52 protein-coding genes (1 of these 52 only partly in view) are annotated in these 56,256 nt (G+C 71.7%); 31 read left to right on the top strand and 21 right to left on the bottom strand.

The features are described from left to right. The 3 genes in view from ABD297_RS14335 to ABD297_RS14325 are tightly spaced (at most 26 nt apart) and all read left to right on the top strand, a layout consistent with a single transcriptional unit that may run on beyond the window. A protein-coding gene (locus tag ABD297_RS14335; RefSeq protein ID WP_344255826.1) for a protein meaA crosses the window boundary here: on the top strand, positions 1-854 show its end. The gene continues 1,165 nt to the left of window position 1, outside the view; only the last 854 of its 2,019 coding nucleotides appear in the window; its start codon lies off the left edge, out of view; it ends in the stop codon at positions 852-854. Positions 855-874: 20 nt separating this feature from the next. After that, entirely contained in the window at positions 875-1,222 is a 348-nt protein-coding gene (locus ABD297_RS14330) for a hypothetical protein (RefSeq protein ID WP_344255656.1), read from the top strand. Between the two features lie 26 nt (positions 1,223-1,248). After that, entirely contained in the window at positions 1,249-1,929 is a 681-nt protein-coding gene (locus ABD297_RS14325) for a DNA alkylation repair protein (protein WP_344255654.1), read from the top strand. Between the two features lie 64 nt (positions 1,930-1,993). Here the strand turns inward: ABD297_RS14325 and nucS are convergent, their stop codons facing one another. Continuing rightward, a complete protein-coding gene (nucS, locus tag ABD297_RS14320; protein ID WP_344255652.1) occupies positions 1,994-2,689 on the bottom strand; it encodes an endonuclease NucS in 696 nt (231 codons plus the stop codon). A gap of 85 nt (positions 2,690-2,774) precedes the next feature. Here nucS and ABD297_RS14315 point away from each other — a divergent pair, with 85 nt between their 5' ends. Both ABD297_RS14315 and ABD297_RS14310 read left to right on the top strand, forming a co-directional pair. Beyond that, positions 2,775-4,553 (top strand): 3-hydroxyacyl-CoA dehydrogenase family protein, encoded by a 1,779-nt coding sequence (locus tag ABD297_RS14315; RefSeq protein WP_344255650.1) that lies wholly within the window; start codon positions 2,775-2,777, stop codon positions 4,551-4,553. Between the two features lie 16 nt (positions 4,554-4,569). After that, positions 4,570-4,878: a hypothetical protein gene (locus ABD297_RS14310; RefSeq protein ID WP_344255648.1), complete on the top strand. Its 309-nt coding sequence runs from the start codon at positions 4,570-4,572 to the stop codon at positions 4,876-4,878. Between the two features lie 12 nt (positions 4,879-4,890). Here ABD297_RS14310 and ABD297_RS14305 read toward each other — a convergent pair whose 3' ends face one another. Next, complete coding sequence (locus ABD297_RS14305; RefSeq protein WP_344255646.1) at positions 4,891-5,466, bottom strand: LmrA/YxaF family transcription factor; 576 nt, start codon at positions 5,464-5,466, stop codon at positions 4,891-4,893. A 115-nt stretch (positions 5,467-5,581) separates the two neighbouring features. Between ABD297_RS14305 and ABD297_RS14300 the strand changes: the two genes are divergently transcribed. Beyond that, positions 5,582-6,523 carry an NAD(P)-dependent oxidoreductase gene (locus ABD297_RS14300; RefSeq protein WP_344255644.1) on the top strand — a complete coding sequence of 314 codons (942 nt, stop codon included), beginning with the start codon at positions 5,582-5,584 and terminating at the stop codon, positions 6,521-6,523. Here ABD297_RS14300 and ABD297_RS14295 read toward each other — a convergent pair. Beyond that, positions 6,520-7,059, bottom strand: a complete 540-nt coding sequence (locus ABD297_RS14295; RefSeq protein WP_344255825.1) for a DinB family protein — start codon at positions 7,057-7,059, stop codon at positions 6,520-6,522. The genes ABD297_RS14300 and ABD297_RS14295 overlap by 4 nt on opposite strands. 74 nt (positions 7,060-7,133) lie before the next feature. After that, on the bottom strand, positions 7,134-8,522 hold the full coding sequence (locus ABD297_RS14290; protein ID WP_344255642.1) for an AI-2E family transporter: 1,389 nt from the start codon (positions 8,520-8,522) through the stop codon (positions 7,134-7,136). 186 nt (positions 8,523-8,708) lie between these two features. Here ABD297_RS14290 and ABD297_RS14285 point away from each other — a divergent pair, with 186 nt between their 5' ends. After that, positions 8,709-9,140 carry an SRPBCC family protein gene (locus tag ABD297_RS14285; RefSeq protein ID WP_344255640.1) on the top strand — a complete coding sequence of 144 codons (432 nt, stop codon included), beginning with the start codon at positions 8,709-8,711 and terminating at the stop codon, positions 9,138-9,140. Between the two features lie 68 nt (positions 9,141-9,208). Here the strand turns inward: ABD297_RS14285 and ccrA are convergent, their stop codons facing one another. Further along, entirely contained in the window at positions 9,209-10,549 is a 1,341-nt protein-coding gene (gene ccrA, locus ABD297_RS14280; protein ID WP_344255638.1) for a crotonyl-CoA carboxylase/reductase, read from the bottom strand. A 285-nt stretch (positions 10,550-10,834) separates the two neighbouring features. On the opposite strand from ccrA, the gene ABD297_RS14275 reads away from it, so the two are divergent. Then, positions 10,835-11,485, top strand: a complete 651-nt coding sequence (locus ABD297_RS14275; protein WP_344255636.1) for a DUF998 domain-containing protein — start codon at positions 10,835-10,837, stop codon at positions 11,483-11,485. Here ABD297_RS14275 and ABD297_RS14270 read toward each other — a convergent pair. After that, complete coding sequence (locus tag ABD297_RS14270; protein WP_344255634.1) at positions 11,416-12,228, bottom strand: polysaccharide deacetylase family protein; 813 nt, start codon at positions 12,226-12,228, stop codon at positions 11,416-11,418. The genes ABD297_RS14275 and ABD297_RS14270 overlap by 70 nt on opposite strands. 190 nt (positions 12,229-12,418) lie before the next feature. On the opposite strand from ABD297_RS14270, the gene ABD297_RS14265 reads away from it, so the two are divergent. Beyond that, positions 12,419-13,675 carry a glycoside hydrolase family 15 gene (locus tag ABD297_RS14265; protein WP_344255632.1) on the top strand — a complete coding sequence of 419 codons (1,257 nt, stop codon included), beginning with the start codon at positions 12,419-12,421 and terminating at the stop codon, positions 13,673-13,675. Here the strand turns inward: ABD297_RS14265 and mce are convergent. After that, positions 13,661-14,104 (bottom strand): methylmalonyl-CoA epimerase, encoded by a 444-nt coding sequence (gene mce, locus ABD297_RS14260; RefSeq protein WP_344255630.1) that lies wholly within the window; start codon positions 14,102-14,104, stop codon positions 13,661-13,663. The genes ABD297_RS14265 and mce overlap by 15 nt on opposite strands. A gap of 136 nt (positions 14,105-14,240) precedes the next feature. Between mce and ABD297_RS14255 the strand changes: the two genes are divergently transcribed. Further along, positions 14,241-15,446 carry an acetyl-CoA C-acetyltransferase gene (locus ABD297_RS14255; RefSeq protein WP_344255628.1) on the top strand — a complete coding sequence of 402 codons (1,206 nt, stop codon included), beginning with the start codon at positions 14,241-14,243 and terminating at the stop codon, positions 15,444-15,446. Between the two features lie 18 nt (positions 15,447-15,464). Further along, positions 15,465-16,430, top strand: a complete 966-nt coding sequence (gene meaB, locus ABD297_RS14250; protein ID WP_344255626.1) for a methylmalonyl Co-A mutase-associated GTPase MeaB — start codon at positions 15,465-15,467, stop codon at positions 16,428-16,430. Positions 16,431-16,471: 41 nt separating this feature from the next. On the opposite strand, the gene ABD297_RS14245 is transcribed toward meaB, so the two are convergent. After that, positions 16,472-16,903: a DUF3592 domain-containing protein gene (locus ABD297_RS14245; RefSeq protein ID WP_344255624.1), complete on the bottom strand. Its 432-nt coding sequence runs from the start codon at positions 16,901-16,903 to the stop codon at positions 16,472-16,474. 47 nt (positions 16,904-16,950) lie between these two features. Here ABD297_RS14245 and ABD297_RS14240 point away from each other — a divergent pair, with 47 nt between their 5' ends. From ABD297_RS14240 to ABD297_RS14220, 5 genes are all read left to right on the top strand, one after another. Beyond that, complete coding sequence (locus ABD297_RS14240) at positions 16,951-17,715, top strand: GNAT family N-acetyltransferase (protein ID WP_344255622.1); 765 nt, start codon at positions 16,951-16,953, stop codon at positions 17,713-17,715. 172 nt (positions 17,716-17,887) lie between these two features. Further along, the gene (locus tag ABD297_RS14235; protein ID WP_344255620.1) at positions 17,888-18,202 is read left to right on the top strand and encodes a thiamine-binding protein; all 315 of its coding nucleotides are present in this window, start codon (positions 17,888-17,890) and stop codon (positions 18,200-18,202) included. Further along, on the top strand, positions 18,195-18,719 hold the full coding sequence (locus ABD297_RS14230; RefSeq protein ID WP_344255618.1) for a GNAT family N-acetyltransferase: 525 nt from the start codon (positions 18,195-18,197) through the stop codon (positions 18,717-18,719). Before ABD297_RS14235 ends, ABD297_RS14230 begins: the two co-directional genes overlap by 8 nt. 222 nt (positions 18,720-18,941) lie before the next feature. Continuing rightward, a complete protein-coding gene (locus tag ABD297_RS14225) occupies positions 18,942-19,922 on the top strand; it encodes a hypothetical protein (RefSeq protein WP_344255616.1) in 981 nt (326 codons plus the stop codon). A 14-nt stretch (positions 19,923-19,936) separates the two neighbouring features. Then, positions 19,937-20,878, top strand: coding sequence for a tetratricopeptide repeat protein (locus tag ABD297_RS14220; RefSeq protein WP_344255614.1), 942 nt, complete (start codon positions 19,937-19,939; stop codon positions 20,876-20,878). A gap of 120 nt (positions 20,879-20,998) precedes the next feature. Here the strand turns inward: ABD297_RS14220 and ABD297_RS14215 are convergent, their stop codons facing one another. Genes ABD297_RS14215 through ABD297_RS14190 form a run of 6 tightly spaced genes read right to left on the bottom strand, consistent with a single transcriptional unit; the run spans position 20,999 to position 30,777 of the window. Continuing rightward, positions 20,999-21,487, bottom strand: coding sequence for a hypothetical protein (locus tag ABD297_RS14215; RefSeq protein WP_344255613.1), 489 nt, complete (start codon positions 21,485-21,487; stop codon positions 20,999-21,001). After that, the gene (pgm, locus tag ABD297_RS14210; RefSeq protein ID WP_344255612.1) at positions 21,484-23,130 is read right to left on the bottom strand and encodes a phosphoglucomutase (alpha-D-glucose-1,6-bisphosphate-dependent); all 1,647 of its coding nucleotides are present in this window, start codon (positions 23,128-23,130) and stop codon (positions 21,484-21,486) included. The genes ABD297_RS14215 and pgm overlap by 4 nt, the downstream gene beginning before the upstream one ends. Continuing rightward, entirely contained in the window at positions 23,127-25,439 is a 2,313-nt protein-coding gene (gene glgB, locus ABD297_RS14205; protein WP_344255611.1) for a 1,4-alpha-glucan branching protein GlgB, read from the bottom strand. Before glgB ends, pgm begins: the two co-directional genes overlap by 4 nt. Next, complete coding sequence (locus ABD297_RS14200) at positions 25,436-26,863, bottom strand: maltokinase N-terminal cap-like domain-containing protein (RefSeq protein ID WP_344255610.1); 1,428 nt, start codon at positions 26,861-26,863, stop codon at positions 25,436-25,438. Before ABD297_RS14200 ends, glgB begins: the two co-directional genes overlap by 4 nt. Continuing rightward, positions 26,863-28,569, bottom strand: a complete 1,707-nt coding sequence (treS, locus tag ABD297_RS14195; protein ID WP_344255609.1) for a maltose alpha-D-glucosyltransferase — start codon at positions 28,567-28,569, stop codon at positions 26,863-26,865. The genes ABD297_RS14200 and treS overlap by 1 nt, the downstream gene beginning before the upstream one ends. A gap of 3 nt (positions 28,570-28,572) precedes the next feature. Then, a complete protein-coding gene (locus tag ABD297_RS14190) occupies positions 28,573-30,777 on the bottom strand; it encodes an alpha-1,4-glucan--maltose-1-phosphate maltosyltransferase (protein WP_425581175.1) in 2,205 nt (734 codons plus the stop codon). A 122-nt stretch (positions 30,778-30,899) separates the two neighbouring features. Here ABD297_RS14190 and glgP point away from each other — a divergent pair, with 122 nt between their 5' ends. Further along, entirely contained in the window at positions 30,900-33,488 is a 2,589-nt protein-coding gene (gene glgP, locus ABD297_RS14185; RefSeq protein WP_344255608.1) for an alpha-glucan family phosphorylase, read from the top strand. Positions 33,489-33,618: 130 nt separating this feature from the next. On the opposite strand, the gene glgX is transcribed toward glgP, so the two are convergent. Next, positions 33,619-35,763 (bottom strand): glycogen debranching protein GlgX, encoded by a 2,145-nt coding sequence (gene glgX / locus ABD297_RS14180; RefSeq protein ID WP_344255607.1) that lies wholly within the window; start codon positions 35,761-35,763, stop codon positions 33,619-33,621. Positions 35,764-35,842: 79 nt separating this feature from the next. Here glgX and ABD297_RS14175 point away from each other — a divergent pair, with 79 nt between their 5' ends. The 3 genes from ABD297_RS14175 to ABD297_RS14165 all read left to right on the top strand — a co-directional run bounded on the left by ABD297_RS14175 (position 35,843) and on the right by ABD297_RS14165 (position 37,588). Then, positions 35,843-36,361: a YbjN domain-containing protein gene (locus ABD297_RS14175; RefSeq protein ID WP_344255605.1), complete on the top strand. Its 519-nt coding sequence runs from the start codon at positions 35,843-35,845 to the stop codon at positions 36,359-36,361. Beyond that, a complete protein-coding gene (locus tag ABD297_RS14170; RefSeq protein ID WP_344255604.1) occupies positions 36,361-37,140 on the top strand; it encodes an enoyl-CoA hydratase/isomerase family protein in 780 nt (259 codons plus the stop codon). Before ABD297_RS14175 ends, ABD297_RS14170 begins: the two co-directional genes overlap by 1 nt. Before the next feature lie 100 nt (positions 37,141-37,240). Continuing rightward, on the top strand, positions 37,241-37,588 hold the full coding sequence (locus tag ABD297_RS14165; protein WP_344255603.1) for a YqfO family protein: 348 nt from the start codon (positions 37,241-37,243) through the stop codon (positions 37,586-37,588). Between the two features lie 18 nt (positions 37,589-37,606). On the opposite strand, the gene ABD297_RS14160 is transcribed toward ABD297_RS14165, so the two are convergent. Next, positions 37,607-38,401: an SDR family oxidoreductase gene (locus ABD297_RS14160; RefSeq protein ID WP_344255602.1), complete on the bottom strand. Its 795-nt coding sequence runs from the start codon at positions 38,399-38,401 to the stop codon at positions 37,607-37,609. Positions 38,402-38,649: 248 nt separating this feature from the next. Here ABD297_RS14160 and ABD297_RS14155 point away from each other — a divergent pair, with 248 nt between their 5' ends. Together ABD297_RS14155 and ABD297_RS14150 are read left to right on the top strand one after the other, a co-directional pair. Next, complete coding sequence (locus tag ABD297_RS14155) at positions 38,650-39,441, top strand: electron transfer flavoprotein subunit beta/FixA family protein (RefSeq protein WP_344255601.1); 792 nt, start codon at positions 38,650-38,652, stop codon at positions 39,439-39,441. Positions 39,442-39,483: 42 nt separating this feature from the next. Continuing rightward, entirely contained in the window at positions 39,484-40,440 is a 957-nt protein-coding gene (locus tag ABD297_RS14150; protein ID WP_344255600.1) for an electron transfer flavoprotein subunit alpha/FixB family protein, read from the top strand. Between the two features lie 87 nt (positions 40,441-40,527). On the opposite strand, the gene ABD297_RS14145 is transcribed toward ABD297_RS14150, so the two are convergent. After that, positions 40,528-41,001 (bottom strand): hypothetical protein, encoded by a 474-nt coding sequence (locus ABD297_RS14145; protein WP_344255599.1) that lies wholly within the window; start codon positions 40,999-41,001, stop codon positions 40,528-40,530. Between the two features lie 104 nt (positions 41,002-41,105). Between ABD297_RS14145 and ABD297_RS14140 the strand changes: the two genes are divergently transcribed. Both ABD297_RS14140 and mnmA read left to right on the top strand, forming a co-directional pair. Further along, complete coding sequence (locus ABD297_RS14140) at positions 41,106-42,296, top strand: cysteine desulfurase family protein (protein ID WP_344255598.1); 1,191 nt, start codon at positions 41,106-41,108, stop codon at positions 42,294-42,296. After that, a complete protein-coding gene (mnmA, locus tag ABD297_RS14135) occupies positions 42,293-43,423 on the top strand; it encodes a tRNA 2-thiouridine(34) synthase MnmA (protein WP_344255597.1) in 1,131 nt (376 codons plus the stop codon). The genes ABD297_RS14140 and mnmA overlap by 4 nt, the downstream gene beginning before the upstream one ends. On the opposite strand, the gene ABD297_RS14130 is transcribed toward mnmA, so the two are convergent. Next, entirely contained in the window at positions 43,398-44,300 is a 903-nt protein-coding gene (locus tag ABD297_RS14130; RefSeq protein WP_344255596.1) for a GNAT family N-acetyltransferase, read from the bottom strand. The genes mnmA and ABD297_RS14130 overlap by 26 nt on opposite strands. 79 nt (positions 44,301-44,379) lie before the next feature. Here ABD297_RS14130 and ABD297_RS14125 point away from each other — a divergent pair, with 79 nt between their 5' ends. Continuing rightward, positions 44,380-45,360 (top strand): uroporphyrinogen decarboxylase/cobalamine-independent methonine synthase family protein, encoded by a 981-nt coding sequence (locus ABD297_RS14125; protein ID WP_344255595.1) that lies wholly within the window; start codon positions 44,380-44,382, stop codon positions 45,358-45,360. Between the two features lie 73 nt (positions 45,361-45,433). On the opposite strand, the gene ABD297_RS14120 is transcribed toward ABD297_RS14125, so the two are convergent. Both ABD297_RS14120 and ABD297_RS14115 read right to left on the bottom strand, forming a co-directional pair. Next, positions 45,434-46,669, bottom strand: coding sequence for a L,D-transpeptidase (locus ABD297_RS14120; protein WP_344255594.1), 1,236 nt, complete (start codon positions 46,667-46,669; stop codon positions 45,434-45,436). A gap of 159 nt (positions 46,670-46,828) precedes the next feature. Further along, on the bottom strand, positions 46,829-48,340 hold the full coding sequence (locus ABD297_RS14115; protein ID WP_344255592.1) for a long-chain-fatty-acid--CoA ligase: 1,512 nt from the start codon (positions 48,338-48,340) through the stop codon (positions 46,829-46,831). A 150-nt stretch (positions 48,341-48,490) separates the two neighbouring features. On the opposite strand from ABD297_RS14115, the gene ligA reads away from it, so the two are divergent. From ligA to ABD297_RS14085, 6 genes are all read left to right on the top strand, one after another. Further along, complete coding sequence (gene ligA / locus ABD297_RS14110; RefSeq protein WP_344255591.1) at positions 48,491-50,638, top strand: NAD-dependent DNA ligase LigA; 2,148 nt, start codon at positions 48,491-48,493, stop codon at positions 50,636-50,638. Positions 50,639-50,892: 254 nt separating this feature from the next. After that, entirely contained in the window at positions 50,893-51,657 is a 765-nt protein-coding gene (locus ABD297_RS14105) for an ABC transporter ATP-binding protein (protein ID WP_344255590.1), read from the top strand. Then, positions 51,650-52,408 (top strand): ABC transporter ATP-binding protein, encoded by a 759-nt coding sequence (locus tag ABD297_RS14100; RefSeq protein ID WP_344255589.1) that lies wholly within the window; start codon positions 51,650-51,652, stop codon positions 52,406-52,408. The genes ABD297_RS14105 and ABD297_RS14100 overlap by 8 nt, the downstream gene beginning before the upstream one ends. A gap of 136 nt (positions 52,409-52,544) precedes the next feature. Next, positions 52,545-53,789 carry an ABC transporter substrate-binding protein gene (locus ABD297_RS14095; RefSeq protein WP_344255588.1) on the top strand — a complete coding sequence of 415 codons (1,245 nt, stop codon included), beginning with the start codon at positions 52,545-52,547 and terminating at the stop codon, positions 53,787-53,789. A gap of 127 nt (positions 53,790-53,916) precedes the next feature. Next, positions 53,917-54,786, top strand: coding sequence for a branched-chain amino acid ABC transporter permease (locus tag ABD297_RS14090; protein ID WP_344255587.1), 870 nt, complete (start codon positions 53,917-53,919; stop codon positions 54,784-54,786). Continuing rightward, complete coding sequence (locus tag ABD297_RS14085) at positions 54,783-55,802, top strand: branched-chain amino acid ABC transporter permease (protein ID WP_344255586.1); 1,020 nt, start codon at positions 54,783-54,785, stop codon at positions 55,800-55,802. The genes ABD297_RS14090 and ABD297_RS14085 overlap by 4 nt, the downstream gene beginning before the upstream one ends. A gap of 85 nt (positions 55,803-55,887) precedes the next feature. Here ABD297_RS14085 and ABD297_RS14080 read toward each other — a convergent pair. Then, positions 55,888-56,256 (bottom strand): hypothetical protein (locus ABD297_RS14080; protein WP_344255585.1); only part of this gene is annotated, 369 nt, incomplete at its 5' end.

The following is a 56,256-nucleotide window of genomic DNA, read 5'->3' as shown; positions in this document are numbered from 1 at the left end:
AGGCGGGTGACGCCGTCATCGTCGGACTCAACCGCTTCGAGACGACCGAGCCCAACCCGCTGACGGCCGACCTGGACACCGCGATCCAGACCGTCGACGCTGACGTCGAGCGGCACGCCTCCGAGGCGGTGCGCGCCTGGCGGGAGACGCGGGACGCGGACCCCGAGCGCCGGGCCCGGGCCGACGACGCGCTGGAGCGGCTGCGCGCCGACGCGGCCTCCGGCGCCAACCTCATGCCGGCCTCGCTCGAGTGCGCCCGTGCCGGCGTCACCACGGGGGAGTGGACCGCGGCCCTGCGTGAGCAGTTCGGTGAGTACCGCGCTCCCACAGGCGTGTCCGGCTCGGTCGGGGTCGGCTCGAGCGAGCCCGGGGACGCGCTGTCGCACGTGCGCGAGCTCGTCGCCCGCACCGGCGAGGAGCTGGGCGAGAAGCTGCGCATCCTCGTCGGCAAGCCCGGCCTCGACGGCCACAGCAACGGCGCCGAGCAGGTGGCCGTCCGGGCCCGCGACGCCGGGTTCGAGGTGGTCTACCAGGGCATCCGCCTCACCCCGGAGCAGATCGTCGCCGCAGCCGTGGCCGAGGACGTCCACCTCGTCGGGATCTCGATCCTCAGCGGGTCGCACATGGAGCTGGTCCCGGAGGTGCTGCGGGGGCTGCGCGACGCGGGCGCCGGCGACGTGCCGGTCATCGTCGGCGGCATCATCCCCGAGTCCGACGCCGCGGCGCTGCGGGCCGCCGGGGTGGCCATGGTCTTCACGCCGAAGGACTTCGGGCTCAACGACATCATGGGCGAGATGGTCGGTGTGATCCGTGCCGCACGCGGGCTCGCGCCGCTCGAGTCCGCGCCCGCCTGAGCTGGCGTAGCGTCGCAGGTATGAGCGACCTGCAGTGCGCCGCGCGCGTCATCGTCGTCAACCCGCCCGGGCTCGCGGACGTCGCGTGGCTCGCGTCGGCCGTGCACCTCGAGAAGGTCCAGGCGGTGTATGCCGCCGACGACGTCCCCGACACGGGTCCGGTCGAGTCCCTGGCCGACGACCTGGGGGTCCCCTCGCACCTCGGCCACGGTGACCTGCACGACGGCTCGTCGGGTCTCGAGGAGCTCGTCGACCGGCACCGGGGCGAGACCGTCGTCGTCGTGCGAGGTGGCGACGCCGCCGAGCCGGTGCTGCTGCTCGTCGACGCCGACGGCGCCACACGAGTGCCGCTCGAGGGACTGTCCTGAGTCCCGCGCCGACCTCGGCCGCCGCGGTGGTCGCCGAGCTCGAGGCGGAGCGAGACGACGAGGCCCTCGCCTCGGTGCGACGGCGGCTCGACCCGCACGAGGAGGCCATCGGGGTGCGGATGGGCACGCTCTTCGCCATCGCGAGACGGCACACGCGGCTCCCGCTCTCGGAGGTCGAGCAGCTGCTCGCCCACCCGGCCTACGAGCCGCGGCTGGCGGCCCTGTGCATCCTCGACTTCAAGGCACGCCGCAAGCGCATCGACGGCCACGGGCGAGGCACGCTCGCACGCACCTACCTCGCCCACCACCACCGCATCACGACGTGGGACATGGTCGATCGTGCGGCCCCTCGAGTCATCGGGCTGTGGCTGGTCGGCCGCGACAAGCAGGTCCTGCGTGACCTTGCCGGCTCGGGCGAGCCGCTGCGTCGACGGACGGCCATGACGGCACCGCTGGGACTGCTAGACACCCCGGACGTCGAGGTCGGCTGGGAGCTCGCCGGGCAGCTGGCACCTGACCGGGATCCGTTGGTGCACAAGCCTGTCGGCATCTTCCTCAAGCACGCCGGAGAGCGGGACCGGGACCGACTCCTCGCGTTCCTCGACCAGCACGTGGCCGACATGTCGCGACCGGCGGTCCGCCTGGCCGTCGAGAAGCTGCCGCCCGAGGTCCGCTCGCGCTGGGTCCAGGGCCCGCCCGGGCACTGAGCCGTACGGCGGCGACGGCGACGTGACCGGGCCGGCCGGCATACGCCATCGTTCTCGCGGCCGGTCAGAAGAGGCGCGACTCCGCGTCGTCGATGCCCTTGAGGGCGTCGTAGTCGAGCACGACGCACCGGATGCCGCGGTCCTCGGCGAGCGTGCGCGCCTGCGGCTTGATCTGCTGCGCGGCGAAGACGCCGGTGACGGGCGCGAGGTGCGGGTCGCGGTTCATCAGCTCGAGGTAGCGGGTCAGCTGCTCGACGCCGTCGATCTCGCCGCGACGCTTGATCTCGACCGCGACGCTCGTGCCGGCAGAGTCCTTCGCGAGGATGTCGACGGGTCCGATGGCCGTCATGTACTCGCGGCGCACGAGGGACCAGCCGTGGCCGAGGGTGTGGATGTGCTCGGCTAACAGCCTCTGCAGGTGCGCCTCGACGCCGTCCTTGACGAGGCCGGGGTCGACGCCGAGCTCGTGGTCCGAGTCGTGCAGGACCTCGTGGATGAGCACGGTCAGGCGGTCCTCGCTCTTGGCGTGCTGCACGCGCCAGACCGCGACGACGCCCTCGCCGGACTGGCCCTCGTCGGGGTCGACCTCGGCCATGGTGCAGGGGGGCGACATCCAGTTGAGCGGCTTGTAGGAGCCGCCGTCGCTGTGGACGAGGACCGAGCCGTCGGCCTTGACGACGAGCAGCCGGGTCGCGAGCGGGAGGTGGGCGGTGAGACGGCCGTCGTAGTCGACGCTGCACCGGGCTATGACGAGACGCACCGGACCACCCTAAGGGAGGGTGCGTGGGAAGCGTCACGCCCCGGACGGGTGTGGCCGGGGCGGCCCCTCTGCGAGACTCTCGCCCATGGCTCGTGAGTTCACCAAGGTCGGCGTCATCGGACTCGGCACCATGGGTGCCGGCATCGTGGAGGTCTTCGCCCGCAACGGCATCGACGTCGTCGCGGTCGAGGTCACCGACGAGGCGGTCGAGAAGGGCAGGGGAGTCCTGCAGCACTCGACCGACCGCGCCGTCGCCCGCGGCAAGCTGACGAGCGAGGACCAGGCCGCGCTCCACGGCCGCGTGCAGTTCACGAGCGACATGGCCGACCTCAAGGAGTGCCAGCTCGTCGTCGAGGCCGTGCCCGAGCACCTCGACCTCAAGAAGGACATCTTCGCCAAGCTCGACGCGATCGTCTCCGACGACGCGATCCTCGCGACCAACACGAGCTCGCTCCCGGTCACCGAGATCGCCGTCGCCACGATCAACCCCAAGCGGGTCGTCGGCATGCACTTCTTCAACCCCGCGCCGGTGCTGCAGTTCGTCGAGGTCATCAAGACCGTCATCACGAGCGACGAGATCTTCGAGGAGGTCAAGGCGCTCGCCGAGCGGCTCGGCAAGAAGCCCGTCATCGTCGGCGACAAGGCCGGCTTCATCGCCAACGCGCTGCTCTTCGGCTACCTCAACCACGCGGTCGCGATGTTCGAGAGCAAGTACGCGACGCGCGAGGACATCGACGCCGCGATGAAGCTCGGGTGCGGCTATCCCATGGGTCCGCTCGCGCTCATGGACCTCATCGGGCTCGACACCGCCTACGAGATCCTCGACACGATGTACAAGCAGGGTCGCGACAGGCTCCACGCCCCCAGCCCGATCATCAAGCAGATGGTCAGCGCCGGGCTCAAGGGCCGCAAGAGCGGTCGCGGCTTCTACACCTACGCCGCGCCGGGCAGCTCGGCCGTCGTCGACGACTCCCTGACGCCCCGGGCCGTCGACGGCTCGGCCGCGGGCACGCGCCCGGTCCGGACCGTCGGCGTCGTCGGCTCCGGCACGATGGCGACCGGAATGGTCGAGGTCTTCGCCAAGGCCGGCCTCGACGTCACCTTCGTCGCCCGCAGCGAGGCCAAGGTCGAGGCGGTGCGCGCCGCTCTCGCCAAGAGCCTCGAGAAGGCCGTCCAGCGCGGCAAGGCCAGCGAGCAGGAGCGCGACGCCGCCCTCGGGCACGTGCGCGGCACGACCCGTCTCGAGGACCTCGCCCAGGTCGACCTCGTCGTCGAGGCGGTCGTCGAGGACCTGTCCGTCAAGCGCGCGCTCTTCGAGAACCTCGACGAGATCTGCCGCCCCGGCGCCATCCTCGCCACGACGACGAGCTCGCTGCCCGTCGTCGAGTGCGCGGCCGCGACCAAGCGCCCGCAGGACGTCATCGGCATGCACTTCTTCAACCCCGCCCAGGTCATGAAGCTCGTCGAGGTCGTGCGCACGGTCTCGACGGCCGACGACGTCGTGGCCACCGTGCAGGCCCTCTGCGCGACGGTCGGCAAGCACGCCGTCACGTGCGGCGACCGCGCCGGCTTCATCGTCAACGCCCTGCTCTTCCCCTACCTCAACGACGCCGTGAAGATGCTCGAGGCCAACTACTCGACGGCCGACGACATCGACACCGCGATGAAGACCGGCTGTGGCCTGCCGATGGGGCCGTTCGAGCTGCTCGACGTCGTCGGCCTGGACGTGTCGCTGGCCATCGAGCGCGAGCTCTACCTCGAGTTCCGCGAGCGGGGCTACGCGCCGGCGCCGTTGCTCGAGCACCTCGTGACCGCGGGCTACCTCGGGCGCAAGACGGGGCGGGGCTTCCGCACCTACGCCTGACACCTACGCTGGGTGCATGCCCTCGCGTCGTCGTCCCAGCAAGCACGCGCGCGAGCACGTGCCGCTGGACGTGACGCGGATCCAGGGCGGCACCACGCGTGAGGAGTCGTATGCCGGTACGCGCTGGATGGTGCGCTCCGTGAGCGGGGCGACCGCCACGCGCGACTACCTGTGCCCGGGCTGCCAGCAGGACATCCCGCCGGGGGTGCCGCACGTCGTCGTGTGGCCGGCGGAGGGCGTGGGCGGCCTCGGCGACCGGCGCCACTGGCACACGGGCTGCTGGCAGCGCCGCGACGCCCGGCCGCCGGGCAACTCCTACCGCTGAGGCGGCGCCGCCTCAGGCGTCGAGGACCGGTCCGAGCTCGCGGGCGACGAGGCGCAGCGGAGCGGTGTCGCGCTGCGCGCGGGCGAGGACGATGGCCCCCTCGAGCGCGCACAGCATGAGGGTCGAGAGGGTCTCGGCGCGTCGACGGGTGCGGCCCATCGTCACGAGCGCCTCGGTGATCGGCCGGCGCCACGTCTCGAGGGCCGCCGAGGCCGCCTCTCGGACGGCCGGGTTGGTGTCGGCGCAGTCGACGACGGCGCCGGCCACCGGGCACCCGCGCTCGAAGTCCCGGGCGCGCAGCTCCGCCGCCCAGTCCTCGACCATGGCCGTGAAGAGCCGGCTGGGGGAGGGGCGGCGCAGGCCCGAGAGGTGCTGCACGACCCGCTCGGCGGCCCACGAGCCGGACCACTCGAGCGCCTCGGCGACGAGCTGGTCCTTGCCGCCCGGGAAGTAGTGCTGGAGCGAGCCGCGAGGTGCCCCTGCCTCGGCGACGACCTGACGCAGCCCCGTGGCGGTGACGCCCGCGCGTCGCAGCTGCTGCGCCGTCTCGTAGACGAGGCGCTCGCGGTGTCCGACCGGTCCTGGCATCAGGGGCCTCCTGGCAGTGCGTCGATGGGCTGTCCCTGAACTATGACATGTGTCATGATCCAACAACGACTATGACAGTCGTCATAGTCGTTCTCGGCAGAGCGAGGAGCGGGTCATGGGACGAGTCGGCTTCATCGGCCTCGGCATCATGGGAGCCCCCATGGCCGCGAATCTCCTTCGGGCGGGGACCGAACTGTCCGTGTGGAACCGGTCGCCCGAGGCTGCGGCACGCCTCGGGTGGCAGGGCGCGCGGGTCCTCGGCTCGCCGGCAGCCGTGTTCGCCGAGTGCGACGTGGTGCTGCTGATGCTGGCCGACGAGGCTGCCGTGGACTCGGTGCTGCGGCGCGGGACGCCCGAGCTCGATGCCATGGTGCGCGGCCGCACCGTCGTCGCTCTCGGTACCACCTCGCCGACGTTCTCGGCAGGCCTGGAGCAGGACGTCGTGGCCGCCGGTGGCCGCTACGTCGAGGCGCCCGTCTCGGGGTCCCGGGTGCCTGCGGAGCGGGGTGAGCTCGTGGGCCTCGTCGCAGGCGTCGAGGACGCGGTCGAGCCGGTGCTGCCGCTCCTGCGGGGGATGTGCCGGACGGTGGTGCGCTGCGGACCCGTGCCGGCAGGCCTCGGCACCAAGCTCGCCGTCAACCTCTACCTCTGCACGATGGTCGCGGGACTCGCGGAGGCATACCACCTCGCAGGTGCCCTGGACCTCGACCTGGTCGCCTTCCAGCAGGTCCTGGACTCCGGGCCGATGGCGAGCGCCGTCTCGACCCTGAAGCTCGCCAAGCTGCTCGAGCGGGACTTCGACGCGCAGGCCGCCGTCCGGGACGTCCACACCAACACCCGGCTCGTGGCCGACGCGGCCCGGTCGGTCGGGGCGGCGAGCCCGCTGCTCGACGTGACGCGAGAGCTCTTCGGGGCAGCGGAGGACTCCGGTGCAGGCGCCCTCGACATGGTCGCCGTCGTGACCGCCCTGGAGCAGCGGGACGGGATCGCCGTTGCACCGCGGTCGGACCCGGTGCGCCAGGGCAGCGGACGACGACCCGGTGCCGGGTCGCGCTAGTGGTCGGGCCGGGCCGCGAGCACCTGCTCGCGCAGGATGTCGGCGTGCCCGCAGTGCTGGGCGAGCTCGCGCAGCACGTGGAGGTAGACCCAGCGAAGCGGCAGCGGGCCCCGCCGGTTGCCCTGGAGGAGGTCGTCGAGCCCCAGCCCGGCCGTTGCAGCACGGGAGGCCTCGCACGCCTCGCGGTGCGCCTGCGACACGGTGGCCACGGTGTCGGTGTCGTCGAGCACGAACGACTCGTCCGGGGTGGCCGGGATGCCGATCTCGGCTCGTGACCGGCAGCTCACCGCCTCGTCGAACCACACCTTCTCGACGAAGGTCGCGTGCTTGACCAGGCCGAGCAGGGTCGTCGCCGAGGGCACGAGAGAGCGCCGGGCCTCGGCCTCGTCCAGCCCCTCGAGCGACTCCCGCAGGGCCGCCCGGTGCTCGTCGACGAAGGCCTCGAGCTGCACCCGCGCAGGCCGGTCGACGACGTCCTCCGCGAACGTGGGGGGAAACGCCGCAGGAGCGGGCGAGGGCGGGGTCGTCGGCGGCATCGACATGGGATGAGCCTGCCACGGCAGCGGGCCCGGGGGCCACGGGAATCCGCCCGTGCGCGGCGGCACGCTGCCTAGTGCCGGCGCTGGCGCGGCACGAGGACCTCCTCGTAGAGCAGCAGCGCGCCCGCCGCGAAGGGGATCGCGAGCAGCGCCCCGAGGATGCCGAGCAGCGCACCACCGGCGAGGGCGGCGACGACCGTCACGGCGCCGGGCACGGCCACCGTCCGCTGCATGATGCGCGGCATGACGGCGTAGTTCTCGATCTGCTGGTAGACGATGAAGTAGATGATGACGATGAGCGCCTTCTTCGGCTCGTCGAAGAACGCGACGATCGCGACGACCGAGGCGCCGAGGGTCGCCCCGACCATCGGCACCAGGCCGAGGAAGCCCACGGCCACCGCGAGCACGGCGGCGAACTGCAGGCCGATGAGGCTCATCATGATCCAGGCGAAGAACGCGTTGATGGCGGCGACGGCCACCTGGCCGATGGCATACGACCCCACGCGGCGCATGACCTCCTCGGCGAGCGAGACGGTGCGCGGGCGCCGGCTGGCCGGCACCAGGGCGTAGGCGGCCTGCTTGACGGCCGGCAGCGAGGCGAGGAAGTAGAGGGTGAGGACGAGCACCGTCAGGCCGCTGAAGACGCCCGTGGCGATGAGCTTGCCGGCGTCGAGGACGCCCCCGAAGACCCCCGCCCACAGGTTGCCGTCGGCGACGCGCTTGTTGACCTCCTGCTGGATGCGCTGGACGAGCTGGTAGCGGTGGTCGACGTCCTGCACCCACGGGTTGGCCAGCAGGTTGTCGAACATCCGCGGGGCGTTCGTCGCGAGCTCGCTGCCCTGCTGGGCGACGGGCGGGATGACGACCCACCCGACGAGGGTGAAGACGGCGAGCACGCCGAGGAAGACGATCGTCACGGCCCAGCCGCGGCGCACGCTGCGCCGGGTCAGCGCCTCGACGAGCGGGTTGAGCGCGAGCGTCAGGAAGAGCGAGATGACGAGCAGCGTGATGACGGTGCCGAGCCGGCCGACCGCCTGCACGACGGCGTATGCCGTGAGCACCCCGATGGCGCCCACGAAGCCGATGTAGAAGGGCGACTGCCGGTTGAACGGCGTGCCGCTCTGGCCGAAGTCCTTGCGGCCGACCTTGCCCTTGCCGGGCCTGCCGCCGGCGGTCTCGACGGTCTCCGCGGTCTCCGCGGTCTCCGCGGGTGTCGGCCCGGTCGGGGGCCGGCGCGGCTCCTGCCGGGCGCCCGCGTCGCTCGTGTCGAGAGGGAGCGCGGCGGCCAGGACGCCGGGCTCGGGGCCGGCTGGTGGCGGCGGGGGCTGAGCCTCACGGCCCCCGGTGGACTGCCCAGCCTCTGCGGTCGCGGTGTCGAAGCCGAGGTCGCGGGCCCGGAACTCGTCCATCCGGGCGCGCTGGGCACGGCGGTACCGCGTCCACCGTCCCCAGATGCTCACGCCAGCGAGCCTACGGCAGGGGTTGCCCACGGGCCCGGGGTGGCCGTGGCGTGTCAGCCCGCGGACGCGTGACCACACGCAGCGTGACCGGACGGACACGGCATACGGGTACGCACCACGTGAACGAGGACAGGGCGGCGCCCGTGAGAGGCGCGGCCACGCACCCGAGCACCACGAGGAGCACCCATGCCCAGCGTCACCCGCAGCTTCACCGTCCGGCCCGCCCCGGCCGCCGTCATCGACTACCTCAAAGACTTCTCGAACGCCGAGGAGTGGGACCCCGGCACCGAGTCCTGCACGCGCGTCGGCGAGGGCCCCGTCGTGGTCGGCTCGAGGTGGCACAACGTCTCCAAGATCGCCGGTGTGACGACCGAGCTCGACTACGAGCTGACCGAGCTGACCGACTCGCGGGTCGTGCTCGCGGGGCGCAACGACAGCGCGACCTCCACCGACACCATCACGGTGCAGCCGTCCGGTGACGGCAGCGAGATCACCTACCACGCCGACCTCGACATGCACGGCCTGGCCAACCTCGCGGCGCCCGCCATGAAGCTCGTCTTCGAGAAGCTCGCGAACGACACCGAGGAGCAGCTGACGCGCGTGCTCGACGCCCGCTGAGCCCGCGCGACGAAGGGCCGGTCCACCGTGACGGTGGACCGGCCCTTCGTCGTGACGGGTGGATCGGGCTACTGGTCGGCGAACCGGTTGATCGCCGACTCGAAGGCCGCCCGCTTCTCGGGGTCGGTCACCCCGAGGCCCGGCTCGGGGGCGAGCGTCAGCACGCCGACCTTGCCCTGGTGGGCGTTGCGGTGGACGTCGAGCGCGGCCTGGCCGACCTCGTCGAGGGTGTAGGTCTTGCTCAGCGTCGGGTGGATGAGTCCGCGGTTGATCAGCTCGTTGGCCTCCCACGCCTCGCGGTAGTTGGCGAAGTGCGAGCTGACGATGCGCTTGAGGTTCATCCAGAGGTAGCGGTTGTCGTACTCGTGCATGTAGCCCGAGGTCGAGGCGCACGTAACGATGGTGCCGCCCTTGCGCGCGACGTAGACGCTGGCGCCGAAGGTCTCCCGGCCCGGGTGCTCGAAGACGATGTCGACGTCGTAGCCGCCGGTGAGCTCGCGGATCTTCTTGCCGAGTCTCTGCCACTCGCGCGGGTTCTGCTCGGTGCCCTCGTCGTTCCAGAACCGGTAGCCCTCGGCGTTGCGGTCGATGATGAGCTCGGCGCCCATGGCGCGGCAGATCTCGGCCTTCTCGGGGGAGGAGACGACACAGATCGGCGTGGCTCCGCCGGCGAGGGCCATCTGGGTGGCGTAGGAGCCGAGGCCACCGGAGGCGCCCCAGATGAGGACCCGGTCACCGAGCTTCATCGCGGCGCCGTTCTTGGAGACGAGCTGGCGGTAGGCCGTGCTGTTGACGAGGCCGGGCGAGGCGGCCTCCTCCCAGGTCAGGTGGCCGGGCTTGGGCATCAGCTGGTTGGCCTTGACGACCGCCAGCTCGGCGAGCCCGCCGAAGTTGGTCTCGAAGCCCCAGATGCGCTGCTGCGGGTCGAGCATCGTGTCGTTGTGGCCCTCGGCGTCCTCGAGCTCGACGGAGAGGCAGTGCGCGACGACCTCGGTGCCCGGCTTCCACTTGGTGACTCCGGGGCCGGTGCGCAGGATGACGCCGGCGAGGTCGGAACCGACCACGTGGTAGGGCAGGTCGTGCCGCTTGGAGAACTCCGACATCCGGCCGTAGCGCTCGAGGAAGCCGAAGGTCGAGACGGGCTCGAAGATCGAGGTCCACACGGTGTTGTAGTTGATGGCGCTCGCCATCACCGCGACGAGGGCCTCGCCCGGCGCGAGCTCGGGGACGGGTACCTCGTCGATGTGAAGGGACTTCCGGGGGTCCTTGTCGCGCGTGGCGAGCCCCTCGAACATGCCGACCTCGTCCTTGTGGACGGTGGCCCCGCGATAGGTCGCGGGGATCTCGATGTTCGCGTAGGTCTCCTGGGTGCGGTCGCCGGAGAGGATGGCGTCGCGGATGGCCTGCATTGAAGGTCCTTACGTCGCAGCGTCATTGGTGGGTCGAGACAGTGTCGAACCAGTGCGGTGTGTCCCCGAACGTAGCGAGACGTGACCCGCGGGTAGCCCCTTCTGAGACGGCCACCACAGGTGACCTGGGTCACGAGCCGTGGCCGCGGCCGGGCAGGTGGTCCGACGGACCGTCACGAGGTCGTATGCCGTGTGGTCGCGCCACGTGGCCACGGGCTCGCGGCCGTGCTGGTGGAGGTCCGTGGGTCCGGTCGGACGAGCCCGTCGAGCGGGTACGGTCGGCGCGTGCGACGGACGACTGCGGGTCTCGGGTGCTGGTCGGTGCAGCCCACCTACGTGCTCGTCGAGCTGCTCGTCGCGGCCGGTGCCTCGGCCGCCTACTCCCTGAGGGACGACACGATCAGCGCGCTCGGGATGCTCACGTGCGGGCCCGGGCACGGCGGATCACCCGTCGACGTCTGCTCGCCGTGGCACGTGGGGATGGACACCGCGTTCGTCGTCTTCGGGCTGCTGCGAGCGGCCGGTGCCGTGCTGCTCCGGCCCCGGATCGGCCGGGGCGCGTGGGCGTGGGCGGCGGCGGTGCTCTGGGTCGTCTCGGGCCTCGCGGCCGCCGCGGTTGGGCTCGTGCCCGTCGACCAGCAGCCGTCGTGGCACGTGGTGGCGGCCCTGCCCGTCTTCGTCCTGCAGCCGCTCGCCGTCCTCGTCACCGCCGAGGCGCTGCGAAGGGCGGCCGTCGTGCCGCCGGCCGTGAGCCTGTCCGGTCTGGCGGTCGGCGCGCTCACCCTCGTGGCCGCCGTCGGGTTCGGCCTGCGGCTCGGGGCGTCGAGTTGGGTCGGCGGCCTGGAGCGTCTCGCCCTGTGGCCCGCCTACCCGTGGCTCGCGGTCGTGGCGCTCGCGCTGGCGGCCAGCAGGGCGGAGACCGTGACGAAGGTGTAGCTGTCGTCACGGAGCCGGCGGATGATCGCGGGCAGGCGCTCGATGGTGACGAGCCGGTCGGGGGACCCGGTGTCGTGCGCGAGCACGATCGAGCCGGGCCGCACCTGCGACGCGATGTCGTCGACGATGCCGTCGGGCCGGCCGGCCACGAGGTCCTCGCGCGCCTGGGCCGACCACAGGACCGTGGTGAGCCCCGCCTCGGCGGCCGCGAGCAGCGTCGCCCCTCCCACGTGGCCGTAGGGCGGGCGGAAGAGCGTCGGGACTACGCCGTAGGTCTGCTCCATGAGCCGGCTCGTCCGGTCGATCTCGTCACGGCAGCGGGACCAGTCGAAGCGGCCGAGGTCCGGGTGCTCGAAGGTGTGGTTGGCCAGCTCGTGGCGCCCGACGCTGTCGCGGTGGAGCTCGCCGTGGTCGCGCACGTTGCGGCCGAGGCAGAAGAAGGTGGCGGGCACGTCCTCGGCCGCGAGCGCCGCGAGCACGCGCGGCGTCCAGTCGGGGTGCGGCCCGTCGTCGAAGGTCAGCGCGACGTGGCGCCGGTCGCGGTCGCCACCCCACACGACGGAGGCGCTCGCGGCGGACGGCGGCGAGCGGTCGGGCCGCACGGCACTGACGGGGCTGCCGTAGAAGGGCAGGGGCGTCGACTCGTCGAGGTGGTCCTTGAGGCGCACGGCACCGACCGCGCCCGCCGCCCCGACAGCCGCACCGGCCGCACCGGTCAGGGCCTGTCGCCGTGTCACCTCCATGGCAGCCGATGCTACGGGGGCCGTCGTGCGCCGGCCTGATCCCCGGGTGTGCCGGTCCCGCGCGTGCCACACTGGGCGCCCGGTCGACGTGCGGGTCGACGGTGGTCGACGGCAGGTCGACGGGCAGGTCGGCGGGCACATGGACGGGCAACTGGACGGGCAGGTCGCTGCGAGGTCGAGGGAGGTGCGCGTGCGTCGGGTCGTGGTGGGCGCCGTGGCAGCCGTCGTCGCGGCGGGGTGCGCCCTCGCCCCGCAGCTCCTGGGCCGTGACCCCCTCCCGGTCCTGCGCAACGACGCCGGCTGGAGGTCGAGGTCGGTCCTGGCTCCCGCGAGCCTCGGCGACCGGCTGGTCGACCCGGTGGCGGAGGCCGTCTGGCTCGCGGACGGCACCGTGCCCGCGTCCGGCGCCCGCTCCCGCGTCGCCGCCCAGGCGCTGGGCGACCTGCACGCGCTGACCCTGCCGAACGGAGCGGTCGCAGCCGGACCCGACGGCCCCTGGGCCTACGCCTGGCCGCGGGACTCCGCCTTCGTCGCCGCCGCCTTCGCCGAGACCGGGCACGTCGACGACGCGCGCCGCGTGCTGGGCTTCCTCGCCCGGGTCCAGCTGCCCGACGGCGGTTTCGAGGCCCGCTACCGGTTGGACGGCTCGGGGCCGCCCGACGACCGCCCGCGCCAGACCGACGGCGCGGGCTGGGTCCTCTGGTCGCTCGACCGGGTGCGGGCCGCGAGCGCGGACCGGGTGCTGCCGACCGCCCTTCGCGCACTGCGCGATCGGGCGTTCGCCTTCGCCGTCGCGCAGACCGACAGCGGCCGGCGCCTGCCCGAGGTGTCGCCGGACTACTGGGAGGTGTCCGAGCGCCGGGTCACCCTCGGCACGGCCGCGCCGCCCGCCGCCGGCCTCGAGAGCGCGTCCCGGACGTATGCCGCCGAGGGTGACACGCGACGGGCCGGGTTGGCCGCCCGGGCCGCGAGCCGCCTGCGCGCCCTGATCCGAGCGGAGTTCGGTCCCGACTACGAGCGGCACGGTCACTCCGGCGGGCTGGACGCCGCGGTGGCGATGCTCATGCCGCCCTTCGCCGCCACGGACGACGCTGCTGCCGAACGGGCCTGGGCCCGCTACCCCGTCCTGGCGTTGCGCAGCGCCGGCGGACTGGCGCCGGGCGTCGACTGGAAGAGCGACGGCGTGTCCTGGACCCCCGAGACGGCCATGGTCGCCTACACGGCGGCCGCGTCCGGGCACCCGCTCGTCGCCGACCACTGGATGACGTGGCTCAGCCACCACTGCACGAGCTGGGGCAGCCTCCCGGAGAAGGTCCTCCCTGACGGCAGTCCCGCAGGCCCGGCGCCCCTGGCGTGGACGGCGGCGCTCGTCGTGCTGACCGAGGGCGAGCTCGCCGCGCACCGGGCCGGCGTCGGAGATCCCGTCGTCGTGTCAGTGGGCGGCTGAGGCCGAGGGCTCGACGAGCTCGACGAGGACGCCGCCGGCGTCCTTCGGGTGGATGAAGTTGACCCGGCTGTCGCTCGTGCCGCGCTTCGGGGTGTCGTAGAGCAGGCGCAGCCCGCGCTCGCGCAGCGTGGCGCACACGGCGTCGATGTCGGCCACGCGGTAGGCGAGCTGCTGGATGCCGGGGCCGCTGCGGCCTAAGAACTTCGCGATCGTCGACTCGGGGGAGAGCGGCGCGAGCAGCTGGATGCACGAGCCGGAGTCGCCCACGCCCATCATCGCCTCACGCACGCCCTGCTCGGCGTTCGTCTCCTCGTGGAGCATCGTCATGCCGTACTTCTCCTCGTAGAACGCGATCGCCGCGTCGAGGTCGGGCACGGCGATGCCGACGTGGTCGATGTGGGTGAAGAGGGGGTCGGGAGTGGCGCTCATGGTCCCAACGTAGGGGGCGTCCCGGCATGCGGCCCGCGTATGCCGTGTGCGCTTGGTCATGCTCGTCGAGAGCCGCGCAGCGGCCCCGACTACAGTTGTCCGGACACCCCCAAAGACGTCGGAAGAGGCTTCACCCATGACTGCTGACCGTCCCACCTCCGTGATCGTCGCCGGTGCCCGGACCCCCATGGGGCGCCTGCTCGGCTCGCTCAAGGACTTCTCCGGATCGGACCTCGGTGGCCTCGCCATCAAGGGCGCTCTCGAGAAGGCGGGCGTCGCGCCGGAGCAGGTCGACTACGTCATCATGGGCCAGGTGCTGCAGGCCGGCGCCGGCCAGATCCCGGCCCGCCAGGCCGCCCACGCCGCGGGCATCCCGATGACCGTCCCGGCCCTGACGATCAACAAGGTCTGCCTCTCGGGCATCAACGCCATCGCGATGGCCGACCAGCTGATCCGGGCCGGTGAGGTCGACGTCGTCGTCGCCGGCGGCCAGGAGTCGATGACCAACGCGCCGCACCTGATGACCAAGTCGCGCGAGGGCTACAAGTACGGCGACGTCACCATGCGCGACCACATGGCCTTCGACGGGCTGTGGGACGCCTTCACCGACCAGGCGATGGGGCTGCTCACCGAGCAGGCCAACACGGGCGAGCAGGCCTTCACGCGCGAGGAGCAGGACGAGTTCTCCGCCCGCAGCCACCAGCTGGCCGCCAAGGCGTGGAAGGACGGGCTCTTCGACGACGAGGTCGTCGCGGTGAGCATCCCGCAGCGCAAGGGTGAGCCAGTCGTCTTCAAGAGCGACGAGGGCATCCGCGCCGACACGACGACCGCCTCGCTCGGCGGCCTGCGACCCGCGTTCAGCAAGGACGGCACGATCACCGCCGGCTCGGCGTCGCAGATCTCCGACGGCGCCGCTGCGGTCGTCGTCATGAGCCGGGCCAAGGCCGAGGAGCTGGGCCTGACGTGGCTCGCCGAGATCGGCGCCCACGGCATGGTCGCCGGCCCCGACTCGACGCTGCAGCAGCAGCCGGCCCGCGCCATCGCCCGCGCCTGCGAGCGGGAGGGCATCACGCCCGCCGACCTCGACCTCGTCGAGATCAACGAGGCGTTCGCCGCCGTCGGGCTCGCCTCCGCCAAGGAGCTCGGCATCGACGTCGACAAGGTCAACGTCAACGGCGGTGCCATCGCGCTCGGCCACCCCATCGGCATGTCCGGTGCGCGCATCGCACTGCACCTCGCGCTCGAGCTCAAGCGTCGCGGTGGCGGCGTCGGGGCCGCGGCCCTCTGTGGTGGTGGCGGACAGGGCGACGCGCTCATCGTCCGCGTGCCCAAGAGCGCCTGACGGCACGAGTCCCCTTTCGTGGCACGCCGATCCGTCGACGTCCCCGCCTTGGTCGAGTCGGCCAGGGCGGGTTCGCCGCGTGCCGTCGCGCGCCTCATCTCCCTCGTCGAGGACGGGCACGAGTCGCTGCGCGAGGTGATGGCGGCGCTCGCCCCCCACGCCGGCAACGCCTGGGTCATCGGCATCACCGGCTCACCCGGCGTCGGCAAGTCGACGACGACGACCGCCCTCGTCGGAGCCTTCCGCGAGCGGGGCCTGCGGGTCGGGGTGCTCGCCGTCGACCCGAGCTCGCCCTTCTCCGGCGGCGCCCTGCTCGGCGACCGGATCCGCATGCAGGACCACGCGCTCGACCCCGAGGTCTACATCCGGTCGATGGCCTCCCGCGGCCACCTCGGCGGCCTGTCGTTCACGACACCGCAGGCGATCCGCGTGCTCGACGCCGCCGGCTGCGACGTCGTGCTCGTCGAGACGGTCGGGGTGGGCCAGTCCGAGGTCGAGATCGCGGGCCTCGCCGACACCTCGGTCGTCCTGCTCGCGCCGGGCATGGGCGACGGCATCCAGGCCGCCAAGGCCGGCATCCTCGAGATCGGCGACGTCTTCGTCGTCAACAAGGCCGACCGGGACGGCGCGGACGCGACGGTGCGCGACCTGCGCCACATGATCTCCCTCGGCGACCGCACGGAGCCGGGCCTGTGGCGGCCGCCGGTCGTGAAGACCGTGGCGGCACAGAAGGTCGGCATCGACGAGGTGATGGAGGCGCTCGACAAGCACCGCGCCCACCTCGAGGAGAACGGTGAGCTCGCGCTCCGCCGGGAGCGCCGGATCGCCGACGAGATCGAGACGATCGCGCTCGCGACGCTGCGGGCCCGTCTCGGGCACCTCGGGGGCCGGGAGGGCGTCACCGCACTCGCCCGCGACGTCGTCGCCGGTCGCACCGACCCGTATGCCGCCGCGGACCGTCTGGTGGAGCAGCTCGGGACCTGAGTCGGGCGCCCGACCGTCGGGCGCGGGTGGGGCAGGGGGACTCAGGACAGCGGGAAGCGTCCGATGAACCAGAACAACGCGATCGCGAAGACGACGAAGAACGGCACCAGGCACCCGAGGGCAGCCCTGGTCCGGTCCGCCGCGAGGTAGGACTCGCTCGGGTCCTGCGGGTTGTAGACCACCTCGAGCGCCGATCCCTCCACCGGCTCCGGGACCGTGGAGTCCTGCGACGTCCCGGTGAACTCCGCACCGGTCGCGTCGGTGAACCGGTAGCTCGGCCAGAAGCGCTGGTTGCGGTTGGTGCCGCCGAAGCCGCTGGTCCAGCCGGCCCGGCTCCCCGTCACCGTCGCCTGCACACGCGGCCAGTCGGCGGTCCGGCGGTCGTGCTGCCTGGAGCCGCGCACGGCGCGGACGAGCGAGTAGCAGGCCCCGGCCACGAAGAGCAGCCAGATCGCGTACAGAACAGTTCTCATGGGTCCCCCTGTCGGAGCAGGCAGTATGCCAGTAGTTCGTCAAGCTGGTGCGCTTCACGTTCCCGGGCGAGCGGCGGCTCGGCGCGGTCGCCCTCGTCGACGGGTCACCGGTCGGCAGCGCCCACCTGAACCTCCCCGAGCGCGAGAACCTCGACAAGTGCTGGTCGCAGGTCGAGGTGGACCCCTGGCACCGACGACAGGGGGTCGGCAACGCCCTCGTGGAGTGGACGGAGCAGCAGGCGAGGGACGCCGGCCGCGATCTGCTGCTCACGGAGGTCTTCGTCCCCGTCGCCGACCGCGAGTCGCATGCCGACCGCGAGTTCGCCCTGCGCAGAGGCTATTCCGTGTCGAGCGTCGAGATCGTGCGCTCGTTGCCCCTGCCCGTGGCGCCTGCTGTCCTGGATCGCCACCGTCGGGAGGCGGCCGAGGCTGTGGGAGACGCGTACGAGCTCAGCGTGCACGTCGACGGGGTGCCCGAGGAGCTGCGCCAGGGTGTGTGCGACGCGTCCAACCGGCTCATGCTGGACGCCCCGACCGGCGACGTGGAGTTCGAGCCGGAGTCGACGACCGTCGAGGACTACCAGTCCATCCTCGACCACCAGCGAGACATGGGCCGCACCTTCCTCACGGCGGTGGCCGTGCACCGACCGACCGGGGTCGTCGCCGCCTACACCGACCTCGCGGTGCCGTCGGGCGAACCCGACGTGGTCTTCCAGTGGGGCACCCTCGTGCTTCCCGAGCACCGTGGCCACCGGCTCGGGATGGCGGTCAAGGTCGCCAACCTCGACGAGCTGGGCCGCCATGCGCCATAGGGGTGCTCGGTCCGGACGATGAACGACGAGCAGAACCCGTGGATGGTCCGCATCAACGAGGACCTGGGCTTCCGGGTCATCGAGGAGGCGCTGACGATGAGCAAGGCGCTCTGACGCCGGTGCACGACCGGGTGGTCTCGCGACCGGGTCCGGCGCGGCATACGGTGTGGGCATGCTGATCGCCTTCTCCGTCGCACCCACCGTCGCGGCCGACGACACCGGATCGGTGTCCGACGCCGTCGCCCGCGCCATCCGCGTCGTGCGCGAGTCCGGACTGCCGCACCGCACCGACGCGATGTTCACGACGATCGAGGGGGAGTGGGAGGAGTGCATGGCTGTCGTCAAGCAGTGCTGCGACGTCATGGCGGAGACCTCGCCCCGCGTCGGCCTCGTGCTCAAGGCGGACATCCGGCCCGGCTGGACCGGTGAGCTCGACGGCAAGCTCGAACGGCTCGAGGACGCTCTCAGCCGCCAGCAGGATGGCTGAGGACGCCTGGCATCTCAGGCCGCTCACGGTCGGGGACTGTGACGAGCTGGGCCGGGTCCACATGGCGGTCTGGCGGGAGGCCTACGCCGACCTGATGCCGGCCGACTACCTCGCCGGGCTCAGCGACGAGCGCTGCGCGGACAGCTGGCGAGAGATCGCCGCGCGGGCCGGGGGAGGGAGCGGCTCTGGGGCAGGCGACGAGGCCCGCACCCTCGTGGTCGTCGACGCCGCGGGGAACTTGGCGGGCTTCGGCAGCGCCGGCCCGAGCCGCGACGAGGACGCCCCCACCCCGTGGGAGCTGTATGCCGTCAACCTCGCGTCCCGCGCCCGCGGCACCGGCGTCGCCGACCGCCTGCTCGACGAGCTCGTCGGCCCGCGCGCGGCGACGCTCTGGGTGGTCGAGGGCAACGCCCGGGCGCGGGCCTTCTACCGGCGACGGGGTTTCGCCGACGAGGGGGGCCGCGACGTGCACCCGGCGACCGGCACCCCGGAGGTCAGGATGATCAGGCACGCCTGAAGCGGTCGGGACGAACTGCGCATAACGGTCATGCGGTTCTGACGTGGAGCGTGACCGGCCTGACATTGCCGGCGGCCTGCCGCACGAAGTGCGCCCGGACCGTCCGGAAATGTCCTCGGCGAGCCGCTCCGGCCGATTGGGGAACCTGCACGGTCCGTGCGTATCGTGGGTCGCGGTCGAGCGTGCTCGGCCTGTCCTCCTGCGTCACCGAAAGGCTTTTCCATGCCCCGCACCGCGACCCGTCGACGTGCTCTTGCCGCCGCGCTCGCCTGTGCTGCCATGCTCTCCGCCTGCACCGGCAACTCCGACGACACCGGAGCCCCCGGCACCCCGGCGGTCGCCCCGGATGCCGCGCAGACCACCGCCGCCTCGGCCGTGAGCGCCGCGGCGACGTCGTCCCTCGACGCCTCGGCCGCCGGCGGTGCCGCCCGCGACAAGGCCTTCGTCGGTGCGGCGCTGCAGTCGGCCAACGCCTACGCCAAGACGCTGCCCGGCCGCACCGCGGCGGAGAAGGCCGACGCGGAGCTCGCGACCACCGGCGTCAAGGTCCTCGCCATCTCGCGCGGCGGTGACAACCCGCAGCAGGTCCTCGCGCAGACGACGCTGAAGAAGACCGGGGCCGCGGTCCTCGTGCTCCTCGTCGGTGGCCAGGACGGCGCCGCCTTCAAGGCGGCCGCCGTGACGCCGATGCTCCCCGACGCCAAGCTCGACGCGCTCGACACCCCGTCCGACGGTTCGGCCGCCATCGGGGACGGCTCCGGCCTCAGCGCCAAGCCCGACGACGTCGTCGCCGCCTTCGCCGCGTCGGTGAAGTACCCCGACCCGACCACCACCAAGGTGCTGGCCGACGACCCGCTCTCGGAGCAGCTGCGCCAGTCCGCGCTCGCCCAGTCAAAAGCCCTCAACAACCAGGGCGCGTTCACCCAGGACCACCAGCCCAAGGGTGTCCTCGGTGGGCTTCGCCTCAAGGACGGCAAGGGCGCGATCGTCTTCGCCCACCTCGTGCGCAACGACGCCATCGCCATGCGGACCCCGGTCAAGCTCACCCCGGCCAAGGACCTGACGCTCCTGACCGGCATCAAGCAGATCACCACGGAGGCCAACCTGACCTCCAACGAGATCATCGCCATCGTCATCCCCGCGTCGGGACAGGCGCGCATCGTCGCCGCATCCGACCAGCTCGTCGCCGGCTCGGGTCGGTGAGGCAGGATTGATCTATGAGTCACCAGCCATTCACCGCAGCAGCACTTCGCGGTGCCGTCGACCTGTCATCGCTCAAGCGTCCGGTCCAGCCGGGTGGCCCCGCCTCCGGCGCGGCCTCCACCTCCGCGGACGGTGCTGGCCTCGTCATCGAGGGCACTGACGCCTCGATCCGTGACGTCATCGCGGCGTCCGCCCAGCACCCCGTCGTCATGGTGCTGTGGTCGCCGCGCCTGCAGGAGTCGGCAGACTTCGTCACGACGTTCGGCTCGGTCGCGCGCCGCTACGCGGGGCGCTTCCAGCTCGTGACCGTCGACGTCGACGCCAACCCGACGATCCTGCAGGCCTTCCAGGTGCAGGCCGTCCCCGTGAGCTTCGCGTTCGTGCAGAGCCAGCCCGTGCCGCTCTTCGAGGGTGTCCAGCCCGAGGCCCAGATCACCGCGGTCATCGACCAGGTGCTCCAGCTCGCGGCCCAGCACGGCGTCACCGGCACGGTCGTCGTCGGCGAGGACGCGGCGACGGACGAGGCCGAGCAGGAGCAGCCTCTCCCGCCGCTGCACCAGAAGGCATTCGACGCCATCGAGTCGGGCGACCTGGACGGTGCGGCCGCCGCCTACCGCGAGGCCCTCGCCCAGAGCCCTGCCGACACCGACGCCAAGCTCGGTCTCGCGCAGGTCGGGCTCATGCAGCGCACGCAGGGCGCCGACCTCCAGGCCGCTCGCGCCGCCGCGGCCGCCGCCCCGACCGATGTCGACGCCCAGATCCTCGTCGCCGACCTCGACCTGCTCGGCGGCCACGTCGAGGACGCCTTCATGCGCCTCATCGACACCGTCCGGGTGACGGCCGATGCCGACCGCAACAAGGCCCGCGAGCACCTCGTCGAGCTCTTCGAGGTCGTCGGGGTCACCGACGAGCGCGTCGCCAAGGCACGCAAGTCGCTCATGAGCGCGCTCTTCTAGAGCCTCCGAGCCACGCTGACAGCGCCGAGCCACCCTGCTACGGGTGGCTCGGCGCTGTCGTGCTGTCTCGGCCGTGCTGTCACCACGCCATAAGGGCGGCTCGGGGGCCCCGCCGGGGCGTCAGTCCGTCTCGGCGGTCAGCACGAGGGCGTCGCCTAGCCGGGTCACGACGTCCTCGGCGAGGTGCTCGGTCGCGGCCGACCCGTCGACCCAGAGCCCCCAGTGCGGCGTGGCCGGGTGGGCGTCGTCGCGCACGACGACGACGTGCACCGGCTCGGGCTCGACAAGGTCGAGGAAGTCCTCGAGACGGTCACCGAGGGCGTCCTCGGCGATGACGGCGTCGAAGCCCTCGAGCTGGTAGGTCTCGGCCACGGCGAGGGCCGCGGACCAGCGCAGCAGCCGCAGCCGCAACTGCTCCGAGGTCGGAGGGTCGTCCCAGCCCGCCGGCGACCCTGCGGTGAGCGCCAGCTCGAGCTCTGCCCCGTCGACGAGCACGGCGCGCTCGAGCCGGGTGGCCACGGCCGCGGCGAGAGCGGCCCGGGCAGGTGCCCGGGCCGCCGTGACGAGCAGGAGCCGGCCGCGCGGGCCGGACTCGTCGGGATCGTTCATCCGCCGAGCGCCGCCGACACGACGTCCTTGGCCTCGGCCTGCACGCGCGCGAGGTGGTCGGCGCCCTGGAAGGACTCGGCGTAGATCTTGTAGACGTCCTCGGTGCCGGACGGGCGCGCGGCGAACCACGCGCTCTCGGTGGTCACCTTGAGGCCGCCGATCTTGGCGCCGTTGCCGGGAGCCTCGGTCAGCTTGCCCGTGATCGGCTCTCCCGCCAGCGTCTCGGCGGTCACGTCCTCGGGGGAGAGGGCGCCGAGCTTGGCCTTCTCCTCCCGTGACGCCGCAGCGTCGATGCGGGCGTATGCCGGGTCGCCGTGTCTCGCGGTCAGCTCGGCGTAGTGCTGGCTCGGGGTCCTCCCGGTGGCGGCGAGGATCTCGGAGGCGAGCAGGGCCAGCAGGATGCCGTCCTTGTCGGTGGACCAGACGGTGCCGTCATGGCGCAGGAAGCTGGCGCCGGCGGACTCCTCGCCGCCGAATCCGACCGAGCCGTCGAGCAGGCCCGGCACGAACCACTTGAAGCCGACGGGCACCTCGAGGAGCGTGCGGCCCAGGTCGCTCGCGACGCGGTCGATCATCGAGGAGGACACGAGCGTCTTGCCGATGGCGGTCGACGCCGGCCAGCCGGGACGCGCGCCGCCGTAGAGGTACTGGATCGCGACGGCGAGGTAGTGGTTGGGGTTCATCAGGCCGGCGTCCGGCGTGACGATGCCGTGCCGGTCGGCGTCGGCGTCGTTGCCCGTCGAGATGTCGTAGGCGTCCTTCGCGTGGATCAGGGAGGCCATCGCCGAGGGGGAGCTGCAGTCCATCCGGATCTTGCCGTCCCAGTCGAGCGTCATGAACGCCCACTGGGGGTCGACGCGCGGGTTGACGACGGTGAGATCGAGTCCGTGACGCTCGCCGATCTCGCCCCAGTAGGCGACGGACGCGCCACCGAGCGGGTCGGCGCCGATGCGCACGCCGGCCTCGCGGATGCGGGCAAGGTCGACGACGTGGGGCAGGTCGTCGATGTAGGTGCCCATGAAGTCGTAGGCGCCGGCCTCGCCGCGGGCCTGCTCGAAGGGCACCCGACGGACGTCCTTGAGCCCGCCCCGGATGAGGTCGTTGGCGCGCTTGGCGATGACGGAGGTGGCGTCGGTGTCGGCCGGCCCACCGTGCGGCGGGTTGTACTTGAAACCGCCGTCGGCCGGGGGGTTGTGCGACGGCGTCACGACGATGCCGTCGGCGAGACCGCTTGCCCCGGAACTCTTCCCCCGGTTGGCACGCAGGATCGCGTGCGAGACGGCCGGGGTCGGCGTGAAGCCGTCGCGGTCGTCGACGAGGACCTGCACGCCGTTCGCGACGAGGACCTCGAGCGCCGAGCGCCAGGCCGGCTCGGAGAGCCCGTGGGTGTCGCGCCCGATGAAGAGCGGCCCGTCGTAGCCCTGGGAGACGCGGTAGTCGACGATGGCCTGGGTGGTCGCGAGGATGTGGTCCTCGTTGAAGGCCGTGCGCAGGCTCGAGCCGCGGTGCCCCGACGTGCCGAAGGCGACCTGCTGGTCGGGGTCGTCGACGTCCGGGTGCCGGTCGTAGTAGGCGCCGACGAGGGCGTCGACGTCGACGAGGTCCTCGGCCTGGGCGGGCTGACCGGCGCGCGGGTGGGTCATGAGAGGTCTCCGTTCGTGGTCGTGGCGACGGGTTCGGTGGCGGCGCCGACGACGGGAGCCGCAGTCGCAGCCCCGTCGGACGTCGCCGAGATGGCGGGGGCCGCGGGCTCGTCGACGGGGACGAGCCAGACGGTCGACAGGCGCGGCACCGTGAGGTCCACGGCATACGGCTGGTCGTGCCACGACTCCTCGCGGGCCTCGACGACGAGACCGGTGCTGCTCGGGGCGTCGGGGTGGTAGCCGGCGGTGTCGAGCACGACCGTCCACCTCCCGCCGCGCGGGAGCCCGATCCGGTAGGACTGCTGCGTCTCACCGCTGAAGTTCATGACGCAGGCGACGACCGGGGCGTCGGTCGCCCGGTCGCCCGAGCCGAAGCGCAGCCACGAGAAGGTGTTGTGGGCGGCGTCGTCGGCCTCGAGCCACTCGAAGCCCGAGCGGTCGGCGTCCAGCTCCCACAGCGCGCGGTGGCTGCGGTAGATGCCGTTGAGGTCCTTGACGAGGTTGTGCACCCGGTAGTGCAGCGGCTGTTCGAGCAGCCACCAGTCGAGGCTGCGCCCCTCGGACCACTCGGACTCCTGGCCGAACTCGCAGCCCATGAAGAGCAGCTGCTTGCCGGGGTGGCACCAGAGGTAGGCCAGGAACGCGCGCAGCGTCGCCACCTGCTCCTCGCGCGGGCCGCGCGACTTGCGCAGCAACGAGCCCTTGCCGTGGACGACCTCGTCGTGGCTGATCGGCAGGACGAAGTTCTCGTCGAAGGCGTACATGAGCGAGAAGGTCAGCTTGCCGTGGTGGTACTTGCGGTAGATGGGCTCCTCGCCGAGGTACTTCAGCGAGTCGTTCATCCACCCCATGTTCCACTTGAAGCCGAAGCCGAGGCCGCCCTGGTCGGTCGGCTTCGTGACCCCGGGCCACGTCGTCGACTCCTCGGCGATGGTGACGATGCCACCGACCCGCTTGTAGGCGGTGCCGTTGGTCTCCTTGAGCAGCTCGACCGCCTCGAGGTTCTCCCGGCCGCCGTCCTTGTTGGGGATCCACTCGCCGGGGTTGCGGGCGTAGTCGAGGTAGAGCATCGAGGCGACGCCGTCGACGCGCAGGCCGTCGATGTGGAACTCCTCCAGCCAGTAGAGGGCGTTGGCGACGAGGAAGTTGCGCACCTCCGGCCGGCCGTAGTCGAAGATGTTCGATCCCCACTCGGGGTGCCATCCCTTGCGGGGGTCCGGGTGCTCGTAGAGCGGCAGCCCGTCGAAGCGCGCGAGGGCCCACTCGTCGGTGGCGAAGTGGCCAGGGACCCAGTCGAGGAGCACGCCGATGCCCGCGCGGTGCAGCTCGTCGACGAGGAAGCGGAAGTCGTCGGGGCGGCCCCAGCGCGAGCTCGGGGCGTAGTAGCCGGTGACGTGGTAGCCCCATGACGGGACGTACGGGTGCTCCATGACCGGGAGGAACTCGACGTGGGTGAAGCCGAGGTCACGGACGTAGTTGACGAGGTGCTCCGCGAGACCGCGGTAGCCGAGCTCCTGGCGCCACGACCCGAGGTGCACCTCGTAGATGCTCATGGGGCCCTGGTGGGCGTTGCTCGTGCGGCGGCGCTCCATCCACGCGTCGTCACCCCACGCGTAGTGCGTCTCGGTGACGATGGCGGCCTGCTTGGGCGCGACCTCCGTCATGCGCGCCATGGGGTCGCTCTTGAGCCGGACGAGCTCGTCGGGTCCGCGGACGGCGAACTGGTAGTTCGTCCCCTCCTGGGCGCCGGGAAGGAAGAGCTCCCAGATGCCGCTCTCGCCGAGGGCGCGCATCGGGTGCGAGCGGCGGTCCCAGTCGTTGAAGTCCCCGATGACGTGCACGGCCTTGGCCCGCGGTGCCCAGACGGCGAAGGACACGCCCCAGACGTCGCCGAGGGGTCCCGGGTAGTGGCGGACGTGCGCGCCGAGCACCGTCCACAGCTGCTCGTGGCGCCCCTCGTTGATGAGGTGCCGGTCCATCTCGCCGAGCGTGGGCGCGAAGCGGTACGGGTCGTCCTGCTCGTGCTCGACGCCGTCGCCGTACTCGACGAGCAGCCGGTAGTCGTGCGTCGTGCCGAAGTCCGGCGAGGTCATCGACCAGATGCCGTCACGGACGTGCTGCAGGTCGACGCGCTCGCCGGAGTCGAGGCGGGCGCTGACGCGGGTGGCGTAGGGACGGTAGGCCGTGATGGTCAGTCCGCCCGGACCGACGTGGTGGCCGAGCAGGTCGTGCGGCTGGCCGTTGCGACCCTGGAGGAAGGCGGTGATGGCGGCGTCGTCCAGGGACGGGCCGTGGGAGGTTGTGGTCATCGCGTGCTCTCCTCGGTGGTGAGCCGCTCGACGGCGCCGAGCGGGATCGGCAGCCACGAGGGCCGGTTGCGGGCCTCGTAGACCACCTCGTAGAGCGCCTTGTCCAGCTCGAGCGCCCGGGTCAGCGCCTGAGCGTCCGCGTCGGGTGCCCCGGCGACGGAGGCGTAGCCGTCGAGGAACGCGGCGCGGCAGTCCGCCGCCCACGCCGTCGCGTCGACGGGCGTCTCGGCGAGCGCCACCGAGCCCGCCGCGTAGTCGAACGACCTCAGCATCCCGGCGACGTCGCGTGCGGTGAGGTCGGGCCGTATGCGTTCGGCGAGCGGGCGCAGCGGCTCGCCCTCGAAGTCGAGGGCCACCCAGCCCCGCTCGGGCACGTCGAGCACCTGCCCGAGGTGGTAGTCGCCGTGGATGCGCTGCAGCGGCGGCCAGTGCACCTCCCGCACGGACGCTACGACCCGCTCGACGGCGGAGGAGCAGGAGGAGAGCTCCGGCACGAGGGCCACGGCTGCGGCATACCGCTCGTGCATGGAGGCCACGAGGGCCTCACGGGCCTCGGGAGTCACCGCGTGGGTGCCGAGGGAGTGCGCGAGGGCCTGGTGGATCTGCGCCGTGACGACGCCGAGGTCGCGGGCGCGGGCCGTGAAGTCGGTGCCGGACGCAGCGGCGACGAGCGCCACGCGCCAAGCGTCCTCGACACCGGGGATGAACTCCTGCGCGAAGGCGAGGTGTCCCTGCATCGGCAAGCCGTCGGCCGGGGAGTCCCAGGCTCCGAAGAGGTGGCCGATCGCCATCGGTACGCGGTCCGAACCCTCGGCGGTGAGGGCGCTCTGCACGACGACGTCGGGGTTGGCGCCGTCCTGCAGGGTGCGGAAGACCTTGACGATGACCGGCTCGCCCGGGCCGCCACCCGGCGCCGTCATGCGGCAGATGATCGAGGTGTTGGACTGCTCGCCGCTCAGCACGGTGGCCGAGGACACCGACCCGTCGGCGTGACCGGTCGAGGACCCCGTCGCGACGGCGTTGCTGCCGGACGACGCCTGGGCCTCGTCGGTGACGCCCGACCGCAGGATGGTCTCCATGAGCTGCCCCACGTAGACGGGGTCGTGCGGCGCGTCGTAGACCCAGCGGGTGCCGAGGACGCTGTGCTCCATGGTGCCGAGCAGCGCGTGCTCGGCACCCTCGAGGGGTGCGGAACGGTAGGTGAGGGGGACCTGGTAGACGACCGCAGGGCTCACGGCGTCGTCGGCGAGCAGCAGCGTCTCGCAGCCCACCTCGCCCTCGGGGTCCTCGAGGCGGAAGCCGCCGACGCGCCGCAGCTGCGGCACGTGGCCCTTCCCGTGGTACCACCGCTGGTGCGGCATCCACTCGGTGACCATCTCGGTCTTGGTCGGCACGATCGACGCGCCCTTGTGCACGATCGCCATCAGCCGTGGTCCTCCCCGCCGCGCAGGCGCAGCCAGAAGAAGTCGCGGGACCCGAGCGTCAGGGTGACCCGGCCGTCGCTCGCGACCCACGGGAAGCCGCTGCCGCCGAAGAGGTCGATGAGCTCGCGGCCCGCGAGGTGCTCGGGCAGCTGGATCGTCGCGGCCTGCGGACGGCTCGAGAGGTTGTTGACGCAGAGCACCGACTCGCCGGGCTCGTTGCCGTCGGCCTCCATGGTGCGCGTGAACGCGAGGATCGCCTCGTTGTCGGCCTCGACGACCTCGAAGTCACCGAGCCCGAAGACGGGGTGGCGGCCGCGGATCTGGAGCATGCCGCGCACCCAGTGGAGCAGCGAGGCCGAGGAGGCCATCTGCGCCTCGACGTTGATGTTGTTGTAGTGGTAGACGAGGCTGCTGATGACCGGCAGGTAGAGCTTGCCCGGGTCGACGCTGGAGAAGCCCGCGTTGCGGTCGGGCGTCCACTGCATCGGCGTGCGCACGGCGTCGCGGTCGGTGAGCCAGATGTTGTCGCCCATGCCGATCTCGTCGCCGTAGTAGAGGCACGGCGACCCCGGCAGCGACAGGATCAGCGCATGGATCAGCTCGATCTCGGGCCGTGAGTTGTCGAGCAGGGGAGCGAGCCGCCGGCGGATGCCGACGTTGGCCCTCATCCGGGGGTCCGGGGCGTACCAGCCGTACATCGCGGCGCGCTCCTCGGGCGTCACCATCTCAAGGGTCAGCTCGTCGTGGTTGCGCAGGAAGGTGCCCCACTGGGTGCCGCTCGGGATCGCCGGGGTGTCCGCGAGCACGTCGATGATCGGCGCCGCCGTCTCCTCGCGCAGCGAGTAGTAGAGGCGCGGCATCACCGGGAAGTGGAAGCACATCTGACACTCCGGCGCCTCCTCGGTGCCGAAGTAGTCGACGACCTCGGCCGGCGGCTGGTTGGCCTCGGCGAGCAGGATCCGGCCGGGGTACTCGGCGTCGACCATGGCGCGCAGCCGGGCGAGGAACTCGTGGGTCTTCGGGAGGTTCTCGCAGTTGGTGCCCTCCTCCTCGAAGAGGTAGGGGACCGCGTCGAGGCGGAAGCCGTCGATGCCGAGGTCCATCCAGAAGCGCACGATGTCGAACATCGCCTCCTGCACGGCCTCGTTCTCGAAGTTGAGGTCCGGCTGGTGGCTGAAGAAGCGGTGCCAGAAGAACTGCCGGCGCACCGGGTCGAAGGTCCAGTTGGAGACCTCGGTGTCGACGAAGATGATGCGCGCGTCGTCGTAGCCGTCGTCGGTGTCGGACCAGACGTAGAAGTCGCCGTAGGGGCCGTCGGGCTCGGCGCGGCTCGCCTGGAACCACGGGTGCTGGTCGCTCGTGTGGTTCATGACGAAGTCGGTGACGATGCGGATGCCGCGGGCGTGCGCCTGCGAGACGAGCTCGGTGAACTCCGGCAGCGTCCCGAACTCGGGCAGCACCGCCTTGTAGTCCGCGATGTCGTAGCCGCCGTCGCGCAGCGGCGAGGCGTAGAAGGGCGGCAGCCAGAGGCAGTCGACCCCGAGCCACTGGAGGTAGTCGAGCCGGTTGATCAGGCCGGTGAAGTCACCGGCGCCGGAGCCCTTGGAGTCGGCGAAGGCCCGGACGAGCACTTCGTAGAAGACTGCCTTCTTGAACCACTGCGGGTCGTGCTTCAAGCCGGGCTGGGACAGGTTGAGGCCCTGCATGCGTCAGTGGCTCCTCACGTGGATGATGTGGACGGGCTCGGAGTCGGGCCCCAGGCGGACGAAGTTGTCCTGGCGCCATTCCCACGTCTGGTTGGTGACGTGGTCGTGTGCCTCGAAGGTCGACCACGTGGCCATACCCAGAGCCTCCATGTCGAGGTGCACCCACGTCTCACGGGTGGCGTGCGGGTCGAGGTTGGCGATGACGAGGACGGTGTCGCGCTCACCCGTGGCCCGGTCGAGCACGCGCGACTTGCTGAAGACGAGGACGTTCTCGTCGTCGGCGGCGTGGAAGCGCAGGTTGCGCAGCCAGCGCAGGGCCGGGTGCCAGCCGCGGATGTCGTTGAGCCGCCCCAGGTACCACGCGAGCGAGCGGCTCTCGAGCGGACCGCCGGGCTCGTAGAGGTACCACTGGCGGTCCTTGTACTCGTACTTCTCGTTGTCGACCTGCTCCTCGGCGCCGGGCCGTGCGACGTGCTCCATGAGCTCGTAGCCGGCGTAGATGCCGTAGGTCGGGGACATCGTCGCGGCGACGGCGGCGCGCAGCTTCCAGGCGGTCGGGCCGCCGTACTGCATGTAGGGCGTGAGGATGTCGTGGGTCGTCGGCCAGAACGCCGGTCGCATGTAGGCCGACCCGGTCGTCTCTCCGGCGAGCTCGCGGCCGTACTCCTCGAGCTCCCACTTGGCGTTGCGCCACGCGTAGTAGGTGTAGCTCTGCTGGAAGCCGGCCTTGGCGAGCTCGTGCATCATCGCCGGCTTGGTGAAGGCCTCGGACAGCCACACCGTCTCGGGGTGCTCCTGGGCGACGTCGGCGATCAGCCACTGCCAGAAGGCGACCGGCTTGGTGTGCGGGTTGTCGACGCGGAAGATGCGCACGCCGTGGTCGAGCCACACCTGGATGACCCGGCGGACCTCGGCGTAGGCCGCGGCGGGGTCGTTGTCGAAGTTGAGGGGGAAGATGTCCTGGTACTTCTTGGGCGGGTTCTCGGCGTAGGCGATGCTGCCGTCGGCGCGCGTCGTGAAGAGGGACGGGTGCGTCTGCACCCACGGGTGGTCGGGCGAGGCCTGCAGCGCGATGTCGAGCGCCACCTCGAGCCCGGCACGACCGGCCTCGGCGACGAAGTGGTCGAAGTCCTCGAAGGTGCCGAGGTCGGGGTGGATCGCGTCGTGCCCACCGTCGGGCGAGCCGATGGCGTAAGGCGATCCGGGGTCGCCCGGCTGCGCGCTGAGCGAGTTGTTGCGCCCCTTGCGGGCCGTCGTGCCGATGGGGTGGATCGGCGTCAGGTAGACGACGTCGAAGCCCATCGCGGCGATGGCGGGGAGGCGCTCGGCCGCGGAACGGAACGTGCCGGAGACCCACTCGCCAGTCTTCTCGTCGCGGTGCGCCCCCTCGGACCGGGGGAAGATCTCGTACCACGCGCCGTAGAGCGCACGCTCGCGCTCGACGAGCAGGGAGTATGCCGGGGAGGCCGACACGAACTCGCGCAGCGGCACCAGCGAGGCGAGCCCCATGATCTCGGGGGAGGTCGCCGCGCCGAAGCGGTGGGCGGCGGGGGAGCGGGTGTCGCCGAGCGCCAGGACGCCCTTGTCGATCTCGGACGCGTCGACGCCGAGGCCGCGCACCGACTCGGCGAAGCGCTGGAGCACCCGGACGCCCTCGGCGCACATGAGGTCCTCGTCGACGCCCGCGGCGATCTTGATGCCGGCATCGTGCACCCAGGTCGCGTAGGGGTCCGACCAGCCCTCGACGCGGTAGGTCCACCAGCCCTCGCGGTCGGCCGAGACGGTGGCCGACCACTCCGAGAGGCCGGGGTTGTCGCTGTGCATCGCGAAGTAGTGGTCGGAGCCGTCGGGGTCGGTGAGCACCGCCGTGGCGTTGACGGCGTCGTGGCCCTCGCGGAAGACCTTGGCCCGGACGGTGAACTCCTCGCCCACGACGGACTTCGCGGGGCGCGTGCCACCGTCGACGAGGGGACGGACGTCGCTCACGGGGATGCGTCCCATGGGGAGCGCGCCACCCGGCATACCCTCGACGGTCGGTGGGGTGCTCACGGGGTGGTCGGGGGCGAGGTGGACGGCTCCTGCCGACGTGTCGTCGACGAAGGCGGTGTCTGCGGTCGGGGTGGCATCGTCGCGTCGTGGTGCTGGGGGAGCGGCGGTGCGCACGCGGGTCGGCTTGCCGGAACGATGCTTCTTCGCTGAGCCAGTCACGGAATCGACCGTATCGAAGTTGCAGCGTTTGGCCCATGAGGCGGAGCGGGTCCGTCCGGTGGGTGAAACCCCGCTGCAAGGGTTGCAAGAACCCGTCATGGCGCCCCCTATGCTGTCCCCTTGTGAAGGCCATCCGTCGCTTCAGCGTCCGCACCGTCCTGCCGAGCCGCATCGAGGGCCTCGGCGTCCTCGCGAGCAACCTGCGCTGGTCCTGGCACCCGCCGACCCGCGACCTGTTCGAGAGCATCAGTCCGCGCAAGTGGGCCCAGGCGGGAGAGGACCCGGTCAAGCTCCTGTCGCGCCTGTCCGCCGACGAGCTCGCGGCGCTCGCGGCCGACGACGACTTCGTCGGTCGCGTCGTCGTCGCCAACGAGGACCTGCACCACTACCTCACCGACGAGCGGTGGTACCAGTCGTGGAGCCGCGAGCAGGAGGGCGCCGGCAAGGCCGCCCCGGCCGCGATCGCCTACTTCAGCCCCGAGTTCGGCATCACCTCCGTGCTGCCGCAGTACTCCGGTGGCCTCGGCATCCTCGCCGGCGACCACCTGAAGTCCGCCTCGGACCTCGGCGTGCCGATCGTCGGCGTGGGCCTCTTCTACAAGACCGGCTACTTCAAGCAGTCGCTGAACCGCGACGGCTGGCAGGTCGAGACCTACCCCGTGCTCGACCCCGACGGCCTGCCCCTGTCGCTGCTGCGCGAGGAGGACGGCACTCCCGCCGTCGTCACCGTCAGCCTGCCCGCCGGGCGCGAGCTGCACGCCCACGTCTGGAAGGCGCAGGTCGGCCGGGTGCCCCTGCTGCTCCTCGACTCCGACGTGGCCGGCAACGACGAGCAGACCCGCAAGGTCACCGAGTCGCTCTACGGCGGTGGCGGCGACACCCGCCTCGAGCAGGAGCTGCTGCTCGGCATCGGCGGCGTCCGTGCGCTGCGCCTGTGGTCGCGCCTGTCGGGTGCCCCGACGCCGGAGGTCTACCACACCAACGAGGGCCACGCCGGCTTCCTCGGCGTCGAGCGCATCACCGAGCTCGTCCGCGACCACGGCCTCACCTTCGACGACGCCCTCGAGGCGGTCCGCGCCGCAACGGTCTTCACGACCCACACCCCGGTCCCCGCCGGCATCGACCGCTTCGACGCGGCCAAGATCAACCTCTTCTTCGGCGGGCCCAACGCGATCCCCGGCGTGCCGGTCGAGCGCCTGCTGGCCCTCGGTGCCGAGGACTACGAGGGTGGCCAGCCGGGCATCTTCAACATGGCCGTCATGGGCCTGCGCCTCGCGCAGCGCGCCAACGGCGTCTCCCAGCTGCACGGTGTCGTCAGCCGCGAGATGTTCGACGGGCTGTGGCCGGGCTTCGACGACGTCGAGGTCCCGATCTCGAGCATCACCAACGGGGTCCACGCCCCGACCTGGGTCGACCGGGCCGTCTACGACGTCGCCCGCAAGTACCTCGGCACGGCCGACATCGCCGGCGAGGACGCGTGGGACCGCATCGACGAGGTGCCGGCCGAGGCCGTCTGGGCGACGAAGCGCGTCATGCGCGAGAAGCTCGTCGCCGACGCCCGCCGTCGCGTCAAGTCCTCCTGGCACAAGCGCGGCGCCAGCGACGCCGAGCTCGGCTGGGTCGACGACGTCCTCGACCCCGACGTCCTGACGATCGGCTTCGCGCGCCGCGTGCCGACCTACAAGCGCCTCACCCTGATGCTCCGCGACCCCGAGCGCCTCAAGCGCCTGCTGCTCCACCCCGAGCGCCCGGTGCAGCTCGTCATCGCCGGCAAGTCGCACCCGGCCGACGAGACCGGCAAGCGGCTCATCCAGGAGATGGTGCGCTTCGCCGACGACCCCGAGGTGCGCCACCGCATCGTCTTCCTGCCCAACTACGACATCGCCATGGCCCAGCACCTCTACCCGGGCTGCGACGTCTGGCTCAACAACCCGTTGCGGCCCTTCGAGGCGTGCGGCACGTCGGGCATGAAGGCCGCCCTCAACGGCAGCCTCAACCTCTCGATCCTCGACGGCTGGTGGGACGAGTGGTTCGACGGCCGCAACGGCTGGGCCATCCCGACCGCCGACGGTGTCGAGGACGCCGACCGCCGTGACGACATCGAGGCCTCGGCGCTCTACGACCTCATCGAGAACGACGTCGCCGCGAAGTTCTACGACCGTGACTCCGCCGGCCTGCCGCAGGGCTGGATCGACATGATGACCCACACCCTCAAGACGCTCGGCCCGAAGGTCCTGGCGAGCCGCATGGTTCAGGACTACACCGAGCGGCTCTACAGCCCCGCCGCCGGTGCGGGTCGCTCGGTCGGAGGCTCGGACTTCGCCGGCGCCAAGGACCTCGCCGCCTACAAGACGAAGATCCGCGCGGCCTGGCCGAAGGTCAGGGTCGAGCACGTCGAACCCTCGGGCCTGTCGGACTCGCCGCAGATCGGGGACGTCCTCGACCTGCGCGCCTACGTCACGCTCGACGGCCTGTCGCCCGACGACGTCGAGGTGCAGCTCGTCCACGGGCACGTCAACGACGTCGACGAGCTGTGGGGCATGGAGGTCGCCCCGCTCGCCCTCGTCGAGTCCTACGAGGACGGACGGCACCAGTTCGCCGGCTCCCAGCCGCTGCGGCGCACGGGCTCGTTCGGCTACAGCGTCCGGGTCGTGCCGAAGCACGAGGGCCTCGCCGGTCCCGCCGAGATGGGTCTCGCGCGCAACGCCTGACGGTCGCACTCGACGCAGAGCCCGGTCCCGCTGAGGGGCCGGGCTCTGCTGCATCCCGAGGGCGCATGAGTGCCGCGCGCCGCGCCTGCTCCTCCTCGTTCCGGGACGCCGCCGACCGGGGCGCTGCTGGTCAGCCCTTCCCGACGCAGCGCCAGAGCTGCATCGACGACGCGCCCATCGCGACGAAGTGCCCCGCGGGGACGGGTGCGCCCGGGGGAGCGGGTCGCTCGTCGGTGCTGTCCCAGAGCAGCTCGTAGGCCGCCGCGCAGGGAGCGGACGGCAGCGTCACGTCGACGCCACCGGCCGTGCCGTTCACGACGATGAGCACCGACTGCTCGGAGATCGCGACGCCGTTGTAGAGCGCCTGGAGCACCGCGACGGCAGGCCCGTCCCAACGCTCACCCATCGGCTCACCGTCCGCCGCGAACCAGGCGAGGTCGGTCGAGCCGTCGGCGTGGATGCTCCTGCCGGAGAAGAACGCCCGCTGCCGGAGCACGGCGTGGTCGCGCCGCAGCGCGGCGAGGTGGCGGCTGGTCTCGAGCAGGTCCTCCTGCCACGGCTCGAGGTCCCAGGACATCCAGCTGATCTCGTTGTCCTGCGAGTAGGGGTTGTTGTTGCCGCGCTGGCTGCGCCCGAGCTCGTCACCGGCGTTGAGCATGGGCACGCCGGTCGAGAGCAGGAGCGTCCCGAGCAGGTTGCGCATCGAGCGCCGGCGGGCCGCCGAGATGTCGGGGTCGGTGGTGCGCCCCTCGACGCCGTGGTTCCAGGAGCGGTTGTCGTTGGAGCCGTCGGTGCCGCTGTGGCCGTTGGCCCCGTTGTGCTTGGTGTCGTATGCCGTGAGGTCGGCGAGGGTGAAGCCGTCGTGGGCGGTCACGAAGTTGACCGACGCGATGGTGCCCCGGTCGTGGCGGTCGAAGAGGTCCTGGGAGCCGGCGAGCCGGGTGGCCAGCTCACGCACGCCGTGGCCGACCCCGCCCGTCGCGGAGGCGGCGAGGTCGCGCAGCCAGAAGGTTCGCGTCGCGTCGCGGTAGCGGTCGTTCCACTCCGAGAAGGGCGGCGGGAACTGCCCGGTGCGCCAGCCGTGGAGGCCGAGGTCCCACGGCTCCGCGATGAGCTTGGTGCGCGAGAGCACCGGGTCGGTGCGCAGCGCGACGAGGAAGGGGTGGTCGCGGTCGTAGCCGTCGTCCTTGCCCCGCCCGAGGGCGACGGCGAGGTCGAAGCGGAAGCCGTCGACGTGGCACTCCTGCACCCAGTAGCGCAGCGAGTCCAGCACCATCCGGGCGACGACGGGGTGGGTCAGGTCGAGGGTGTTGCCGCAGCCCGTCACGTCGATGTCGCGACCGCGTCCGTCGACGCGGTAGTAGGCCCGCTGGTCGAGGCCGCGCCACGAGAGGGTCATGCCGTCCCGGGAGTTCTCCGCCGTGTGGTTGTAGACGACGTCGAGCAGCACCTCGATGCCGGCCGCGTGGAGGTCCTTCACCATGGCCTTGAACTCGTCGAGGGCGCCCTGCGGGTCGGCCGTCGAGGCGTACGCCGCGTGTGGCGCGAAGAAGCCGAGGGTGTTGTAGCCCCAGTGGTTGGACAGTCCCCGCAGCACGAGGTCGGGCTCGTGCGTGAAGGTGTGGACCGGCAGCAGCTCGACCGCCGTGACGCCCAGCCGCAGGAGGTGCTCGACGAACGCGGGGTGGGCCAGGCCGGCATACGTCCCGCGAAGCTCCTCGGGCACGCCGGGGTGCAGCTTCGTCGCGTTCTTGACGTGCACCTCGTAGACGAGCGACTCGGTGAGCGAGCGCCGCGGGAAGTCGTCGGAACCCCAGTCGAACTCGTCCTCGACGACGACGCAGCGCGGCATGAAGGGGGCCGAGTCGCGGTCGTCGCGGACCCAGAGGTCGCCGCGGAGGTCGGGACCGACCCGGTGCGCGTAGAGCGCCGGGTCGAGGTGCACCCCACCCTCGACGGCACGCGCGTAGGGGTCCAGCAACAGCTTGGCGGGGTTGTGCAGCAGCGAGCGGTCGGGGTCCCAGTCGCCGTCGACGCGGAAGGCGTAGCGCTGCCCGGCCACGACCCCGGGGACGGTGTCGAACCACGTGCCGTGGGCGCGGTGGCTCAGGCGGACCCGCCGCTCCGTCGTCGCGCCGTCGTCACCCTCGTCGAACAGGCAGACCTCGACCGAGCGGGCGTGACCGGCGTAGACGCAGAACTGGGCGCCGTCCGCGGTCAGCGAGGCCCCGAGCTCCGGAGGCAGGTCGGGCGTCGCGGGCTGGGGCGGGCACATGTGTCTGAGCGTAGGGGGTGGTCCAGGCCACCCCCGGGCCGGATCGACCTCGCCGCGCAGGCTCGTTACGGTTGGACGCATGACCGATCCGACTTCGCTGCCCAACTTCATGCCGAGCACGCCCGATGCCGGCCCCACCCCCAACGGCGTCCCGGCCGGCGACGCCCCGGTGCGCGACCGCATCCTCGAGGTCCTGAAGGGCCTCGGCATCGAGGCGAGCATCGACGGCGACGGCGACCTCGAGTTCGCCATCGTGGACGACCAGGGCACGAGCACGACGCTCTTCGCCCGCGTGGCCGAGGGCGACCTGGCCCTCGTCCGCTTCTTCGGCCAGTGGCAGCTGGCCGACCCGGTGTCGCCCGACCGCAACGAGCGGCTCGCCCGCTGCAACGACCTGACGATGCAGCTCAACATCGTCAAGCTCTCGCTCGTCCAGGAGAGCCTCGTCGTCTCGGCCGAGCACGTCATCACCCCGAACGCCGACCTCGACATCCTCGTGCCGCTGTCGGTCAACCACATCCTGCAGAGCGTCGGCTTCTTCTTCCAGTCCTGGCTGCCGATGGACGACGCCCCCGCCGGCCCCCTCGGCGACGCCTGATGGGCGAGTTCGTCCGGCTCGAGGTCGAGGACGGGATCGGCACGATCCGCCTCGACCGGCCCAAGATGAACGCCCTCAACGTCCAGGTCCAGGAGGAGATCCGCGCGGCGGCGGCCGAGGCCACCGAGCGCGCCGACGTCAAGGCCGTCATCGTCTACGGCGGTGAGCGGGTCTTCGCGGCCGGCGCCGACATCAAGGAGATGCAGTCCATGTCGTACACCGACATGGTCGAGCGCTCCGGGCCGCTCATGAGCTCGATCAGCGCGGTCGCCCGCATCCCCAAGCCGGTCATCGCGGCCATCACGGGGTATGCGCTGGGTGGCGGCTGCGAGCTCGCGCTGGCCTGCGACTTCCGGGTCGTCGCCGACGACGCCAAGCTGGGCCAGCCGGAGATCCTCCTCGGGATCATCCCGGGCGCCGGTGGCACGCAGCGCCTCTCACGCCTCGTCGGCGCCTCGCGCGCCAAGGAGATCATCTTCAGCGGCCGGTTCGTCGACGCGCAGGAGGCCCTCGCCATCGGCCTGGCCGACAAGGTCGTCCCGGCAGCCGACGTCTACACCGCGTCGCGCGAGTGGGCCTCGACCTTCGTCGGTGCCGCGTCCTTCGCGGTGCGCGCCGCCAAGGAGGCCATCGACCGGGGCCTCGAGGTCGACCTCGAGACCGGGCTCGAGATCGAGCGGCTGCTCTTCGCCTCGCTCTTCGCGACGAAGGACCGTGAGATCGGCATGACGTCGTTCGTCGAGCAGGGACCCGGGAAGGCCCGGTTCGAGGGTCGATGACCCGGACCCACGTCCCGCACGAGACGGACCCGCCGCGCCACGGCCGGTGGGTCCGCCTCGAGCGCAGCGGGAGTCGCCGGAGTCCCGGTGGGGTGCAGGCGTGAGCGCGCCCACCGGGCGGGGACCGCTCGACGTCCTCGTCGTCTACGTCCCCGTCGGTGACACCGACACGCTGCTCGAGGCGCTCTTCGCAGCCGGCGCCGGCGCGGTGGGCGACTACCGGGAGTGCGCCTTCGTCACCCCGGGCACCGGTCAGTTCCGACCGGTGGACGGCGCCAACCCGACGATCGGGGCCGTCGGTGACCTCGAGAAGGTCGCCGAGAACCGCATCGAGCTCGTCCTCGACCGCTCCTTGCGCGGTGCGGTCGTCGCGGCGCTCCGGGCCGCGCACCCCTACGAGGAGCCGGCCTTCCACGTCCTCGAGGCCGCGCCCGTGGAGCCTGTCTGACGGCTCGGCGAGTCCGGGTCAGCCGGTCCGGAAGCCGCCGTTGCTGTGGAGCAGCTGGCCGTTGATCCACGACCCGGTGTCGGAGAAGAGGAAGCGGACCAGGTCGGCGGTGTCCCGCGCGGTGCCGAGGCGGCCGGCCGGGGTCTCGGCCGTCCCCAGGGCGCGGATCCGCTCGTCCGTCCACCCGGTGTCGATGGGCCCGGGGTTGATGACGTTGGCCCGGACCCCGCGGTCGGCGAGCTCGCCGGCGGCCGCGATGACGATGCGGTCGAGCGCGCCCTTGCTCGATCCGTAGGGCAGGTTGTGCGTCGTGTGGTCGCTCGTCAGAGCCACGACGCGCGCCGCGGCCGGCCCGCCCGGGGGCTGGAGGGGCAGCCTCTCGGCGAGGGCCCGCAGCAGCAGCCAGGTCGCGCGGGCGTTGACCGCGTAGTGCCGGTCCCAGCTCTCGAGCGACGTCGACAGGATGCCGCTGTCGACCGACTCGCAGTGAGACATGACGAGCCCCGTCACCGGACCGAGCCGCTCGGTCGCGGCGGCGACCAGCGCCTCCGGCGTCGCCGGGTCGGCCAGGTCGCCCGGCAGCAGCTCCACGCGGCGCCCGAGCGCCTGGCACTCCGCGGCGACGGCCCCCGGGTCGTCGTCACCGCGCTCGTAGCCGAGACGCTCGTCGTAGGGCTGCCAGTGGCCGAGCGCGAGGTCCCAGCCGTCGGCCGCGAGGCCGAGGGCCAGCTCCGCGCCGATCGACCGCCGCCTCCCGACCCCGGTGACGAGGGCGACACGGGACGGGACGGGACGGGTCGGGGCGAATGACATGGCCCCATCCTGCGCACCGGGAACCCTCGTGGACAAACGGTTTCGGCGCGGCGCCGACCACCCCTGAGGCTCGCCGTCGCCGCGCGAGGTCGCCCCCGGCATACGCCGTCGGTGGGCCTGGTGGTGAGCGTCACGCCAGACGCGTGCGGACTGAGCGGGCGCTCAGTGAGAGGATGGCGGGCAGTGCCGGAGCGACCTCCGGCAGCTCCATGAGCACCACCACCAGCAACGGAAGAGGACGTTCACCCATGAACATCGTCGTCTGTGTCAAGTACGTGCCGGACGCCCAGGCCGAGCGCACGTTCAACGCAACTGACAACACGACCGACCGCGAGAACGTCGACGGCCTGCTGTCGGAGCTCGACGAGTACGCCGTCGAGGAGGCCCTGAAGATCGTCGAGGCCGGCGAGGGCGAGGTGACCGTGCTCACGGTCGGCCCGGCCGCCGCCGCCGACGCCATCAAGAAGGCCCTGCAGATGGGCGCCGACAAGGGTGTGCACGTCAGTGACGACGCCATCCACGGCTCCGACGCCGTCGCCACCTCGCTCGTGCTCGCCGAGGCCGTCAAGAAGATCGGCAGCGAGTCGGCGGTCGACCTCGTCGTCACCGGCATGGCCAGCACCGACGGCACGATGGGCGTCGTCCCCGCCATGCTCGCCGAGCGTCTCGGCCTGCCGGCCGTGACCTTCGCGTCCGAGCTGACCGTCGAGGGCACCAGCGCGACGATCCGCCGCGACGGCGACGCCTCGACGCAGACGATCACGGCCACGCTGCCGGCCCTCGTCTCGGTCACCGACCAGATCAACGAGCCGCGCTACCCCTCGTTCAAGGGGATCATGGCCGCGAAGAAGAAGCCTGTCGAGCAGTGGAGCCTCGCCGACCTCGGCGTCGACGCCTCGCAGGTCGGCCTCGACGCCGCCTGGACGAAGGTCGAGTCCTTCGCCGCCCGCCCGCCGCGCACCCAGGGCGAGATCGTCGCCGACGAGGGCGATGGCGGAGCCAAGCTCGCGGCGTTCCTCACCGAGCGCAAGTTCGTCTGACCTTCCTCCTGAACTTCCCAGCCAGCAAAGGAGATCCGCACCATGGCTGAAGTACTCGTGCTCGTCGACCACGTCGACGGCAAGGTTCGCAAGACCACCTCGGAGCTGCTGACGATCGCCCGCCGTCTCGGTGAGCCGTCCGCCGTCTTCGTCGGTGCCGGCTTCGACGCCGCCAAGGAGACCCTCGCCCGCTTCGGCGCCGAGAAGGTCTACCGCGTCGAGTCGGCCGAGGTGCTCGAGCACCTCGTCGTGCCGCAGGCCGAGCTGCTCGCCCAGCTCGTCGCCGACAAGTCCCCGGCCGCGGTCCTCGTGCCGTCCTCCCCGGAGGGCAAGGAGATCGCCGCCCGCCTCGCGATCAAGACCGAGTCGGGCCTGATCACCGACGCCGTCGACGTCCAGGCGGCCGACGGTGGCGTCGCCACGACGCAGTCGGTGTTCGCCGGCTCCTACACCGTGTCGGCCACGGTCACGAAGGGCACGCCCATCGTCGCCGTCAAGCCCAACTCGGCCACCCCCGAGGAGGCCGCCGGCGCGGCCGCCGACGAGGTGCTCGACTTCACCCCGTCCGACGCCGCCAAGGGCGCGAAGGTCACCGAGTCCAAGCCGAAGCAGGCCACCGGACGCCCCGAGCTCACCGAGGCCGCCATCGTGGTCTCCGGCGGCCGTGGCACCGCGGGCGACTTCTCCAAGGTCGAGGACTTCGCCGACTCGCTCGGTGCAGCCGTCGGTGCGAGCCGTGCCGCCGTCGACGCCGGGTGGTACCCCCACACCTCGCAGGTCGGCCAGACGGGCAAGCAGGTCAGCCCGCAGCTCTACGTCGCGTGCGGCATCTCCGGTGCCATCCAGCACCGCGCCGGCATGCAGACCTCCAAGACGATCGTGGCCGTCAACAAGGACAACGAGGCCCCGATCTTCGAGCTCGTCGACTTCGGTGTCGTCGGGGACCTCTTCACGGTGCTCCCGCAGGCGACCGACGCGATCAAGGCCGCCAAGGACTGATCGAGCCGCGCCACCGTCGAGAGGCCATGAACCGGGACCGGTTCGTGGCCTCTCGGCGTCTCCGCAGCGAGGGCGCAGGAGCCGTGGTCAGGCCGCTTCCTTGTCGAGGTCGAGACGGGCCGTCAGACGGGCCCAGCTCTCGAGGCGCTCGCGGTTGAGGGCGTATGCCGTCCGGCCCGTCCCGAGGGTCCACCACGCCCCGCGCAGCGCCTCCGAGGGCAGCCGCACCGGACGACCACCACCGCGGCGCCACTCGAGGCGGCCGGAGGCGGACACCCGCCTCACGTCGCGACGGTCGACCGTCGTCGTGGCGAGGGTGTTGTGCACCCGGAGGCTCCGGGTCCCCAGGTCGATCCTGGCCGACCACGCCCGCCAGCCGAGGGTGAGCGCGACGGCCAGGCACACGGCATACGTCCACGCCGTCGGCAACGACGGCACGAGACGCACGAGCAGGCGCGCGACGAAGTAGCCGGCGACCGGGCACGTCAGCGCAGCCACGGCACGGTGCGTGGCGGGCGCAGACAGCCGGCTGCCGCCGGTGCTCTCGTGCCTGCCACGCATGGGGCCGATCATAGGCACGCAGGCGCGCCGAGGGGAGTGGGTCGGCCGGCCCACCTCGCCGGCGGCGGTCGGGGCGGGGTCGCCCGGCGTCCTAGAATCGCCCTGTGACTGCCTATCTCGACCACGCGGCGACGACGCCGATGCTCCCCGCCGCGCTCGCGGCGATGACGGAGCAGCTCGCGGTCGTGGGCAACCCCTCTTCGCTGCACCGCACCGGGCGGGCCGCCCGTCGCGCCGTCGAGGAGTCGCGCGAGAAGATCGCGCGATGCCTCGGAGCGAGGCCCTCCGAGGTCGTCTTCACCTCGGGTGGTACGGAGTCCGACAACCTCGCCGTCAAGGGCACCTACTGGGCCCGCCGCGACAGCGACCCCGCGCGCGTGCGACTGCTTGTCGGTGCCACGGAGCACCACGCCGTGCTCGACTGCGTCGACTTCCTCGTCGCGCACGAGGGCGCCAAGGTCACCTGGCTCGAGTGCACGCCGGAGGGCGTCATCGAGCCCTCGACGCTGCGCGCGGCCATCGAGTCCGACCCGGGCTCCGTCGCGCTCGTCTCGGTCATGTGGGCCAACAACGAGGTCGGCGCCGTGCAGGACGTCCGCGCCCTCGCCGAGGTCGCCCACGAGTTCGAGATCCCGCTGCACACCGACGCCGTGCAGGCCGCCGGGCACCTGCCCGTCGACTTCGCCGACAGCGGCGCCGACCTCATGTCGGTGACGGCGCACAAGCTCGGCGGACCCATCGGCGTCGGCGCGCTCGTCGTGCGACGGGGCGCTGCGCTCGTCCCCCTGACCCACGGGGGCGGCCAGGAGCGGCAAGTCCGGTCGGGCACCCTCGACACCCCGGCCATCGTCGGCTTCGCCGCAGCGATCGTCGAGGCCACCGCGTCGATGGAGGCCGAGTCCGCGCGTCTCGTGGCCCTGCGCGACGACCTCATCGACCGTGCCATGGCGATCTCGCCCGACATCCGGCCCTCGGGCGTGTGGCACCGCGGCGACGGTGCGAGCCGCCTCCCGGGCAACGTGCACCTGCTCGTGCCGGGCTGTGACGGCGACTCCCTGCTCTACCTGCTCGACGCCGCCGGCGTCTCGTGCTCGACCGGCTCGGCGTGCCAGGCCGGCGTGCCGCAGCCGAGCCACGTCCTGCTCGCCATGGGCGTGGCCGAGAGCGATGCCCGCGGCGCGCTGCGCCTCACCCTGGGGCACACCTCGACGGCTGCCGACGTCGACACCTTCATCGGCGCACTTCCGGCCGCCATCGAGCGCGCCCGGCGCGCCCGGGAGGCGACCGCGTCGTGAGGGTCGTGGCCGCGATGAGCGGGGGCGTCGACTCGGCGGTCGCCGCCGCCCGCATGCTCGACGCCGGCCACGAGGTCGTCGGCGTCCACCTGGCCCTGAGCCAGAGCGCCGCGACCCTGCGCGAGTCGGCCCGCGGCTGCTGCACCATCGAGGACGCCGGCGACGCACGCCGCGTGGCCGACGTGCTCGGCATCCCCTTCTACGTCTGGGACATGGCCGCGCGCTTCAAGCGCGACGTCGTCGACGACTTCCGGGCCGAGTACGCCGCCGGACGCACCCCCAACCCGTGCCTGCGCTGCAACGAGAAGATCAAGTTCGCGGCGCTGCTCGACAAGGCGCTCGCGCTCGGCTTCGACGCCGTCGCCACCGGGCACTACGCCCAGGTGGTCGAGGCCGACGACGGGCACGGGGGAGTGCGGCGCGAGCTGCACCGGGCGGTCGACAGCGCCAAGGACCAGAGCTACGTCCTCGGCGTCCTCGACGCGGACCAGCTGGCACGCTGCTTCTTCCCGCTCGGTGACACGACGAAGCCGCAGATCCGCGAGGAGGCCGCCGAGCGCGGCTTCTTCATCGCCAAGAAGCCCGACAGCCACGACATCTGCTTCATCCCCGACGGGGACACCCGGGGGTGGCTGACGCGTGAGCTCGGTGCGGCGCCGGGAGACATCGTCGACACCGGCGGCGAGGTCGTGGGTCACCACGAGGGGGCCTTCGCCTACACCGTCGGCCAGCGCCGGGGGCTCGGCCTCTCCAGGCCCGGCGCCGACGGCGAGCCCCGCTACGTCGTCGAGGTGCGACCCGAGACCAACCAGGTCGTCGTCGGGGCCGCCGACCTCCTCGGCGTCGACGCCATCACGGGCGACCACGCCCGCTGGTGCGGGCCGCCGCCCGAGGGGGTCGTCCACGTGGGCGCCCAGGTGCGGGCCCACGGCGAGGAGCATGCCGCGACCGCGTGGGCCGAGGGGGACCGTGTGGAGGTGCGCCTCCGGAGCCGCGTGCGCGGTGTCGCGCCGGGACAGTCGGTCGTGCTCTACGACGGCACACGCGTCGTGGGTTCGGCGACGATCTCCGGGTCCCGCCTCGAGCGCGGGTCCGGCATGGTCAGCTCAGGGACCGGCTCCACGTGACCGTGCGGGCCCGTGGACGGAACCCCATCGAGCGGTAGAGCCGCTGGGGGCCGGGATAGCCGTCGTCACCGCGCGGACTGACCTGGGCCACGGCGCCGCCCACCTCTGCGAGCCGGTGCAGCGCCGCGAGGGTCACGGCTCCGGCCAGGCCGCGGCCGCGGTGGGCCGGGACGCAGCCGACCGGTTCGACGAGCCCGGCGCCGCGGGCCTCGTCCAGCCAGACGAGGGCCGAGGCGACCATCTCGCCGTCGCCGTCGACAGCCACCCAGTCGAGGTCGGGACGGTAGGGCCAGGCGTCCATGACCTGCCGGTAGGCCCGTTCGTCGACCCTCGACGGCCCGACGTCGGACCACGAGGCCGCGTGCACGGCGGCCCGCTCGCGGGCCTCGTGCTGCTCGACGTGGCGGAAGCGGTAGCCGGGGATGGCCGGGACCGGGGGCAGGTCGACGAGGTCGAGCGAGTTGTGGGTGAAGAAGGGCTCGTCGGGTTCGGGAGCGAATCCTGCTGCGGCCAGGGCCTGCTCAGCTATGTCGCCCTCCATGACGAGGACCGACTGCGCCTCTGCGTCGCTCACCTCCTCGAACCAGTCGAGCACCTCCGCGACGACGTCGGGTCGGCTCGGGTCGACCTGGAGCTCGAGCCAGTCCGGTGCCTCGGCCCACCCGAAGCCCACCACCTCGGTGCCATCGGTCCAGAGCGCCACCGCCTCGCCCTCGTCGAGGGTGTCCGGGTCGACGGGTCGGGAGCAGTGGTTCCACGCCAGCTGGCCGGGGTGGAAGCGGCACGAGGGCGACCACAGCCGCGAGGCGAGGTCCTGCATCGCGCGCAGGTCGTCGGGGCCGCCGAAGTCGCGGCGTCTGAGGTCAGCGGGTGGCACCGTCGTCACGCTAGCGCCCGGCGCCCCGGGGGTGGTGCGGGGGTGCGGGGTCGGTCGGGGCACGACCTAGGCTGGCGCGGTGACTCTCGCTACCGGCATCGGCTCCTGGCCCGGCACCTCCGTGCGCGACGCGCTCGCGCAGGTGCGCGAGCTGCTCGACGGGCAGCTGCCCTACCTGCCCGAGCTGCCGGCGCGTGGGCCGGGTGCCGACATGGTCGGCCGGACCGCGGGGCTGCTCGTCGAGCTGCCCGTCGACCTCCAGCCGATCGGCTGGAGGCTCGTCGACCGGCCCGGCCGTGACGCCTCACGCACGGGGGCGCTGCTCCGCGAGGACCTCGACGAGCTCGCCGAGGCCTTCGACGGGCACACCGGACCCCTCAAGGTGCAGGTCGTCGGGCCGTGGACGCTGGCCGCCAACGTGTGGCTCTCGCGCGGCGAGCGCGTCATCGTCGACGACGGCGCCTGCCGCGACCTCGTCGAGTCCCTCGCCGAGGGGGTGCGCCTCCACGTCGCGGCCGTGCGCAGACTCGTGCCCGGGGCCGAGATCGTCCTGCAGGTCGACGAGCCCAGCCTGCCGACCGTCCTGGCCGGGCGGCTGCCCACCTCGTCCGGTTTCGGGCGGCTGCCGAGCCTCGACCCGCAGGTCGCCGCCGCCGGTCTCGGCACCGTGCTCGCCGCACACGACGGGGCCACCGTCGTGCACTGCTGCGCCGCGTGGCCGCCCCTCGCGCTGCTGCGCGCCACCGGGGTGGGCGCGCTCTCGCTCGACACCTCGCTGCTGCGCCCGCGCGAGTGGGAAGGTGTCGCCGTCGCGGTCGAGGACGGCATACGCCTGCATGCCGGGCTGGTGCCCACCGACGGCGGGCGCACGCGCCCCCAGGACCTCTCGGCCGACCTCGTCGCGGCGTGGACCCGCACCGGCCTGCCGCTCCGGTCGCTCGCCGACGTCGTCGTGACGCCGGCCTGCGGACTGTCCGGGGCCTCGCCCGAGGTGGCCCGTTCCGTGCAGCGGGCCGCGGTCGAGACCGCTCGCGAGCTCGAGGAGCGCAGCGCCGACTAGCGCGGGCCACCCGCCGGACGCGAGAGGCCGGTCACCCCGAGGGGGACCGGCCTCGCGAGGCGTGGGGGGAGGGTCAGAGCGCAGAGCCCGCCGTCCACTGGGCCCAGCTGAGGTTCCAGTCGGAGTAGCCGTTGCCCATGGTCATCGGACGGTCGGTGCCCGTGGTCTCGACGACGTCGCCGATGATGACGTTGTCGTAGAGCCATCCGGCGTTGGGCTCGCTCATGCCCGTGCAGCCGTGGCTGACGTTGCGGTGGCCCTGGTCGGCCACCGACCACGGCGCCGAGTGCAGGAACTCACCGGAGTTGGTGACACGCATGGCGTACTTGACCTTGGTGTCGGCGTAGTAGTTCGGGTCGTTCTTCTTCAGCCCGATCGTCTCGGCCTTCATGGTGATGTTCATCTGCTTGTCCATGATGACCTTGGTGCCCGAGCGCGTGATGAACCCCGGGCGGCCGCCAGTGACGGGGATGCGCTTGGCCAGCTTGCCGTCGATCATGACGTCCATCTGGTCGGTCTTGAGGTTGACCTTCGCGATGACCGACCGGCCGATGGTGAAGTCGGAGACCTGCGTCTTCTGGCCGAAGCGTCCGCCGCCGGCGGGCACGCCGTTGAGCTTGGCCTCGACGTGCACCTTGGAGCCGGCCTTCCAGTACGTCTTGGGGCGCCAGTGCACCTCGCGCGAGCTGAGCCAGTACCAGGAGCCCGACTGCGCCGGCGTCGCGGTGACGGTCATGTTCCTCTCGAAGCTCGCCTTGTCCACGACGGGAAGGTCGAAGCGCACGACGACCGGCAGGCCGATGCCGACCGTGCCGCCGTCGCGCGGCGAGACCGCCACGTCGATCTGGTCGTCGAGGGTGAGGTTGGCCGTGCTGAACGTCTTCGTCGTGTCGACGACCTTGCCGTCGGTGTCCTTGGCCTGCATGGCGAGGGTGTACTTGACGCCCGGCTCGAGCAGGTCGCCCGCCGTCCACGTGCCGCCCTGGAGCGTGCCGTCGACGGGGATGCGGTTGCCCTTCTTGCTGAGGTAGGACAGCGACGCCTTGGTCAGGGTGCCCTTCTGCGCCGAGGCGGTGACCCGGGTGCTGACGGCGACGTCCTCCGCGCCCGCTGCCGGTGTCGTCGTGAAGACGACGGGGTCGGTGGTCGGCGTGGGGGACGGCGAGGCCGAGCCGGTGCCGTCGGAGGCAGCCGAGGAGCTCGCAGGCTTGCCGTTCTCAGCCGTTGCGGTCGCGTTGCAGGCCGTGACGCCCAGCATGGCCACGACGGCCATCCCGGAGACTACGGCGGAACGGATGCTCGACTTCACGCGTGAATACCCTTCGCAGACGTGACGCCGGGCGCCCCGGGTCGGGACGGGGTGCGGCACGTCGATAGTGACCCTGCACCAGTGTCACCGATGCATGCCAATACTCCAAAACCAACGGCGAGTCCAAACGCTCGCGTGTCGCGATGCGGGACCGGTCCGTCAGGGGGCCTCCACCGGCCGCACCTCACGGCGCAGGATCTTGCCCGTGGGGCCCTTGGGCAGCTCACCGAGGGTCCAGATGCGGCGGGGGTACTTGTAGGCGGCGAGGCGCTCCTTGACGTAGGTCTGGACGTCCTCGAGCGTCGCGGTCGAGCCGGGCCGGAGCACGACGGCTGCCCCGACCTCCTCGCCCATGAGCTCGTCCGGCACGCCCACGACCGCGGCCTCGAGGACGTCGGGGTGGGTGTAGAGCACCTCCTCGACCTCGCGCGGGTAGACGTTCATCCCACCGCGGATGATCATGTCCTTCTTGCGGTCGACGATCGTGTAGTAGCCGTCGTCGTCGACGGTCGCGAGGTCACCGGAGCGGAACCAGCCGTCCGGGATGGCCTCGTTGGTGGCCTCCGGCCGGTTCCAGTAGCCCTTCATGATGTTCTCGCCGCGGATCGCGATCTCGCCGATGCCGCCCGCGGGCGTGTCGTTGCCCTCGATGTCGACGAGCTTCATCTCGCAGCCGGGGATGGCCCGGCCGATCGTGCCCGGCTTGGTCGGCTTGTCGGGCATGTTGAAGGACGCGACGGGAGAGGTCTCCGACAGGCCGTAGCCCTCGAGGATCTGGCAGTGGAACTTCTCCTCGAAGGCCTTCATGACGGCTTCCGGCATGGCCGACCCCCCGGACGCGCACGTGCGCAGGCTGCTCGTGTCGGCGTGGTCGGCGTCCGGGTGGTTGAGGATCGCGGCATACATCGTCGGCACGCCCTGGAAGATGGTCACGTGGTCGCGCCCCAGCACCTCGATGGCCTTGGCCGGGTCGAAGCGGGGGATGAGCGTCAACGTGCACCCCTGCTGCACCGAGGTGTTGAGGCCGCAGGTGAGGCCGAAGACGTGGAAGAGGGGCAGGCAGCCCATGATCACGTCGTCCTGCGTGATCTGCATGATGTCGCTCGAGGTGACCTCTGCGTTGCGGTGCAGGTTGAAGTGGGTCAGCTCGGCGCCCTTGGGCTTGCCCGTGGTCCCGCTCGTGTAGAGGATGACGGCCGTGTCGTCGTCGGCACGCTCGACCGGCTCGAGCACCGGCTCGCCCGCGTACTCCGACGCGTCGAACTGGCCGTCGGCCGGACCCATCGGGCCGCAGACCACGAGGCGCGTGCCCGTCTCGGCCGCGGCCTTGGCGGCCTCGTCGGCGAAGTCGGGCCACACGAAGCTGAAGCGGGCACCGCTGTCCTCGTAGAAGTACTGGATCTCGCCCGCCTTGAGCAGCGGGTTCATCGGGACCACGACGCCCCCGGCGAGCAGGGCGCCGTAGAAGGCGACCGGGTAGGCCGGCACGTTGGGCAGGATGAGCGAGACCCGGTCGCCGGGCTCGAGACCCGCCGCGCGCAGCTGGCCGGCCACCGCTGCCGCCGCCCGGTGCAGGGCCGACCACGTCAGCTCCACCTGGTCGAGCTTGATGCCGACCTTGTCGGGGACGCGGGCCGCGGTGGCGGCGAGGTTGGCGGCGAGGTTGGTCATCTCTGCTCCTTCGCAGGGGGGCGACGCTCGGACTCGGGCCCATTGTTACCGCTGGGTCGCCCGGTGAACAGAGCAGGTGGTGTCGCCGGCGTGTGAGGAGTGTCATCGACGGGTCCGGGCACCGTCGGAGCCGGCTGGCAGGATGAGGGCGTGAGCGAGAGCACCGGCCCCACGCCTGTCACCGACGAGGTCCCGACCGAGAGCCACCAGGAGTGGGCGGAGCTCGCCGAGCAGGCCGCGACGGCCCAGTTCGCCTACCACGTCAAGGACGCGCCGACGATCAGCGACGGCGAGTACGACCAGCTCATCCGCCGCCTCAACGCGCTCGAGGAGCAGTACCCGTCGCTCCGCACGCCCGAGAGCCCGACCCAGAACGTCGGCGGCGCCTCGTTCGCGACCGGCTTCGAGACCGTCGACCACGTCGAGCGCATGCTCAGCCTCGACAACGCGTTCTCCTTCGAGGAGCTGCAGACCTGGGCCGAGCGGGTCGAGCGGGAGGTCGGGGCGGGTGCCCACTACCTCACCGAGCTCAAGATCGACGGCCTCGCCATCAACCTGCTCTACGAGAAGGGCCGCCTCGTGCGGGCGCTGACCCGAGGGGACGGTCGCACCGGCGAGGACGTCACCAACAACGTGCGCACCATCGAGGGCGTCCCCGAGCGGCTGTCGGGCGACGACGTCCCCGCCCTCGTCGAGGTCCGCGGCGAGGTCTTCTTCCCGACCGCGGCCTTCGCCGACCTCAACGCGAGCCTCGTCGAGGCCGGCAAGGCGCCCTTCGCCAACCCGCGCAACGCCGCCGCCGGCTCGCTGCGCCAGAAGGACCCCAAGGTCACGGCGAGCCGGCCACTGCGCATGCTCGTCCACGGCATCGGCGCCCGCCGCGGCTTCGACATCGAGACCCAGAGCGAGGCGTATGCCGCCCTGCGCGCCTGGGGACTGCCCACCTCCGACGAGGTGCGCGTGCTTCCCGACATCGCCGCCGTCCAGGAGTTCGTGACCTACCACGGGGAGCACCGGCACGACCGTGCCCACGAGATCGACGGCATCGTCGTCAAGGTCGACGAGGTGCCGCTGCAGCGCCAGCTCGGGGCGACGTCCCGCGCGCCGCGGTGGGCGATCGCGTTCAAGTACCCGCCCGAGGAGGTCAACACCAGGCTCCTCGACATCCGCGTCAACGTCGGCCGCACCGGACGCGTCACGCCCTACGGCGTCATGGAGCCGGTCGTCGTCGCGGGCTCGACGGTCGAGCAGGCCACGCTGCACAACGCGTACGAGGTGGAGCGCAAGGGCGTGCTCATCGGCGACACCGTCGTGCTGCGCAAGGCGGGCGACGTCATCCCCGAGATCGTCGGGCCCGTCGTCGACCTGCGCGACGGCACCGAGCGTGCCTTCGTCATGCCGACCGAGTGCCCCGCGTGCGGCACCACGCTCGCCCCGGAGAAGGAGGGCGACAAGGACATCCGCTGCCCCAACAGCCGCTCGTGCCCGAGCCAGCTGCGCGAGCGCGTCTTCGCCCTGGCCTCGCGCGGCGCCCTCGACATCGAGGCCCTCGGCTGGGAGGGCTCCATCGCCCTGCTCGAGTCCGGGGTCATCACCGACGAGGGCGACCTCTTCGCGCCTCCCGAGGACAGCCCGCACGCGGGGGAGTACGGCATCACCCGGGAGAACCTGGCACGGGTCCCGCTCTACACGAGGGCCGCGAAGAAGACCGACCCGGCCGACCGCGTCGTCGACGGCCGGGTCCTGTCGGCCGGCGGCGACACGCTGCTCGCCGAGCTCGAGAAGGCCAAGAGCCAGCCCCTGTGGCGCGTCGTGGTGGCGCTGTCGATCCGGCACGTCGGACCCACCGCGGCCCGGGCGCTCGCCACGCACTTCGGCTCGATGGACGCCATCCGCGCCGCGTCCACCGAGGAGCTCGCCCAGGCCGAGGGCGTCGGAGGCGTCATCGCCGAGGCGGTCACCGCGTGGTTCGCGGTCGACTGGCACCAGCAGATCGTCCGTCGGTGGGCCGACGCCGGCGTCCGGATGGCCGACGAGGTCGACGAGTCGGTGGAGCGCACCCTCGAGGGCAAGACGGTCGTCGTCACGGGGTCGCTCGACGGCTTCTCCCGCGACGAGACCAAGGAGGCCATCATCAGCCGGGGCGGCAAGGCGTCGGGCTCGGTGTCGAAGAAGACCGACTACGTCGTCATCGGGGCCAACGCGGGCTCCAAGGCCGCCAAGGCCGAGGAGCTGGGCCTGACGATCCTCGACGAGGCCGGCTTCCGACGGCTGCTCGAGACCGGCTCGCCCGACTGACCCTCCCGTTCGTCGGCGGTGCGGACGGGTCGCGTCCACGGACCGGGCGTCCGCGACGGTGGGTGCGCGCTCTCATGTGTGCAGGCCCCACAGAACCCACTCAGGTGTGTGAGTCCCCACCGTCCTTTCGCCGTGCCGCCCTCCTAGGCTTTGCCGAAGTTTCCCCGCAGTTCCAGCCATTGCCGGAGCCGAGGCGCCCGCTCCGCCGGGTGGCCACGGCCCACCCCCGCTCACGGAGCGCGACGCACGAGGAGGTGCAGGTCTTGACGGGTACCCCGTTGCTCGAGACCAAGGCCCTGACCAAGGAGTTCCGCGGTTTCCGCGCCGTCTCGGAGGTCGACCTGACGGTCGCCCGCGGCACGGTCCACGCCCTCGTCGGACCCAACGGAGCGGGCAAGACCACGCTCTTCAACCTGCTCACGGGCTTCCTCTCGCCGACGTCCGGCACCGTCGTCTTCGACGGCCAGGACATCACGGGGCGCGCGCCCGAGCAGATCGCCCCGCTCGGCATCGCGCGCTCCTTCCAGATCACGAGCCTCTTCGAGGCGATGACCCTGCGCGAGCACCTCGAGCTCGCGCTCGCCAGCCCCACCGGGATGGGGCGGCAGTGGTGGCGCTCGGTCACCCGCATGGCGCGGTTCAAGGACCGTGCGATGGAGCTGCTCGAGGACGTCGGCCTCGCCGACAGGGCCGGGGCGCCGGCCTCCTCGCTCGCCTACGGCCAGAAGCGGGCGCTCGAGCTCGCCATCGCCATGGCGCTCGACCCCAAGCTGCTGCTCCTCGACGAGCCGACCGCCGGCATGGGCATCGAGGACGTCGACCGGACCATCGCGCTCGTCAAGCAGCTCGCAGCAGGGCGCACGGTCGTCTTCGTCGACCACAACATGCACGTCGTCGGCTCGCTCGCCGACACGGTCACGGTGCTCCAGTCCGGTCAGGTGCTGGCGGAGGGCCCCTACGACCAGGTGCGGGCCGACGATCGGGTCATCACGGCATACCTCGGAGCAGCCCATGAGTGAACAGACCAGCACCGCGAGCGTGACCTCGGGCTCCGTTGCGGCACAGACCCGCTCACGCATGCTCGAGGTCGCCGGGCTCTCGGCGTGGTACGGCGAGGCCCGCGTCCTGACGGACGTCAGCATCGACGTCGCCCCCGGTAAGGTCGTCACGCTCGTCGGGCGCAACGGCGCCGGCAAGACGACGCTGCTGCGCTCGGTCATGGGCCTGCACCGCCAGACCGAGGGCACCCTGACCTTCGACGGCGCCGACCTCGCCAGGCGCTCACCCGATGCCCGGGCCCGCGCCGGCATCGGCTGGGTGCCCGACGACCGGGGCATCTACTCCAGCCTCACCGTCGCCGAGAACCTCCTGCTGCCGCCGGTCGTGCACGCCGACGCGTGGTCGCTCGAGAAGGTCTACGAGTTCTTCCCGGTGCTGCACGAGCGACGGGACTTCCCGGGCACCAAGCTCTCGGGCGGCGAGCAGCAGATGCTCGCCATGGCCCGCGTGCTGCGGATGGGCTCACGCCTGCTCCTGCTCGACGAGCCCAGCGAGGGGCTGGCCCCGGTCATCGTCCAGCGCATCGGCGAGATCATCCGCGAGATCAAGGGCCACGGCGTGGCCGTCCTGCTCGTCGAGCAGAACGTCAAGTTCGCCTCCACGGTGGCCGACCGCCACTACCTGCTCGCCCAGGGGAAGGTCGTCGAGCACCTCGGCAACGACGACTTCCGCGCCCGTGAGGGCGAGCTGCTCACCTACCTCGGCATGTAACCGCCCGAGCCCTCCACCGCCTCCGTCCGGTCAGCCCGTGCGCCCCTCCGGGACGAACGGCCAGACCCACCGCGCCCTCGGCGCACCCGTCACACCGTCACACCCCGTCACATCTCGTCACACACCAGGAGCAGACATGCGTAGCAGGACAGTCCTAGGCGCCGTCGCCATCACGGCGACCGCGTCGCTCGCGCTCGCCGCGTGCGGAGGGGCCGGCGGCCCGCAGTCGAGCGGCTCGAGCAAGCTCACCGACGACAAGGTCGTCATCGGGCTGCTCAACGACCAGTCCGGCGTCTACAAGGACCTCTCGGGCCCCAACTCCGGTGTCGCCATCCAGATGGCCATCGACGACTACAAGGCGAAGTACGGCGACAAGGCCGTCGCCAAGGACATCGAGATCGTGCAGGCCGACCACCAGAACAAGGCCGACATCGCCAACTCCAAGGCGCAGGAGATGTACGACCGGCAGAAGGCCGACGTCATCCTCGACGTGCCCAACTCGGCGGCCGCACTCGCCGTCGCCACGCAGGCCAAGAACCACAAGAAGCTCTACATCAACATCGGGGCCGGCTCCACCGCCCTGACGGGTGCCAGCTGCAACAAGTACACCTTCCACTGGGCGTACAACACCGGCGTGCTGGCCCGGGGCACCGCAGGGGCGATCACCAAGGCCGGCGGAACGAGCTGGAACATCGTCTGCCCCGACTACGCCTTCGGACAGGACATGAACAAGTCCTTCACCAAGGTGATCACCGCGGACGGTGGCACGGTGGGCCAGTCGATCGCCTCGCCGTTCCCCAGCGATAACTTCGCCACCTTCCTCACCAAGGCCGGTGAGGGCAACCCCAAGGTCATCGGCTCGATGCACGCCGGCGGCGACCTCATCAACTTCGTCAAGCAGTTCAACCAGAGCCCGCTGCGGGGCAAGGTGACCCTCGCCGTGGGGCTCATGTTCATCACCGACATCCACTCCCTCGGGGTCGACCAGTTCGCCGGCACCCAGTTCACTGACCCGTGGTACTGGAACTTCGATGCCAAGAACAAGGCGTGGGCCGACCGGTTCAAGGCCAAGACGAACACCCGCCCGTCCTTCGCGCACGCCGCCAACTACTCGGCCGCGATGAACTACCTCGAGGCCGTCCAGGCCGCCGGCACCGACAACGCGGACGCCGTCGTGGCCCAGCTCGAGGGCAAGAAGATCGACGACCTCTTCCTGCGCAACGGCGAGGTCCGCAAGGCCGACCACGCCGTCGTCCACGACGTCTACCTCGCCAAGGTCAAGAGCTCGGCGCCCGAGGACTGGGACTACGAGGACATCGTCAAGACGATCCCGGCCGCCGAGGCCTACGGCGAGCCGAACCCCGCCTGCTCGATGAGCTGAGCCGGCCTCCCGACGGGCACGTATGCCGTCCGGTGGCCTCCCACGAGGACGCCGCCGGACGGCATTCCGGCGCAGAGCGCCGGCTGCACCCGGGTTTCCCCGATCGACCGCGAACCGAGCGAGAGACATGAGCGAATTCATCCAGTACACCCTCCAGGGGCTCGCCGCCGGCGGCTTCTACGCGCTGTCGGCGCTGGGCCTCGCCGTCATCTTCGGCGTCCTCGGGGTCGTCAACTTCTCCCACGGCGCCTGCTACATGCTCGGCGCCGTCATCTCCGCGGTGCTGCTCGGTGAGCTGCACGTCGGCTTCTGGGTCGCGCTCGTCGTCGTGCCGATCCTCATGTTCGCGTTCGGCGTCCTCATGGAGCGGCTGCTCGTGCGCTGGCTCCTCGCGCTCGACCCGCTCTACAACTTCCTGCTCACCTTCGGCCTGACCCTGGTCCTCGTCGAGGCGGTCAAGCAGCGCTACGGCGTCTCCGGGCTGCCCTACGAGGTGCCGGCCGGTCTGGGCGGCCAGGTGAGCATCGGCAGCGTCAACCTCAGCACCTACGCGATCTTCGCGTGCCTCTTCTCCGTCGTCGTCTGCGTGGCGGTCGGACTGCTCCTGACGAAGACCCGCATCGGCATGATCGTGCGCGCCTCGACCGAGGCGCCCGAGCGCACCCGCGCCCTCGGCATCAACGTCGGCCGGTGGGTGACGCCCGTCTTCGGCTTCGGCATCGCCCTCGCCGGTCTCGCCGGCGTCCTCGCCGCCCCCACCCGCGCCATCACGGCCGAGATGGGCAGCAACTTCATCATCATCCTCTTCGCGGTCGTCGTCATCGGCGGCCTCGGTTCCATCCTCGGGGCGGTGGTCGCGGGCTTCCTCGTCGGACTCGTCGAGGCCTACGGCATCGCCTACGCCCCCACCTACGCCCAGATCGTCATCTTCGTGCTGATGGCGCTCGTCGTTCTCGTCCGGCCCTCGGGGCTCTTCGGACGGGAGGAGGTCGCATGAGCGAGCAGATGATCGCCAAGGTCGACGTCGACCTGGCCCAGCCCTCGATCCTGTCGCGGCGCAACCCGCTGCGCTACGTGCTGCTCCTCGCCGGCCTGGCGGTCGTCGTGATGCTGCCGTACTGGATCTACCCGCCCGTCGCGATGGACATCCTCTGCTGGGGCCTCTTCGCGATCAGCGTCGACCTGCTGCTCGGGTTCACCGGACTGCTCAGCTTCGGGCACGCCGCGTTCTGGGGCGGGTCGGCGTACTGCACCGGTCTCATCGCCAGCAAGGTCGGCGTGCCGTTCCCCGTCGCGGTGCTGGGGGGAGCCCTCTTCGCGATGCTCATCGCGTGGCCGATCGGCTACCTGTCGGTGCGCCGGACCGGCATCTACTTCGCGATGGTCACCCTCGCCTTTGCCCAGATGCTCTACTTCGTCGCGAACCAGGCGCGCGACCTCACCGGCGGTGAGAACGGCCTGCAGGGCATCCCGCGCAACTTCTTCGGCATCGAGTCGGTCGAGACCGACCCGTTCTACTTCTACTACGCCGGCGCGGTCATGATCCTGCTCGGCATCCTGCTCGCCTGGCGCGTCGTCAACTCGCCCTTCGGCCGGGTGCTGACCGCGGTGCGCGACAACCCGGCCCGGGCCCGCGCGCTCGGCTACGACGTGGAGCGCTACAAGATCACCGTCTTCGTCATCTCCGCGGGTCTCGCCGGCCTCGCCGGTGGTGTGTTCGCGGTCAGCCACCAGTTCGCCTCGCTGCAGGAGCTGATGTGGACGACGTCGGGCAAGGTCGTGCTCGTCACGGTGCTCGGCGGCATCGGCACCCTCTGGGGCGGTCTCGTCGGCGCCGGCATCGTCGTGACGCTCGAGGACTACCTCGCGAGCTCCGGCTTCGAGGGCATCGGCCTGATCACCGGCACGATCTTCGTCGTCATCGTGCTGCTCTTCCGGCACGGCATCTGGGGCACGGGGCGCAACGTCCTGCGCCGCTACGTGCTCGAGCGGCGCAAGAAGCCGCGCGACTGACCACCCCTACGCCTCCGGTTCGAGGTGTTCGCGCAGCGTTCGCGCCGGTGTCCTGTGAAGGGACATTCCTGTCAAGGGTGAAGGGTCATGCCTGACAGTCAGGGTTGGTGACTCGGTGGTAGGTCCGATTGCCTGGCGTGTGGTCGATGCGGGTTTCGGGGTCCAGGCGAACGTGTGCGATGAGCTGGTCATCGTGGAACAGGACGGCGTGGTTGAGGTCGATCAGGTAGTCGATCTTGGCGCCGGCCCACGCAGTCCCGAACGCGATCCGGGCACCGGGCAGCTCGAAGTAGCCACTGCGGGGCAGGGTGATCGTGTGCAGGAACTGTCGCGGCTTGAGCTGGTCGGGGTCCGGTGCGGCCTTTGTACTGGCGGTGTAGCGCGCTGAGGGTGGGATCCCGCCGATGCCTTGATGGGGTCGCTGCGTGGTGAACACGACGTCATAGACGTCCAG

It is taken from the genome of Terrabacter carboxydivorans, from assembly GCF_039532035.1.
Lineage (GTDB): Bacteria > Actinomycetota > Actinomycetes > Actinomycetales > Dermatophilaceae > Terrabacter > Terrabacter carboxydivorans.
The sequence above is the reverse complement of the archived record's forward strand: the minus strand, read 5'-3'. Positions and strand labels throughout refer to the sequence as shown.

Excerpts from the sequence above, each read along its gene's own strand:
- ABD297_RS14330 (WP_344255656.1), top strand. The coding sequence starts at position 875 with ATGAGCGACCTGCAGTGCGCCGCGCGCGTCATCGTCGTCAACCCGCCC.
- ABD297_RS14315 (WP_344255650.1), top strand. The coding sequence starts at position 2,775 with ATGGCTCGTGAGTTCACCAAGGTCGGCGTCATCGGACTCGGCACCATG.
- ABD297_RS14310 (WP_344255648.1), top strand. The coding sequence starts at position 4,570 with ATGCCCTCGCGTCGTCGTCCCAGCAAGCACGCGCGCGAGCACGTGCCG.
- ABD297_RS14305 (WP_344255646.1), bottom strand. The coding sequence starts at position 5,466 with ATGCCAGGACCGGTCGGACACCGCGAGCGCCTCGTCTACGAGACGGCG.
- ABD297_RS14300 (WP_344255644.1), top strand. The coding sequence starts at position 5,582 with ATGGGACGAGTCGGCTTCATCGGCCTCGGCATCATGGGAGCCCCCATG.
- ABD297_RS14295 (WP_344255825.1), bottom strand. The coding sequence starts at position 7,059 with ATGCCGCCGACGACCCCGCCCTCGCCCGCTCCTGCGGCGTTTCCCCCC.
- ABD297_RS14285 (WP_344255640.1), top strand. The coding sequence starts at position 8,709 with ATGCCCAGCGTCACCCGCAGCTTCACCGTCCGGCCCGCCCCGGCCGCC.
- ccrA (WP_344255638.1), bottom strand. The coding sequence starts at position 10,549 with ATGCAGGCCATCCGCGACGCCATCCTCTCCGGCGACCGCACCCAGGAG.
- ABD297_RS14270 (WP_344255634.1), bottom strand. The coding sequence starts at position 12,228 with ATGGAGGTGACACGGCGACAGGCCCTGACCGGTGCGGCCGGTGCGGCT.
- mce (WP_344255630.1), bottom strand. The coding sequence starts at position 14,104 with ATGAGCGCCACTCCCGACCCCCTCTTCACCCACATCGACCACGTCGGC.
- ABD297_RS14255 (WP_344255628.1), top strand. The coding sequence starts at position 14,241 with ATGACTGCTGACCGTCCCACCTCCGTGATCGTCGCCGGTGCCCGGACC.
- ABD297_RS14245 (WP_344255624.1), bottom strand. The coding sequence starts at position 16,903 with ATGAGAACTGTTCTGTACGCGATCTGGCTGCTCTTCGTGGCCGGGGCC.
- ABD297_RS14235 (WP_344255620.1), top strand. The coding sequence starts at position 17,888 with ATGCTGATCGCCTTCTCCGTCGCACCCACCGTCGCGGCCGACGACACC.
- ABD297_RS14230 (WP_344255618.1), top strand. The coding sequence starts at position 18,195 with ATGGCTGAGGACGCCTGGCATCTCAGGCCGCTCACGGTCGGGGACTGT.
- ABD297_RS14225 (WP_344255616.1), top strand. The coding sequence starts at position 18,942 with ATGCCCCGCACCGCGACCCGTCGACGTGCTCTTGCCGCCGCGCTCGCC.
- ABD297_RS14220 (WP_344255614.1), top strand. The coding sequence starts at position 19,937 with ATGAGTCACCAGCCATTCACCGCAGCAGCACTTCGCGGTGCCGTCGAC.
- ABD297_RS14215 (WP_344255613.1), bottom strand. The coding sequence starts at position 21,487 with ATGAACGATCCCGACGAGTCCGGCCCGCGCGGCCGGCTCCTGCTCGTC.
- pgm (WP_344255612.1), bottom strand. The coding sequence starts at position 23,130 with ATGACCCACCCGCGCGCCGGTCAGCCCGCCCAGGCCGAGGACCTCGTC.
- glgB (WP_344255611.1), bottom strand. The coding sequence starts at position 25,439 with ATGACCACAACCTCCCACGGCCCGTCCCTGGACGACGCCGCCATCACC.
- ABD297_RS14200 (WP_344255610.1), bottom strand. The coding sequence starts at position 26,863 with ATGGCGATCGTGCACAAGGGCGCGTCGATCGTGCCGACCAAGACCGAG.
- treS (WP_344255609.1), bottom strand. The coding sequence starts at position 28,569 with ATGCAGGGCCTCAACCTGTCCCAGCCCGGCTTGAAGCACGACCCGCAG.
- glgX (WP_344255607.1), bottom strand. The coding sequence starts at position 35,763 with ATGTGCCCGCCCCAGCCCGCGACGCCCGACCTGCCTCCGGAGCTCGGG.
- ABD297_RS14175 (WP_344255605.1), top strand. The coding sequence starts at position 35,843 with ATGACCGATCCGACTTCGCTGCCCAACTTCATGCCGAGCACGCCCGAT.
- ABD297_RS14170 (WP_344255604.1), top strand. The coding sequence starts at position 36,361 with ATGGGCGAGTTCGTCCGGCTCGAGGTCGAGGACGGGATCGGCACGATC.
- ABD297_RS14160 (WP_344255602.1), bottom strand. The coding sequence starts at position 38,401 with ATGTCATTCGCCCCGACCCGTCCCGTCCCGTCCCGTGTCGCCCTCGTC.
- ABD297_RS14155 (WP_344255601.1), top strand. The coding sequence starts at position 38,650 with ATGAACATCGTCGTCTGTGTCAAGTACGTGCCGGACGCCCAGGCCGAG.
- ABD297_RS14150 (WP_344255600.1), top strand. The coding sequence starts at position 39,484 with ATGGCTGAAGTACTCGTGCTCGTCGACCACGTCGACGGCAAGGTTCGC.
- ABD297_RS14145 (WP_344255599.1), bottom strand. The coding sequence starts at position 41,001 with ATGCGTGGCAGGCACGAGAGCACCGGCGGCAGCCGGCTGTCTGCGCCC.
- ABD297_RS14115 (WP_344255592.1), bottom strand. The coding sequence starts at position 48,340 with ATGACCAACCTCGCCGCCAACCTCGCCGCCACCGCGGCCCGCGTCCCC.
- ABD297_RS14100 (WP_344255589.1), top strand. The coding sequence starts at position 51,650 with ATGAGTGAACAGACCAGCACCGCGAGCGTGACCTCGGGCTCCGTTGCG.
- ABD297_RS14095 (WP_344255588.1), top strand. The coding sequence starts at position 52,545 with ATGCGTAGCAGGACAGTCCTAGGCGCCGTCGCCATCACGGCGACCGCG.
- ABD297_RS14090 (WP_344255587.1), top strand. The coding sequence starts at position 53,917 with ATGAGCGAATTCATCCAGTACACCCTCCAGGGGCTCGCCGCCGGCGGC.
- ABD297_RS14085 (WP_344255586.1), top strand. The coding sequence starts at position 54,783 with ATGAGCGAGCAGATGATCGCCAAGGTCGACGTCGACCTGGCCCAGCCC.